Consider the following 57,295-nt stretch of genomic DNA (forward strand, 5'->3'; position numbering starts at 1 on the left):
GGTCGCCTCGGAAAGGTTTTGAACAATTCTATCGCCACCTCCAGCTGATTGGAGAGAACCGGATAGGTCGCCATGCAATCTGAACTACCGGCAGACGTGACTACAAAACCCAGATACATACTGCCGGAGGTTGTGGAGACACTCGTTGCCGCGACTTCGATGGCTTTGTCCACTTGATCGGAGACGGCACAAAAAAAAGGCTGTGAGACGGGCCGGTTGTGTCCCAGGGCGGTACCAAGGGTCCAGTTCGCCGACACCTTTCCTCGTACGCCGCCCCACTGATCATTGGCGACCAGTACGCTCAGGGTGCCGGTTTGCGCCACTTTCTGAATCAGTTGTTCGACGTCGGAGAACGGTCCGAAAGCCTTGAACCCTTGCTCAAAGAGCTTTTTCTCTTCTGCCGGCTGAGTGGACTCGTATTTGATCAGCGAACCATCCGGTCCCGACAGATAGTGACGCTGGCCATAGGCGCCCGGGTCCTGCATGTGGGTCAGGACATGTCCTCTCGAAAAAAAGCCGAGGCTCAACTTGATTTGTTCGGCCGTCCAGCGGGGATGAGTACGCAGGACTTCGGCGTGACTGGCCGAATGGGACAGGTAATACGCCGCACCACTGTATCCAGTGGGGGCAAACAGTTCTCCGGGAGTCCCGGTAGACAGCATCGTGTCGAAATCGAAATGCCCCATCCTTCCCGCCACCGGCAATGTGGGCTGAAACTTTCCGTCGCCACGCTGCACGATCACGCCGCCGTAGGCTTTGTCACGGCGCGCACCGATCTGCCGGTGTACCCAATAGGCCGCATCATCGGCACTGATGAATGTCGGTCCCAGGGCAGGAAATCCGGCCGTCCCTCGAGGTATTGAAGGTGTGCTTATAGAGGTGCTGTCCATGCGCTGCTCACTTGATTGAGAAGGGATCATGATCAGGATCCCGGAGCGCCGCAGGTGGTACATATTTATCGCCCGCAGGGTTTCGGCTGCTGACACTGCAGGCACCAATGCTGCGCACGCCGATGCACTCACGCCTTCATCAAGCCCCAGTCTGGTGCGCCACCGGGGTCGCCGAGGGCTCTATTACGATGTTTCCCTGCCTTTGCCGTCCAGGCACAGCCCTTGCTAAAGACCCTTCAGTCGTCCGCATCTGCCAACCATAAAAAACTTTAACGTTCATGGAGATCGCACAATGAAGCGTCGCAGTTTGATCAAGGCTTTCACACTCACGGCAAGCATTGCCGCGATGGGCATGACCTGGACTGTCCAGGCCGCCGAGACCATCAAGGTCGGTATTCTGCATTCGTTGTCCGGGACCATGGCGATCTCCGAAACCTCGCTCAAAGACATGGCGTTGATGACCATCGACGAAATCAACGCCAAGGGCGGTGTGAACGGCAAGATGCTCGAACCTGTCGTCGTGGACCCGGCATCGAACTGGCCGCTGTTCGCTGAAAAGGGCCGGCAGTTGCTGACCCAGGACAAGGTGGCGGTGGTGTTCGGTTGCTGGACCTCGGTGTCGCGTAAATCGGTATTGCCGGTGTTCGAAGAGCTCAACGGCCTGCTGTTCTACCCAGTGCAATACGAAGGCGAAGAGATGTCGCCGAACGTGTTCTACACCGGCGCGGCGCCCAACCAACAGGCGATTCCGGCAGTGGAATACCTGATGAGCGAAGAAGGCGGCAGCGCCAAACGCTACTTCCTGCTCGGCACCGACTACGTCTACCCACGCACCACCAACAAGATCCTGCGCTCGTTCCTGCACTCCAAAGGTGTGGCGGACAAGGACATCGAAGAGGTCTACACCCCGTTCGGCCACAGTGATTACCAGACCATCGTGGCCAGCATCAAAAAATTCTCTGCCGGTGGCAAGACGGCGGTCATCTCCACCGTCAACGGCGACTCCAACGTGCCGTTCTATAAAGAGCTGGCCAACCAGGGCCTGAAAGCCACCGACGTACCGGTCGTGGCGTTCTCGGTGGGCGAAGAAGAATTGCGCGGCATCGACACCAAACCGCTGGTGGGCAACCTCGCGGCATGGAACTACTTTGAGTCGGTGGAAAACCCGGTGAACAAGAAGTTCGTCGATGACTGGAAAGCCTACGCCAAGAAACACAACCTGCCGGGCGCCGACAAAGCGGTGACCAACGACCCGATGGAAGCCACCTACGTCGGCATCCACATGTGGGCGCAAGCCGCCGAGAAAGCCAAGTCCACCGACGTCGACAAAGTCCGCGAAGCCTTGGCCGGCCAGACTTTCGCCGCACCGTCCGGCTACACCCTGACCATGGACAAGACCAACCATCACCTGCACAAGCCAGTGATGATCGGCGAGATTCAGGCCGACGGTCAGTTCAACGTGGTGTGGCAGACCGAAGGGCCGATCCGCGCCCAGCCGTGGAGCCCGTTCATCCCGGGTAACGACAAGAAGCCGGAGTATGCGGTGAAGAGCAACTGATTCACCCCGCTTAGCCTGATCGTTCCCACGCTCTGCGTGGGAATGCCTCAACGGACGCTCTGCGTCCGCTTTGGGACGCAGAGCGTCCCGGGCTGCGTTCCCACGCGGAGCGTGGGAACGATCAATACAGGACACTCGCTATGCCCACTGCCCTTTACCGCCTCATTTTCGCCCTCGCACTTTTGCTGCCGATGGCCGTCCACGCCGGCGACGCCGAAGACTTCGTCGCGGCCAATCCCGTGCAGCAAGCCAAGCTTCTGGAAACCTGGGCCGCGCAGCCCGATCCGGCCCGTATCGAACTGATCAACGCCCTGCAACAAGGCGAGCTGACCATCGATGGCCAAACCAAAACCCTGCGCCTGAACAATCGCCTGCGGGGTCTGATCGACACCGCTTTGGCCAGCCACCAATTGCTCGCCGCCGACGCCAAAACCCGTCTGAGCGCCGCGCAGCAATTGCAGAAAAGCGCCAAACCGGCACAACTGAAATTCCTCGACCAGCAGTTGGCCAGCGAACAAGACGAAAGCGTTCACGCCGCCCTGAGCCTGGCGTTGGCCAATCTGCAACTGGTCGACAGTGACCCGACCGTGCGCCTCGCCGCCGTGCGTTTGCTTGGCGAAACCGGCGACCCGCTGGCCCGCACCCGCCTCGAAGGCTTGCTCGAACCCGGCGTTGAAGCCGACGCCAGTGTGCGCACCGCCGCCGAAACCAGCCTGGCCCAGGTCAAACGCAAACTGCTGATCGGCGAAATGCTCGGCCAGGCTTTCAGTGGCATGTCCCTCGGTTCGATTCTGCTGTTGGCGGCCCTCGGATTGGCGATCACCTTCGGCCTGCTCGGGGTGATCAACATGGCCCACGGCGAGATGCTGATGCTCGGCGCTTACTCGACGTACGTGGTGCAGCTGATGTTCCAGCGTTTCGCCCCGCAAGCCATCGAGTTCTATCCGCTGATTGCGCTGCCGGTGGCGTTTTTCGTCACCGCCGCCATCGGCATGGCGCTGGAGCGCACGGTGATTCGTCACCTCTACGGTCGCCCGCTGGAAACGCTGCTCGCGACGTGGGGCATCAGCCTGATGCTGATCCAGTTGGTGCGGCTGGTGTTCGGCGCGCAGAACGTCGAAGTGGCCAACCCGGCGTGGTTGTCGGGCGGGATTCAGGTGCTGCCCAATCTGGTGCTGCCGTACAACCGTATCGTGATCATCGCGTTTGCCTTGTTTGTGGTGGTGCTGACCTGGCTGCTGTTGAACAAGACGCGCCTCGGTTTGAACGTGCGTGCCGTCACCCAGAACCGCAACATGGCCGCCTGCTGCGGCGTGCCCACCGGGCGCGTCGACATGCTCGCTTTCGGCCTCGGCTCCGGCATCGCCGGCCTCGGTGGCGTGGCGCTCAGCCAGATCGGCAACGTCGGCCCGGACCTCGGCCAGAGCTACATCATCGATTCGTTCCTGGTGGTGGTGCTCGGTGGTGTCGGTCAATTGGCCGGTAGTGTGCTGGCCGCGTTCGGCTTAGGCATCGCCAACAAGATTCTCGAACCGCAGATCGGTGCGGTGCTGGGCAAGATTCTGATCCTCGCGCTGATCATTCTGTTCATCCAGAAACGTCCGCAAGGCCTCTTCGCACTGAAAGGACGGGTGATCGACTGATGAACCAACCTCTGCTCGTTACCGCAACAAAGAAAGCCGGCCCCAAAGTCACCATTGCTGTCGGCGCGGTGATCCTCGTTCTGCTACTGGCGTTGCCACTGCTGTCGCTGTTGTCGCCGAACAGCACGCTTCACGTCTCGGCCTACACACTGACGCTGGCGGGCAAAATCCTGTGCTACGCCATCGTCGCTCTGGCCCTCGATCTGGTCTGGGGCTACGCCGGTTTGCTGTCCTTGGGTCACGGTCTGTTCTTCGCCCTCGGCGGCTACGCCATGGGCATGTACCTGATGCGCCAGGCTTCGGGTGACGGCTTGCCGGCGTTCATGACGTTCCTGTCGTGGACCGAATTGCCGTGGTACTGGACCGGCACCAGCAGCTTCCTCTGGGCCATGTGCCTGGTGGTATTAGCGCCGGGATTGCTGGCGCTGGTGTTCGGTTTCTTCGCCTTCCGCTCGCGAATCAAGGGCGTGTATTTCTCGATCATGACCCAGGCCCTGACCTTCGCCGGAATGCTGCTGTTTTTCCGCAACGAAACCGGGTTTGGCGGCAACAACGGCTTCACCAACTTCCGCAGCATTCTCGGGTTTGGCATCACGGAACCGGGGACTCGCGCGGTGTTGTTTTTCGCCACGGTACTGCTGCTGGTAGCGAGTCTGTTCATCGGCTGGCGGCTGGCGCAAAGCAAGTTCGGCCGGGTGTTGACCGCGTTGCGCGATGCCGAGAACCGCCTGATGTTTTGCGGCTACGACCCGCGCGGCTTCAAGCTGTTTGTCTGGGTGTTGAGTGCGGTGTTGTGTGGCCTGGCGGGCGCGCTGTATGTGCCGCAAGTCGGGATCATCAACCCGAGCGAAATGTCGCCGACCAACTCGATCGAAGCCGCAGTGTGGGTTGCTCTCGGTGGGCGCGGCACGCTGATCGGTCCGCTACTCGGTGCCGGCGTGGTCAACGGCATGAAGAGCTGGTTCACCGTGGCGTTTCCTGAATACTGGCTGTTCTTCCTCGGCGCGCTGTTCATCGTCGTGACGTTGTATCTACCTAAGGGTGTGATCGGTCTGCTGAAGAAAAGGGGCGAATCATGAGAGTCACTGCAACGGCTGAATTCATGCTCGAACCGGCCTTTTTCCCACCGCAGCCCAACAAGGACGCCGGCAGCAGCCGCGATGCCATCGGCCTGGGCCAACGCGTCGGCCCCGGCCTGAATACGCGCCACGGCACCATCCTGACGCTGGAAGACATCAGCGTCAGCTTCGATGGTTTCAAGGCCCTCAACAATCTGAACCTGTACATCGGCGTCGGCGAATTGCGCTGCATCATCGGCCCCAACGGCGCGGGCAAAACCACGCTGATGGACGTGATCACCGGCAAGACCCGCCCCAGCCACGGCAAGGCCTGGTTCGGCGAAACCCTGGACCTGACGCAGATGAGCGAAGTGCAAATCGCCCAGGCCGGCATCGGTCGCAAGTTCCAGAAGCCAACCGTGTTCGAAGCCCTGAGCGTGTTCGAAAACCTGGAGCTGGCGCAGAAAACCGACAAATCGGTGTGGGCCAGCTTGCGGGCTCGCCTGAGTGGTGAACAAAAAGATCGCATTACCGAAGTGCTGGAAACCATTCGCCTGACCAGTTCGGTCAATCGCCCGGCGGGGTTGTTGTCCCACGGGCAGAAGCAGTTTCTGGAAATCGGCATGCTGCTGATGCAAGACCCGCAACTGCTGCTGCTCGACGAGCCGGTGGCGGGCATGACCGACGCCGAAACCGAATTCACCGCCGAGCTGTTCAAGAGCCTCGCTGGCAAGCATTCGCTGATGGTGGTGGAACATGACATGGGCTTCGTTGGCTCGATCGCCGATCACGTCACCGTGTTGCACCAGGGCAGCGTGCTGGCCGAAGGGTCGCTGGCACAGGTGCAGGACAATGAGCGGGTGATCGAGGTCTACCTCGGCCGCTGATTTTGCGTTTCTGTAGGAGCGAGGCTTGCCCGCGAAGGCGATCTCTCGGGCGCCAAAAGCTTCGCGGGCAAGCCTCGCTCCTACAAAAGCAAAGGCGCGTCGAGAGTGGGATCGTATGACACAGAAGGAATTTGAAGATGCTGCAAGTCAACAAGCTGCACCAGTACTACGGCGGTAGCCACATCCTGCGGGGCCTGACGTTTGAGGTGAAGGTCGGCGAAGTCACCTGCCTGCTCGGGCGCAACGGCGTGGGCAAGACCACCTTGCTCAAGTGCCTGATGGGTTTACTGCCGGCCAAAGAAGGCGCGGTGAACTGGGAAGGCAAACCGATCACCACGTTCAAGCCGCACCAACGGGTGCATGCCGGCATCGCTTACGTGCCTCAGGGCCGGGAAATTTTCGGTCGACTGACCGTGGAAGAAAATCTGCTGATGGGCCTGTCGCGGTTTCCGGGTTCCGAAGCCAAAGAGGTCCCGGCGTTCATCTACGAGCTGTTCCCGGTGCTGCTGCAAATGAAGCAACGGCGTGGCGGTGACTTGTCCGGCGGTCAGCAACAGCAACTGGCGATCGGCAGAGCACTGGCCAGTCGTCCACGGCTGCTGATTCTCGACGAACCCACCGAAGGCATCCAGCCGTCGGTGATCAAGGAAATCGGCGCAGTGATCAAAAAGCTCGCAGCCCGTGGCGACATGGCGATTTTGCTGGTGGAGCAGTTCTACGATTTCGCCGCCGAGCTGGCCGATCAGTACCTGGTGATGTCCCGGGGCGAGATCGTGCAGCAGGGTCGCGGCGAAAATATGGAAGCCGAAGGTGTGCGTGGGCTGGTTACGATCTAACCTGCAGCCTTCTGACGATAATTAGACGATATGAATTTACCTCTCCCCACTGCGCTGTTTACCCCGAGCTGGCATGCCGAGCTGGAGCTGGGCTACGCCCGTTTCGGCGCCAGCACCCGCCCGGTGCAGCGCCGTCATAAAGGCCCGCTGCGGGTGCAGAAGCACTTGTATGCCGAAGGCCCCGAGGTGTGTCAGCACATCATCGTCCACCCGCCGGGCGGGATTGCCGGCGGTGATCGGCTGGATATATCGGCCAGCGTCGGTACGCACGCCTGGGCGCAAATCACCAGCCCTGGCGCCGCCAAGTGGTATCGCGCGGCCGGGCCGGCTTATCAGAAACTCGAATTGCGCGTTGGCGCCGGTGCTACGTTGGAGTGGCTGCCGCAAGAGACGATTATCTTCAGCGCCGCTCAGGCTGAACTCAGCACGAGCATTGATCTTGAGGCCGATGCCCGGTTGTTCTACTGGGACGTGGTAGCGCTGGGTCGCCCGGCCAGTGGCGAGCGCTTCGACCTCGGGCACTTCCAGGCCCACCTGGACATTCGCCGCGACGGCCAGTTGCTCTGGCACGAACGCCAGCGCATTGTCGGGGCTGACGGTTTGCTCGATTCGCCGATCGGGCTGGATGGGCAACCGGTGTTTGCGACGTTGCTGGTGACGGGGGAAATTGATAGCGAATTGCTGGAGAAGTGCCGCTCGCTACCCAATGAGGTGCGCGGGGATCTGACGCAACTGCCGGGCCTTTTGGTCGCTCGATGCCTGGCCAGCGAGGCGCTGTTAGCACGGGGTTGGTTGATTGATTTGTGGCGATTGCTCAGGCCTGCGTTGCTTGGCCGCGAAGCCGTCCCACCCAGAATATGGGCCACCTGAATACGATCCACCCTGCACGATGCAAGATTTTTTAACTGCCGATTATGGATTTCTACGATGGACCTGACCCCACGCGAAAAAGACAAGCTGCTGATCTTCACCGCCGGCCTCGTGGCCGAGCGGCGTTTGGCTCGCGGCGTGAAACTCAATTACCCGGAGGCCATGGCCTACATTTCCGCGGCGCTGCTCGAAGGCGCGCGTGACGGCCAGACCGTGGCCGAGCTGATGCACTACGGCACCACCCTGCTCAGCCGCGAACAAGTGATGGAAGGCATCCCGGAAATGATCCCGGAGATCCAGGTCGAAGCGACGTTTCCCGACGGCACCAAACTGGTCACCGTTCACCAACCGATCGCCTGAGGCCGCGCCATGACTTACCACATCCGCGATGCGCTGCACGCCGATCTGCCGGCGATCCGCGACATCTACAACGATGCCGTGCTCCACACCACGGCGATCTGGAACGAGCAGGCCGTAGACCTGGGCAACCGCCAGGCCTGGTTCAGCGCCCGGCAGGCCCAGGGCTATCCGATCCTGGTGATTGTCGACGGCGACGACAACGTACTCGGCTACGCTTCATTCGGTGACTGGCGGCCGTTCGACGGGTTCCGCCATACGGTCGAGCACTCGGTGTATGTGCGCAACGACCAGCGCGGCAACGGCCTCGGCCCGCGCCTGATGGAAGCGCTGATCGAACGCGCCAAAGGCTGCAACAAACACGTGATGGTCGCCGCCATCGAAAGCGGTAATGGCGCCTCGATCCGGCTGCACGATCGGGCCGGTTTTGTCGTCACCGGCCAAATGCCGCAGGTGGGTACCAAGTTCGGCCGCTGGCTGGACCTGACCTTCATGCAACTGATCCTCGACCCAGGCGCAATGCCACCTGGTCCCCACAAGGAGTGATACCCCATGAACGCCGCCCAACTGCGACGCGTCAACGTTGAAAGCTTTGCGCACTATCGTCAGGGATTGATTGATCTGCTGCTCGACGCCGTCGGCTATGGCGCCAGCGTCGGGTTCATGGCGGATCTGGACGCCACCCAGGCCCGAGCCCATTTCGATGAAGTCCAGGACAACCTGAACAAAGGCAACGTGCTGCTGTGGGTGGTGGTCAAGGACGAACAGGTGCAGGCCAGCGTACAACTGAACCTGTGCCAGAAAGCCAATGGGCTGAACCGCGCCGAAGTGCAGAAACTGCTGGTGCGTGAACACGCCCGTCGTCGCGGCCTGGGCCAGCAGTTGATGAATGCCCTTGAGCTTACGGCCCGCCAGCACAAGCGCGGCATGCTTTACCTCGACACCGAGGCCGGCTCCCCCGCCGAAGACTTCTACAAGGCCCTGGGTTACACCCGTGCCGGCGAAATTCCGGACTACGCCTGCGACCCGAACGGGCGCTACAAACCGACCGCCCTCTACTACAAGATTCTCCAAGGAGCCCAGTGATGATTCCCGGTGAGTACCAGATCCAGTCCGGCGACATCGAGCTTAACGTGGGCCGACGCACTCTCAGCCTGAAGGTGGCCAACAGCGGCGATCGGCCGATCCAGGTCGGCTCGCATTATCACTTCTTCGAAACCAACGACGCGCTGACCTTCGACCGCGCCGCCAGCCGTGGCATGCGCCTGAACATCCCCGCCGGCACCGCGGTGCGCTTCGAACCGGGGCAGAGCCGCGAGGTCGAGCTAGTGGACCTGGCCGGGCATCGCCGGGTGTTCGGGTTTGCCGGCAGGATCATGGGCGACCTCGACTGATATGCAACCCTGTGGCGAGGGAGCTTGCTCCCGCTCGAGTGCGAAGCGCTCGCAACACAGCTGGTGCGATCTATCTGAATAACCGGAGCGGCAGATTTTACGACTGCTGCGCAGCCGAACGGGAGCAAGCTCCCTCGCCACAATGGACCGCGGACTGCCGCACCTCACTTTCAAGGCAAGCACATGAAAATTTCCCGTCAAGCCTACGCCGACATGTTCGGCCCCACCGTCGGTGACAAGGTCCGTCTGGCCGACACCGAACTGTGGATCGAAGTAGAAAAGGACTTCACCACCTACGGCGAAGAGGTGAAATTCGGTGGCGGTAAAGTCATTCGCGACGGCCAGGGCCAAAGCCAATTATTGGCACGCGATGTCGTCGATACCCTGATCACCAACGCGCTGATCATCGACCACTGGGGCATCGTCAAAGCCGACGTCGGCCTCAAGGACGGACGCATCGCGGCCATCGGCAAGGCCGGCAACCCGGACATCCAGCCCAACGTCACCATCGCGGTCGGCGCCAGCACCGAAGTGATCGCCGGTGAAGGCATGATCCTCACCGCCGGCGGCATCGACACGCACATCCACTTTATCTGCCCACAGCAGATCGAAGAAGCGCTGATGAGCGGCGTCACCACCATGATCGGTGGCGGCACGGGACCGGCCACCGGCACCAACGCCACCACCTGCACGTCAGGGCCGTGGCACCTGGCGCGCATGCTCCAGGCCGCCGATGCGTTCCCGATGAACATCGGCCTCACCGGCAAGGGCAACGCCAGCCTGCCGGAACCCTTGATCGAGCAGGTCAAGGCCGGCGCCATCGGCCTCAAGCTGCACGAAGACTGGGGCACCACCCCGGCGAGCATCGACAATTGCCTGACCGTGGCTGACCAGTACGATGTGCAGGTGGCGATTCACACCGACACCCTCAACGAGTCCGGCTTCGTCGAAACCACCCTCGCCGCCTTCAAGGGCCGCACCATCCACACCTACCACACCGAAGGTGCCGGTGGCGGTCATGCGCCGGACATCATCAAGGCCTGCGGTTTCGCCAACGTGCTGCCGAGCTCGACCAACCCGACCCGGCCGTTCACCCGCAACACCATCGACGAACACCTCGACATGCTGATGGTCTGCCACCACCTGGACCCGAGCATTGCCGAAGACGTGGCCTTCGCCGAAAGCCGCATCCGCCGCGAAACCATCGCCGCCGAAGACATCCTGCACGACCTCGGCGCTTTCTCGATGATCAGCTCCGACAGCCAGGCCATGGGTCGCGTCGGCGAAGTCATCACGCGCACCTGGCAGACCGCTGACAAAATGAAAAAACAGCGCGGTCCGCTACCCCAGGACGGTGAAGGCAACGACAACTTCCGCGCCAAACGCTACATCGCCAAGTACACGATCAACCCGGCGATCACCCACGGCATCAGCCATGAAGTGGGCTCGATCGAAGTCGGCAAGTGGGCGGATCTGGTGCTCTGGCGTCCAGCATTTTTCGGGGTAAAGCCGACGTTGATCCTCAAGGGCGGTGCCATTGCGGCCAGCCTGATGGGCGATGCCAACGCGTCGATCCCGACGCCGCAACCGGTGCACTACCGCCCGATGTTCGCCAGCTACGGCGGCTCACTGCACGCCACCAGCCTGACCTTTATCAGCCAGGCGGCACAGGAAGCCGGTTTGCCCGAAGCCCTGGGCCTGAAGAAGAAAATCGCCGTGGTCAAAGGCTGCCGCGATGTGCAGAAAACCGATTTGATCCACAACGATTACCTGCCGAACATTGACGTTGACCCGCAGACTTATCAGGTTAAGGCCGACGGTGTTTTACTCTGGTGCGAACCAGCGGATGTGTTGCCGATGGCTCAGCGTTACTTCCTGTTTTGAGATTCGGTCAGGCATAAACCCGGCACGAGGGGTGTCATTCTTCGTGCCGGGTTAGCTGTTTCTCAGGTCAATCCGTTGCTGGTGCGTTCATAAAGGCGATGTCCACACTTTGCAGTTTCGCCCGATCCATCGCCTGTTGGGTCAGGGTTTTAAGCAGCGTTTTCATCTCGATGTCGATCAGGTTCAACTCGGCGGCATAGGCTTCGTCAGTCATGACCTGGCCCGGAGCAATTTGGCTTTCCGGCTTACCCAATTCTGCGGCGAGTACCCTGAGCTCCTGCTTCAGATCGGCCTTTGACTGCGACGAAAGGTCCGGTTCGGAGGCTCTCTTTTCAAGCGCCATGTAAAATTCCGTCGTTGCATCGATTCGGCGCCTGAAGACCTTGAAGGCACTTCGATTCGAGCCCTGGAGGTAAGTTTCCCAGAACGGCTGTTCGATGATCGAATCACGCAGTAAGTCGCCGGTTTCCAGTTCCACGACCCGCCGATACGCACTCTCGATCATCTCGGGAGTCACACCGGTGTGCGTGCGAAATTGCAAATCACGGGACTGCCAAGGCAGGTCCAGTCGCTCCGCCAGATCCGTCATGTAAGCCAGGTGAACCTCGACCTCATCGATGCTTCCCCAGACTCGGCCGTTTGCATCGACATCCCTGAATTGCTCACCGTTCTCCAGGCGCTCGGCGACCACTTTGTGGGCGATCCGGCTCAACTCATCAAGCCGCGATTTGCCCCTGGCCAGTTGCACCAGTTCGACCTCCACAAGGCCTGGGTTAGCCAATGCGTAGGCCTCATGGATCAGCACTTCTACGCCCATTGCATTGAACAACTGCGCCCCGGCATCCACACAGTTAGTGACCTCTTCCCTGCCCATGACGAAAAGATTGCGCCGCAGCTCGCTGTCCTTGGACATGGCCTCCAGCATTCGCCAGAGCTTTTGCGTCATATCCACCTTGAAGGCTTTGTCAGTTCTGAAGGCGGTTGATTGGGTGAGCTTCCTGATCTGATTGAAAAAAGGCACCGAACCGAACTCATCCTCCACGCTGTTCCATATCTCCTGTTTAGCGACCCAATCAGGTCGCGTCATGCCGTCCTCCCAATCAAGGCTGTCGCGCACGCCGCGAGGCGGATACGGACGATCGGGGTCCAGGCCGACGGACCGGATATAGCCTCTGAGTGTTTCCAGGTTGTCGGCCGACAACCACTGCGGGTCCCGATTCAATACCGTGCGCGCCAACAGCTCCGCTCCCACAGAGCCGGGCGTCACCCGTGGGATGACCGTCAGTTCATTGCGTTGCAGGTTCAAGTAAAAATGCCGGAATCGGGGTTGAGAAAACAATCCGTCCGGCCAGGTATTAATGCCGGTCTCACCCAACATCACCGTATGCAGCATACGCATACCGCCGATATCCGGCACTCGACCCAGCGGGTTCCCCTGAAGATCCAGACTTTGAAGCCGGGTAAGCCATCTCAAATAAGTAGCTCCCTGCGCATCCAGCACAATCCGGTTATCGACGAGGTACAACTCGGTCAGCCCACGCATTCGCCCCACGGCACTGGGAAATTGCGTGAGCCGGTTGCCGGAAAGGTTGAGCGAACAGAGTTTGGGGAAATGATCAAGAAAGGCGACGTGAGCGTCGGTCATTTCAGTGCCCAGCAAGTTCAGGCAGGTCACGTGCTGAAAATTGGCGTCCAGAGGGGGCATGGTCCCCAAGTGCCGCCCCAAGGGCATATTCCTGAGATCAAGCACCGTCCCCTGTAGATTCCCGAAAGCGTCCACATCCCTGGGAGCGGTTCGCTGCCAGCACTGCCGAATGGCTTTGTACAGGGTGTTTCTGGACTGCCACTCAGCCCTCCCGGCCGAGCTATACCTGAAGGCTTCGGTCGGCGAATCCAGCCAGCGCTGGAAATTGGCGTTGAGGCGATTGAATTCGGCTTCAAGTGCACTTGCTCGCTGTTCTGGATGGTCGCCCTGACCGCCGGCATCCAGATAAGCCTGAGCTTCGGCCTCCGTCCAACCCGGGCGCACACTCCTGACCCGCTCCTGTGGTGTCAGTCGTCCGGTGAGTCGCTGAATGCCTGAAGAAGCTTGCATACCACCGCGCAGCTTCATCATCTCCGGATCGTAGGTGGGCTTGCGCAAAGGATTTTCCACCAGCATCAGACGCAGCTTGTCACGCGCCAATGGTGCATTTTGAACGGCGCGTTTGAGCATCGCGCCCTGGTTGATCTCATAGCCCAGTGCTCTGCGCTCAACATCAGGCAGGGCGTGCAATACCGATGAAAACAGATCATCGGCACCGTGCAGGTGGTGATCATCGGTATCCCGCGCTTCATACCCCTCGTCTGTGCTGATCAGCACTTTGCGCACCGACGCATCTTCAGGGCCAACACTGTCGCGCAGACGGCCAGTCAGCGAATGTTCGCGGATTTCGATGCGCACATCGCCCGGCCAGTTCGGCAAGGTTTCCAGGGTGTGTAGTGCCAGCCTCTCCGTGTCCAGTGCATGCAGTGAATCAAGGAAAAGCCCGTCATAGGCACGCGCCAGACGCAACTCAAGCAAAGCGGCTCGCACCTGTTGCTGCAAGTGCAACCCAATGCGCTTTTGTTCGGCAAGCGCCTTCAAGTCAGCGGGTTCAGCGGCGCTCAGCAGTTCCTCGGCCATGCGGGTGGGCAATTGGGCATAGGCGTCCTGAAGCACCAGCACGCCGGCATTGCTTGAGCGTGACAGGCCATTCCCGGGCAGCTTTCCCGTGTCCGTCCATGTTTTGAACCGGTTGATCTCATCGATCAGCAACGCTGGCGGCGCTTCGTTTTCGACATGCAGCCGACGCAACATCGCTTCTTCAACACCACTGGCAATACGGATGTGTTCAAGCGTCGCATCATCAAACGCATCGACGATTGTCCCCAAGCGTCGCATGAGCTGGGCCTTGGTCCATTCAACGGGACGGTCGAACTCGGTATGCCAGGTACCGGTATTGTTGTGCTCGAGTTTTGGCTTGTAGGCCGTCGGCCGGCCGGGATGCTGGATTCGCGATTGACCCGTCTGCGGATCGTCTTGTACGGCGAAGTATTTGCCGTCACGCGACAGAAACTCCTGTTCGTCATGCCGATGCAAGCCTCGCTCGTTAAGCGTTGAATCCGGAGCCAAATCGACCTGACGCTCGTAAGGGCTCAAGTCAGGATTCCACAAACGGGTCTTGCCGTCGTCAAGCACGACCGGCTTCAACTGGTCGATAAACGTCGAAGGCTTGATCGCTGCCGCCGCGCCCGTCGGTAGAACATGCCCTGCCCCCATGATTGCCAGCTGGGCAGCATTGATCAGGACACCGCTCAGCAGTGCCGCCGCTTCATCCTTGTCTCCCTTGCTCCAGTCCTCGATGCCCTCCATGGTTTCGAGCACCATTTGCCCGACCATGATGCCCAGCATGGCTTCTCCCAAACCCGGTACCAGCATCGCGCCGAAGTTGAATACGTTCCAGCCGATACTCGCGTAACTGTTCAGTCGCGCCCAACGGGCGTTGGCATCTTCATCGTCAGTGGGAACGGCAATGTGTCGCGCATCCGCGATGGCCTTGTCACGCCGCCATCGACCGAGCGCAGGCCAAAGCAAACCGTCAATCACGTTGGTGATCGGCTCCGCATCGGGATTCTCCACCGCCGTCTCCCGCCACCACGGCCCCATGTTCAAAGGTTCACGCTGTTGCCAGGTGAAGGTGGTAAAGCGTTCTCTGATGCGAGTGAAAAACCTGCCCTTGTCTTTTTGCGGCACGAACCGGCTGAAGAATTGTTGATAGTCCGAGGAGCGCAGCTGACTCGTCAGCTCCTTCATGAAATCAGTGAAGGAGCCGTACTCTTTCAAGGGATGATCGGGGTCATCGGGCACATAGGCAATCAGGGGGCCCTCAAGCCGACTTTGCTTATAAATATCCTCCCTGCGCAGCATTTCCTCGACAACGCCGCTAGGGCCATTGGCAAAAAAGGCCTTGAGTAGTTTGAACTGATCAAACTCTTGCCCAGGCAAAATTGCCAATCGCCGCGACCACTCCATCATTGCTCGCTGATGTACCGGGACCAGATTGTCGTAAAGTTTTTTATTTGCGTTGGATCAGCCACGGCACTGAACAGCACAATACCGGTCAACTTCACACCCATCAGTGTCAAGCAATGAGACTGTAAAGGGCTATGCCCCATCAAGACAGTTGTCTGGTTATCCCGCAGTTGCTTTAGTTTTCCGTATGCATAAGAAGTGACATCGCCCTTCAAGTACGCAATTAATGCCGATTCACTGAACGCGGCCTTTTCGGTCCCGATGAAGTGCTGCTCAAGGGACGCCTTCGTATCAGCCCGGGCCGGGTCCAGCAAACCGGTAATGTGCCGCTGATACTGCGCACCGAGATCCAGCTCCCGGCAAAGACTCGCGAAACTTTCGACGGTCAACGGATGGCGCTTCAGCGCACCTTCGGCATCGGTAACGAAAATGCCGGAGCCGTCGCGCAAGGTGCCTGCACGGGTGTCAGCGTCCTCGAAGTTGTGCAGCGCGGCCTGCATCAGGGTGGACTGCCTGAGCCGGCTGGCCTGGGTATCGATGCCAAAACCCAGCGGAGCCGGAATATAAAGCCGTACTGTAGTTGCCTGGACATCCAGTTCCAGGTTCCGTTTTTCTTTCAGCGCTTGAATGAGCAAGGGTTCAGCGAATGCATTGATGTCCTCTTGTAAATCCCCCAAGACGTCATCGAGGTTGTCTTGCAATCGCCAGCGCTCACTGATGAGTTCCTTGAGGTACTGACGGTCGATAGCGCTGGCCTTGACGTACCACTCGGGAAAGTCGGGTGGCTGGCTTGCATTTGATACAAGTCTTGATACCGATGGCTTCTTTATTAACGCCGGAACTTTGGTTGCAAGATAATTCAGATAAATATTTTCGCCGACAGTGAGCTCTGGATAAGCACCCGAAACAGTTCCTTCTGATATTTCATTCATTACGCATGTATCCCTATGCGATCAACAGAACATCTAGCTTATTCAATAGCGGCAAAAACAAAAGCTCAAATAGTTGTTGGAAAACAGCGACAAAACAAACAACACCACTCAACTTGAGAATCTAAAAAACAATTAAATACCACCCGCAAAATTCGCAAGCCTGATCCGCCTTGCCAGCGGTAGTTTTTACCCGCTGGCAAAGGGGCTAAGATGCCAAGAGTTTCCAGTCAGGTACCGGCCATGCGCTTATCCGAATTCATCAGGCAACACGTGGACCGTATCGTCGATGAATGGGAACAGTTCGCCAGAACGATCGCCCCGGCGGCCGAGTACATGGATCAAGCAGCCTTGCGTGACCACGCCAAGGCGATTCTGCTGGCTGCCGCGCGAGACATGTCCACTGCACAAACTGCCAGCGAACAACAGGCCAAAGCCAAGGGCGAAGGCCCGGAGAAGACCCCGAGCCTGGACAAGGCCGGCGCCAGCCATGGCGAGCTGCGCCATACCGTGGGTTTCGACCTGGTGCAGATGACCAGCGAATTTCGCCATTTGCGTGCCTGCGTGATCCGCCTGTGGGTCAACAGCCTGGACGCCCCCGAAATCGCCTATTTCCAGGACATGATCCGTTTCAACGAGGCCATCGACGAAGCCCTGGCCGAATCCACCGAGGCTTATGCCGAGCAGGTCAATCGCTCCCGGGACATCTTTTTGGCAATCCTCGGCCATGACCTGCGCGCACCGCTGCAAGCAGTGAGCATGTCCACGGAAATGCTGCTGCGCAAAGCCGCTCTCGAAGGCGATGCGCTGACGTGCGCAATCCATATCCAGCGTGGCGCGCGGCACATGGCGGTGATGGTCAGCGATTTGCTGGAGCTGGTCCGCAGTCGCCTGGGCAAGCGCCTGCCGATTGAACCGGCGCCCATGGACCTGGCCGAAACGGCGCGCGAAGCGATTGCCCAAGCCTGCGCGGCTCATCCGCAATGCGATCCGACACTGAGCGTCGAAGGTGATACCCAGGGTGTATGGGATGGCCGAAGGCTCGCTCAAATGCTGCAGAACCTGATCGGCAATGCGTTGCAACACGGTTCGAACCACTGCGCGGTCAAACTGACCCTCAGGGGTGAAACGGACAACATTCGCCTCACCGTGCACAACGACGGTACGCCGATTCCACCCGAGGCGATCGGCACCATCTTCGATCCGCTGGTACGCAGTGCCGATGAAGAACTCGGCGCGCCGAGCACCAGCCTTGGTCTGGGGCTGTTCATCGTCAAGGAAGTGGTTGATGCCCATGAAGGGACGATCGAGGTCAGTTCCAGCGCCGAGCAGGGCACGCTGTTTACCGTGGTGTTGCCCAGGAAGGTGTGACCGCGCAAGACCGCGTTGTGGCGAGGGGGCTTGTCGGAACGCCGCACCGCCCCGTTCGAGCGCGAAGCGGTCGTAAAAACGACGCATGCGGTCAGCCTGAAGAGCCGCGATGACCAGACTTGGGGTCGCTACGCAACCCAACGGGGGCAAGCCCCCTCGCCACAGGTTTAGTGTTTACAGCTACTCGATCACCAGCCGCCCCAACCGCTGCTTGAGCATGCGGTTCTCGGCCCGCAGTTGCTGGACTTCTTCAAGCAGGTCCAGCGCCAGGGCGACGCCTTCCCATTCCAGCTCCAGCTCGCGCCGCAGCTTGGCGGCGCGCTTGGCCAAGGTCAGTTCATAGTCGGTGAAACGCCAATCCTTGGGCACAGCCCCCTGCGGTTCGAGGATGCCGTGTTCGACGATCTCGATCACATGCACGTCCGACAATTCGGTCGCCTCGCAGAATTCTGCCAGGTCCAATTGAACGATCACGGGGTCGCTCATGATTGGCTCCTCCTTATCTCGGAATCAAAAATTCTCTCGCGGATCAAAAGCAGCTTTCTTCGCCAACTCCTCCCACAACGCCTTGACGTCATGGTCGAGTTTTTTCGGCATCACCGCCTTGAGCTGCACGAACAGGTAGCCGCGGTGGCCGGCCTTGTGCAGCAGGCCGTGGCCCTTGGCGCGCATGCGCTGACCATTCTGGCTGCCGGCCGGCACCTTGAGGTTGATCTTGCCGGTCAGGGTCGGCACCGCGACTTCGGTCCCCAGTGCCAGCTCCCACGGCGCCAGCGGCAAGGTGATGATCAGGTTCTCGCCTTCGACGTCGAATTTGGGGTGCGGCGCAAAACGAATGGTCAGGTACAGGTCGCCATTGACCCCGCCACCGATACCCGGCGCGCCCTGGCCCTTGAGGCGAATGCGCTCGCCGTCGGTCACGCCGGCCGGGATCTTTACGTTCAGGCTTTTGCTGGTGTTGCTGACATGCTGGCCGGCAGCGTTGTAATGCGGCACCTGAAAGCTGACCTTCTTCGATTCGGTCGACAGGGTTTCTTCCAGAAAAACCGGTAATTCCATTTCCACGTCTTGCCCTCGACGCCCGGCGCTACGGCCCGACCGTCCACCACCACCGAAACCCGGACCACGGTTGCCGAAGATCGAACTGAAGAAGTCCGAGAAATCGCCCGTGTCCTGCCCACCACCACCGAAACCACCACGGCTCTGCCAACCCGGCGGGCCCTGGAAGGGCTGGCCGTGGTGACCGTATTTGCGCAAGTCGTCGTATTCGGCGCGCTTGTCGGCGCTTTTCAGCGCTTCATAGGCTTCGGACGCGTCCTTGAATTTGGCCTCGGCGTCCTTTTCCTTGCTGACATCGGGGTGGTATTTACGCGCCAGCTTTCGATAGGCGGCCTTGATCGCCTTATCGTCCGCTGTCGGCTCCACACCGAGAATCTTGTAATAGTCTTTGAAGTCCATCGAGGGAATCACCATCCATTATCGAAATCGCGCCGCTCGGCACAGCATGCTCTTGTGTGCAGCGCCTTGATTGACCGATCTCAATTGTGTGACCGGGCAGCGCATCAGAAGTTTATCGGCAGCAGGGCGCGGTTCTTGCAGTCGCCCAGGCATTGCCAAACCTATGCAGGGAAGTTTGGGGGTGATGGACCATCTTTCAAGCGCTGATCGATGCGATTTAACAGATAGTCGGCCTTCGAATCTTCGCCGCACTGACATACACTGCGCGGCCGTTTTTTAACCGGAACCTGAAAGACATGAAAAACGCATCTCCAGCCCGTGCCTGCGGTATCGACTTCGGCACGTCCAACTCCACCGTCGGCTGGCTGCGCCCCGGCATGGAAACGCTGATCGCGCTGGAGGACGACAAGATCACCCTGCCCTCGGTGGTCTTCTTCAATATGGAAGAACGCCGCCCGGTGTACGGCCGGCTGGCGCTGCACGAGTACCTGGAAGGTTACGAAGGCCGGCTGATGCGCTCGCTCAAGAGCCTGCTGGGCTCCAAGCTGATCAAGCACGACACCAGCGTCCTCGGCACGGCGATGCCGTTCAAGGACCTGCTGGGGCTGTTCATCGGCCAGTTGAAGAAGCGCGCCGAAGCCGCCGCCGGTCGTGAGTTCGAGGAAGTGGTGCTGGGCCGTCCGGTGTTTTTCGTCGATGACGATGAACTGGCCGACCAGGAAGCCGAGAACACCCTGGTGGACGTGGCCCGCGCCATCGGCTTCAAGGACGTCTCGTTCCAGTACGAGCCGATCGCCGCGGCGTTCGACTACGAGTCGACCATCGAAAAGGAAGAGCTGGTACTGATCGTCGACATCGGCGGTGGTACGTCGGACTTCTCGCTGGTGCGCCTGTCCCCTGAGCGACGTGGCCACGACAACCGCCACGACGACATCCTCGCCACCGGCGGCGTGCACATCGGCGGGACCGATTTCGACAAGCAGCTGAGCCTGCAAGGCCTGATGCCGCTGTTCGGCTACGGCAGCCGCATGAAGAGCGGCGCCTACATGCCCACCAGCCATCACATGAACCTGGCGACCTGGCACACCATCAACTCGGTGTACTCGCAGAAGTCGACCCTGGCCCTGGGCAGCATGCGCTACGACATCGAAGACACCGGCGGCATCGATCGCCTGTTCAAGCTGATCGACCAGCGCGCCGGGCACTGGCTGGCGATGGAAGTGGAAGAAACCAAGATCCAGTTGACCCACGCCGACAGCCGCCACGTGCCGCTGGATCGCATCGAGTCCGGTTTGAGTGTGGAACTGACTCGCGCGCTGTTCGAATCAGCCATCGACAACTTGCTGGAACGGGTGCGCAACAGCGTGACCCAGTTGCTGAACGACGCCAATGTGCGGGTCGATCAGGTGGATACGGTGTTCTTCACCGGCGGTTCGAGCGGGATTCCGGCGCTGCGCAACAGCGTCTCGGCGATGTTGCCGAAGGCGCAGCATGTTGAGGGGAACATCTTCGGCAGCATTGGCAGCGGGTTGGCGATCGAGGCGGCCAAGCGTTACGGCCCGATGGATTGACCTGAAACCCTGTGGCGGGGGGGCTTGCCCCCCCGCCACAGTAGATCAACGCAGATCAAACCATCCCCACCTGCTTCAACTCACTCTTCAGATACGCGTAATAAATCGGCCCCGCCACCACCCCCGGCAGGCCGAACGCGGCTTCGAACACCAGCATCGCCAGCAGCAACTCCCACGACTTGGCACTGATCTGCCCGCCGACGATGCGCGCGTTGAGGAAGTATTCGAGCTTGTGGATAAAAATCAGATACCCCAGTGCCGCCACCGCCACCCAGATCGACAGTGACAGGCCGACGATGGTGATCAGAGTGTTCGACATCAGGTTGCCGATTACCGGCAACAAGCCGAGCAGGAAGGTCAGCACGATCAGGGTTTTGGTCAGCGGCAGCTTGATCCCGAACATCGGCAGGATCACCGCGAGGAAAATCCCGGTGAAAAAGGTGTTGAGCAGCGAAATCTTGATCTGCGCGAAGACGATGTTGCGAAACGCCTGGACCAACAGATGCAAGCGGTCGAACAGCGCCGCAGCCAAGGGCTTGCGCTTGGTCAGGTCCGGCACGCGCTGCAAGGCGATGATCGCCCCCAGCACCATGCCTATCAGCAGCGTCACGAACATGTGCGCCGCGTCCTTGCCCACCAGCTGCAAGTCGCTGAGGTGCTTACTCACCCATTCGCCGATGGCCACCCGGAATTCGGCGGCACTGGCCGGCAAATAGGCGTCGATGAATGGCGGCAACTGCCCGCGTGCGCGGTCGACCACGCCCATGAACTTGTCGAGGGAAGCGCCGGGGTTTTCCGCCTCGTGCAGCAGAAAACTGATCGCACCGGCAAAGATCAGCGCCAGCACACTGACCACCAAAGTCCCCAGCAACGCCACCGCCAGCCAGCGCGCGCGGCGGCCTTCGATCAGCCGCTGCAACTGCGGCGTGAGCATGTTGACCAGTTCGAACACCAACAACCCGGCCAGCAGGCTGGGCAGCAATCGCAGAGGGATCACCAGCAGCAAACCGCCAAAAATGATGACCCAACTGATGAGCAACAAGACCTGACGCTGAGAAAACGCTGACATACAGCCTCAAAACGAACGACGTAAAAGGATTGGCAGTCTGCCAGCGTTCCGGCGCCGAAGCGAGCGGATGACCCGCAGGCGGTGTCACGGCGAAAAGATCGCAGCCTGCGGCAGCTCCTACGCGCCTGTGGGCGCTGCCGAAGGCTCGGGCCGCGTTCGGACGATCTTTTGATTTTTTACTTTTTCTTCAGGCACTCGCTCATGAACGCTTTGCGCGCATCGCCCTTGAGGGCCTTGGTGGCGGCATCGGCGTTGCAGGTTTTCATTTTTTCTTGCTGAGGAGTCAGGGGTTTGGCGGCATCGGCGGCCGGAGCGGCTTTGAGGCAGGTGCTCATGAAGGCTTTGCGCTCGTCGCCTTTAAGGCTCTTGGCAGTAGCATCGGCATTGCAAGTGGTCATCTTGTTCTGTTGGGCAGTGGCGGCGAAACCCTGAGAGCAGAGCAGCAGACCGATCATCAACAACGGGGCACGCAACATCTTCATGGAGTTTTCTCCTTGTTACCGCACCGATGGGCACGGCCTCGCTCTGGAGTGTAGACAAAGCCTGTTACACGTTCACCTGCTATCGAGGTGGCTGCGCCGATACTGTTCCGGCGTGCACCCGGCCTGACGCTGAAACATCGCGATAAACGCCGAGCCGGTGCTGTAACCCATGTCGAAGGCGATTTCCTGAATGCTGCGTTGGCTATCCAGCGCTTCGATCGCCGCCAGAAACCGCAACCGTTGCCGCCACTCACCAAAGCTCATGCCCAACTCGCGAACAAACTGCCGGGCCAACGTGCGTTCGCTGACGTGAATCTGCGCGGCCCAATACGGCAACGGCCGGTTATCCCCAGGCTCGGCCTGCAAGGCTTCCAGAATGCCAAGTAACCCGAGGCTGCTGGCGTAGGGCAAATAGCACTCATGCATTGGCGCCTGTTGCAGTTGGTCCACCAGCACTTGAGCCAGGCGCTGGTCCGCGTCGTGCTCGGGAATTTTCACATCGCGGGCGGCGAAGTCTTTCAGGATCGCCTTGAGAATGTCGCTGATCGCCAAGGTGCAGGCCTGTTGCGGCAACTCGCGACACAACGCCGGCGCGAGGCAAACCGCGCGATAGTTGATCGGCTGGTTGCTATAGAAACTGTGCTCGGTCCCGGGCGGCACCCACACCGCATACTGCGGTGGCGACATGAAGCGGCTGCCATCGACTTCCATGTGCAACACGCCATGGGCCGCGTACTCCAGCGTGCCCCACGGATGCCGGTGAGGCGCAGCGTATTCGTGGGCGTTGAAGTCGGCGTAGCGGAAATACACCGCCGACGGTAGTTCACTGAAATCCAGCAGGTCGATGTGTTTACTGTTCATGCTGTCCGGAATCAGAGGCAGGTTGTCTGGATCGCAGTATAGGCTTGCATCCAGACAGACGGATAATCGCCCCTCATTAACGTCCTGGCTTTTTCCCGATGCAATACGCTTATCCCCTGCTGGCCATTTTCATTTGGGCCGGCAACACCGTGATCAACAAACTCGCGGTGGGCGCAATCTTCCCCGCCGAAATCGGCTTCTACCGCTGGCTGCTGGCCGGGATTCTGTTCACGCCTTTCATGCTTAAACCGGTGATCGCCCATTGGCCGGTAATACGCCCAAACCTGGGGAGGATTTTCATCCTTGGTGTGCTCGGCATGGCGGTTTATCAGAGCCTCGCCTATTTCGCCGCGACGCTGACGTCGGCCACCAACATGGGGATCATTCTGTCGCTGATGCCGTTGATGTCGCTGGCCATGGCGATGGTCAGCCTCGGCCAACGCCTGACCGCCGGAGCACTGGCCGGCGCGGGGCTGTCGTTTGCGGGGGTTTTGGTGGTGGTGTCGTCCGGCAGCCTTGGCGCGTTGCTGGAGCACGGGGTGAACCTGGGCGACGCGATGATGCTGATCGCCACGTTGGCTTATGCGGTTTACAGCACTTTGCTGAAAAAATGGCAGCTGCGCTTGCCGCCACTGGTGTTGCTGTATTTGCAGGTGTTGGTTGCAGTGGTGGTGCTGTTTCCGCTGTTCCTCGCCTCACCGAAAATCGGCCCGCCCCTGCATAACATTCCGCTGGTGCTTTACGCCTGCCTGCTGGCCTCGATGCTTGCGCCGCTGGCGTGGATGCAGGCTGTGGTGCGCCTGGGCCCGAGCCGGACCACGCTGTTTTTCAACCTGCTGCCGTTGATCACCGCGCTGATTGCGGCGGTGGTGCTGCATGAGCAGTTGGCGCTGTATCACCTGGTGGGTGGGGTGTTGACGTTGGGTGGGGTGATTTTGTCGGAGCGCTGGACCACCGTGTTGGGCCGCGCATAACCCTTTGTGGCGAGGGAGCTTGCTCCCGCTCGAGCGCGAAGCGGTCGCAATCTGGGGCTGCTTCGCCGCCCAACGGGAGCAAGCTCCCTCGCCACAGGGGCTAAACCCCGGCCGCTTTCAACCGCGCCGCATGCTCGACAAACAACCGCACCGGCTCTGCCCCCTTGCCCACCAACCCGAGCGATTGGTTGACGATATCGAAGTGATCCATCGGGTATTGATCGCCAATCACCGTCCCGAGATGCGAGCTGTAGCGCCCGACCATCCCGTCGCACTGCCCTGCTTCACGCACGAAGGTTCTGGCAAACAACCGGCAACTGCGGTTGGTGCCGTCGAACAGGTTGCACCCGCGATCGCTCTTGCCCGGCTGCAAGGTGCCGGACCAGGAGTAATAGCGCACGCCATTGACCACTTCCGGGCCGTGCCCACCCCAGGTATCAGGCAGCCCCTGTGGATAACGCTGATTGAACAACGCTACGCCGGCCGTGGTCAGCGATTGATGCGAAGCCGGGATATCCACCGGCAGTCGCGGCCCGCGATAGCCGGTTTCCAGCAGGCACATCAACGTGCTGATCAGCCACAGTAAAAAACTGAGCAACCGGCCCCTGGCGCTGTCAGCCGGATAGTGATCGTGCAGATAGTCCGCCAGCTCCGAACCGTGATTGGGCCCGGCCACCGAGGTCACCGACGCCACTTGGTCCGGGCGTTTTGCGGCGGCGTAACGGGCGGTCAGCGAGCCCTGGCTGTGGCCGATCAGGTTGACCTTCTCAGCCCCGGTGTCGCGCAAAATTTCCTCGATCCGCGCCAGCAATTGTTCACCGCGCACCTCGGTTGAATTGAGCGGCGAGACCTGCACCGCGATCACCGTCGCCCCATCCCGGCGCAACGCCGAAATGATCCCGAACCAGTACGGATAGAGCAGCAGACGGATAAACCCGAGCATTCCCGGAACCAGCACCAACGGGTAACGCGTGGCGGAGCCTTGCGACATGGATGAACATCCTTGTGGTCGGTGAGATGAAGCAAGGCTGGATGCAAGGCCTCAGCCAAGCATCGCCACCCAAGATGACAACTCGACGACCAGTCTATGACATCCACCCTACTTCAACCCCACCACGCCCGCCACAATCAGCCCGACCGACACCAGTTTGAGTGCAGTCAGGCTTTCGCCGAGCAGCGCAAAGCCGAGAAACACCGTGCCCAGTGAACCGATGGCGGTCCAGATCGGGTAGGCGATGCTCACCGGCAATTCGCGCATGGCCAGGGTCAGGAAATAGATCCCGCCCACGGCCGCCACCACGGTGATCACCGAGGGCCAGAGCCGGGTGAAGCCTTCGGCGTACTTCATGCCCATGGCGAAGGTGACTTCGAACCCGGCGGCGATCAGCAAGAACAGCCAGGCCATCTAGAACTCCCTGACCAGCGCCAGTAAACGCTGCTCGGCCTCGGCCACGGAAACCTGGAAGGTGCGCTCGGCCGACTCTTCGCCCTCGGCGGCGACAACCGTGACGTCGGTGATGCCGATGAACCCCAGTGCCGTACGCAAAAACGGGTCGGCATGGTTCATCGCTTCAAGCTCACCACCCGGCCCGAAACCAAACCCGCCACGACTGGTGACGATCAACGCCTTCTTGCCCCGCACCAGCGGCTCGTACTGCGCGATGCCGTTGTCCAGGGTGTGATTGAACGTCAGCCCGAGCCGCACAATCTGGTCGATCCAGGCCTTGAGGCCGCTGGGCACGCTGAAGTTGTACATCGGCGTGGAAATCACCAACAGATCATGGCCAAGCAACTCCCCCACCAACTCATCGCTGAGTGCCAGGTCAGCCTGCATCGACAGCGGTCGCGCTTGAGGCTCCGGATGAAAAGCAGCCGCTACAAACGCTTCGTTGACGGCCGGGATCAACGCCCGGCCGACTTCACGGCGGGTCAGTTGCGACTGCGGATTGCGGACCTGCCAGGCCGAAAGAAACACTTCGGCCAAGCGCCGCGAATGAGAGCGTTCGCCACGGGGGCTGGCGTGAATGGCAAGAATTGTGCTCATCTGAATCTCCTTGAGGGCTAAACTGAAACGGCTTGTGGTTGCAGCTTGAAGCGCACAGCCGCCGGCCTTCAAATGAGCAAAAGTCAGTCTGGATGAATTTATTTCACCCATGGAGTTTTAAATGTTTGCCTCGTTGCCGTTGACCGCCCTGCGGGCCTTCGAATCCGCCTCGCGCCTGCTGAGTTTCAAGGCTGCCGCCGAAGAACTGTCCGTGACGCCAACGGCGGTTTCCCACCAGATCCGCTCCCTGGAAAACTGGCTCGGCGTGCCGCTGTTCGAACGACTGCCACGCCAGGTGCGCCTCACCGAGTGCGGCGAACGGCTGTTCCGCAGCCTGCATGGCGCCCTGCTGGAAGTGGCGCAAAGCGTCGATACCTTGCGCCCGCAACGCAGCGGCACAAGCCTGACGATCTCCACCACCGCCGCTTTCGCCGCCCTCTGGCTGGTGCCTCGGCTGGGACGGTTTTATGCCCGGCATCCGAACATCAACGTGCGGCTGGACACTCACTGCGAAGTCATCGATTTGCATCAGGACGCCAGCGTCGATCTGGTGCTGCGCTACAGCCTCGACGATTACCCGAACCTGTATGGCCTGTGCCTGTTCGACGAATCCTTCGGGGTTTATGGCTCGCCTGAACAAGTGGCCCTGGCGGCCAGTCGGGCGCCGACTCTGATCAGCGTGCGCTGGCACAACTCCAAACTGTATGCCCACGGCTGGGAGGCCTGGTGCGCGCAGTCCGGCGAAACCTGGCTGGCCGGGCAGCCAGCGGTGCGTGAATACGACGAAGAACATTACGCCCTGCAAGCCGCCATCGCCGGGCAAGGTCTGGTGCTGGCGAGCAATATTCTGGTGTCGGAGAGTGTGGCCAGCGGCTTGTTGCGGCCTCACCGGGGTGAGATTCAGGTCGACGGGGCCGGATACAGCGCACTGTGTGTACCGGGACGCGAACGGCATCCGCCAGTGCGGGCGTTTTTTGCGTGGCTGCAGGAAGAAGCTCGATTGTCTGGTCTATTGCCAAGATCGCAGCCTGTGGCAGCGCCCACAGGCGCGTAGGAGCTGCCGCAGGCTCGGGCCGCGTTCGGACGATCTTTTGATCTACCGTTTTGTTACCGGGTGGGCTTGACCGTCACCGGCGCCTTGCCCGCCTTCATCTGCTCCAACAACGGCGCACACTGATTCGGCTCGCCAGCGCTCGGCGCGATCAGCGCCAGCAAACCCGCCGCCGGCGCGGCAATCACACCCAGCGCCACCATCCCGGCCCCGCGCAGCATCATCGGAACCGCTTTCACACCGGCATCCGGCTTGATGAACTTGCCCCGTACATACAGCGGCGAACGCAGCGAAATCAAGCGCCAGCCCTTGGATTCCGGGGAGATGGTCAGGTCCAATTGCTCGGTCGCCATGTTCGCGGTGCCATCGATATAGACGATCGCGTTCTCGGTATCGAACACGAACAACTGCGTGGTCGCCAGACCGTTCTTGATGTCAAAGTCGGCCGCCGCGCAGTTGATCTTCACTTCCTTGTCGCCAAAGATTTTCCCGACCACATAGTTGCCGACGTTGAGCCCCGCCAGCTCCATCAATTGGCGACTGATGGCGCCGTCATTGATCAGCAGCTTCAAATTGCCGTCAGCGGTGCCCAGCAGCTTGGCCACCGAGTTGCCACGACCGGTAAGGTCGGCGTCACCATTAAGCTCACCGAAACTGGTTTTCATCCGCTCAATGGAGGGGAACAACTGCTTGAGCTTGAACTTGCGCGCAGTCAATTTGGCCCGGCCCTCCAACGGCTCGGTGCGCCCGTTCAGACGAATCTGTGCATCCAGATTGCCGCCCGCCACGCCAAAACGCAGGGGCTCGAGGCTGAGCACGCCATCGGTCAGCACCAAATGAGTGTATAGATCGTTGAACGGCAGTTTTTCACTGCGAACGATGCGTTTGCCGGTGAATTCGACGTCAGCGTCCATTTTGCGCCAGCGCTCGGTCTTGAATTCCTCGACCGGCAGTATCTTGTCCGCCGGCTGCTTGCTTTCACCGCCGCGGGCCTGTTGCTTGGCATTGGAGTCGGCGCCGATCAGCGGGGCCAGGTCGGTAAACAACAGTTGATTGGACTCCACCGCCCCGCTGAGCTTGGGCCGCGGTTGGCTCGCGACATAAGCCAGGTTGCCATGGATGTCGCTCTCGCCGATCTTGCCGTTGAAGTCCTCATAGCGGTACACCGCCCCGCCCGACTCATGCAACTTGGCGGTCAAATGCCCATCAGTGGCATACGGCGGGGTATCCGGCAGGGGCACGCCGATCAGCGGATAGAGCTTGCCCAGGCTGGCACCGGCCAGTTTCAGGCGCAGATCCAGGGCACCGAGATTCAATAGGTCGGTGAGCGTACCGGCCAGTTCGACGCTGGTGTCGGCAATCTTGATTTGCGCCTGAAGCGGGAACGGCTTGGCGGCATCCTGTAAGGCCAACAGACCGCCGATTTTGCCTTGGCCGGCGAGATTCTGGTCGTGGTATTGGCCTTTGACCTTCAACGTGAACGCGTAATCCTGCGGCGAACCGCCCTTCTCAAGCGCAGCTTTCGCCGCTTTGTCACCGACGATGTCACTAAACGGAATCGGCTTGCCCAGCGGATCGATGAGCAAGTCGAGGCGGGTTTTCAGGCTCTGGTCGTCGAGCGTGACGTGGCTCTTGTCGAAGCCGATGGCACCGATGTCCAGCACCCAGTTCGAAGGCTCGGCGCCCGGGTCCTTGGGGTCGAACCTGAACGTCCAGTTGGCGCGGCCGTCGGCCAGACGCTGCAGGTCGGCATTGGGCTCGGTCAGGTCGATGCGCGGGATCAGCACCCGCTGTGTCAGCAAGGCCAGCGGCGAAATGCGCAGTTCGACGCGCTTGAGGGAGGCCATCTGCGGTTGCTTCGACCAGTCCGGGTTGCCCAGGCTCAGGTCCTCGGCCACCACATGCGGCCACGGCACCCAGGCCCGCCAGCCGCCTTCGTCGGGCTCGCGCTGCCAGACCACCGCGAGGTTGCCGTTGATGGCGAACGGACGATGCAGTTCTTCGGAGACTTTGGCGTTAAGGGGCGGTTTGATCCTGTTCCAATCGAAGAACGCGATGATCAGCACCAGGACGGCCAGCAGCACAACGAGGCTGGCGGAGGTCCAGGCAAGCATTTTACGAGTGCGCGTCATTGCACAGAGCTCCTGAATACGACTGAGCGCCCTGACAGCGACGCACTGATGAAACGTTAGGCCAGAACCGGCCTGCCATGAAATCTAGGACTGGGAAATGGCGCGCAGGTTTAACCGAATAGGGACTTAACACTCAAATAATCGGCCGGAGACACCCTGCTCCCTCATCCGGTGTTACCGCACCCGCACTTTTGCGAGGCGAGAGCGGGTCGAAAATACCCACCTCAGTGCAAAAAAGCTCGCCGGAAACGCCCGTTCTAGAGCGCTGCGGCCGAACAATCAATTCTGTTGATTATTACCATTGCGTTTATGAACTTTTGTATCGACTTATCGAGAGTAGCATTGCCCTCGTACCCACTTTATCGCCCTCCCAAGGAGCAACCCATCATGAAACGCGAATTACTGCTTAGCCTGACCCTCTCGATGTTAGCCAGCACCGCTTTTGCTCTGCCGGCCGCCGATCAGGCCACTCCACAAGTCAAAGACAGCCACTCTGTGTTCAGCCAAACCGTTGCCGATGGTGCTAATGGTAACGAGCGCCTGAAAGAAAAAGGCCTGATCACTCAGGATGGTTCGGATCGCACTCCACAAGGCCAGACCCTGGCAGCTGACGGGACCGACCGTACTCCACAGGGCCAAACCCTGGCGGCTGACGGTACTGACCGTACCCCACAAGGCCAAACCCTGGCGGCTGACGGTACTGACCGTACCCCACAAGGCCAAACTCTGGCGGCTGACGGTACCGATCGCACTCCACAAGGCCAAACCCTGGCGGCTGACGGGACCGACCGTACCCCACAAGGCCAAACCCTGGCGGCTGACGGTACTGACCGCACCCCACAAGGCCAAACCCTGGCGGCTGACGGTACCGATCGCACTCCACAAGGCCAAACCCTTGCTGAAGGTGGTGGTGACCGTGTGATCGAACGCAACAGCGCTGTGAGCTAAGCCCATGGCGGCCTGGAAAAAAAGCCCAATCCCCGGATTGGGCTTTTGACTTTATAGAAGCCGTAATTCCTCGTGTGATCCCCCGATAGTCGTTCGACGCCAGCGAAGCCGATTTGCTAGAGTGCGCCGCTGTCCCTGTCCAGAACACACCCTTGCGATGCTGCCCCGCGCCGAACAGAAACAACAGACCCGCAACGCCCTGATGGACGCTGCCCGCCACCTGATGGAAAGCGGCCGAGGATTCGGCAGCCTGAGCCTGCGTGAAGTGACCCGAACCGCCGGGATCGTGCCCACCGGTTTCTACCGGCATTTCGCCGACATGGATGAACTGGGCCTGGCACTGGTGAGCGAAGTCGGCCAGACCTTCCGCGAAACCATTCGCCTGGTGCGCCATAACGAGTTCGTCATGGGCGGCATCATCGACGCCTCGGTGCGGATCTTTCTCGACGTGGTCACGGCCAATCGCTCGCAGTTCCTGTTTCTTGCCCGCGAGCAGTACGGCGGCTCGCTACCAGTGCGCCTGGCCATCGGCCGCTTGCGCGAAGGTATCAGCTCAGACCTGGCAGCTGATTTGTCACTGATGCCGAAACTGCAGCATCTGGACATCGCCGGCCTGAGCGTCATGGCCGATCTGATCGTCAAAAGCGTGTTCGCGACCCTGCCGGACATCATCGATCCGCCAGCCGAAGCATTGCCCGAGCACCTGACACCACAGGCGAAAATCACCCAGCAGTTGCGGTTTATCTTTATCGGGCTGAAGCATTGGCAGGGACTCGGCAGTACCGAGTAACCCGTTAGAAAAAGATCGCAGCCTTCGGCAGAAGGCTGCGATCTTTTTTTGTGCGCTGCAAATTGGTGCGTAAACACCCGCCACGCACCAACTTCAATCAAAGCCCTGCAACATTGTGAGTCTCCCCCGTCGCTCTGACAGGCATTTCCTACCTCTCACCCGATTGGCAAGCCCCTTGCTCTAGCCTGAACATTGTTCATTGCTGGAAGCCTTCCGATGCTGGTGATTCATCGCAGAATCGACCCTCAACCCGTCTGGGCCGCCGAGTTGCACCTGACCTTCGAAGCCAGGAGCAAAAGCCGCTTGCGCTGTTTCAGTGCCGAGGGTGAAGACGTCGGCTTGTTTCTGGAGCGCGGCCAGCCGCCGCTGCATGACGGCGAATGCCTGCAAGCCGAAGACGGGCGCGTCGTTCGCGTCTGTGCTCGCCCCGAACAACTGCTGCACGTCACCTGTGCCAATGCGTTCGAACTGACCCGCGCCGCCTATCACTTGGGCAACCGCCACGTGGCCCTGCAAGTCGGCGACGGCTGGTTGCGCCTGCTCGACGATTACGTGCTCAAGGCTATGCTCGAACAGCTTGGCGCCAAGGCCGAGAACATCGAAGCGCCGTTCCAGCCGGAACACGGTGCCTACGGTGGTGGCCATCACCACTCGCGCCACGGTGACGAGGACTTCAACTACCCGCCGAAACTGCACCAGTTCGGCGTGCGTTTATGAACCCGGCCTGGGCGCTGCTGCGCCTGGCCAGCCCGCAGCTGCCGATTGGCGGCTACAGCTATTCCCAGGGCCTGGAAATGGCGGTGGATAACGGCCGGGTCAATGACCCCGACAGCGCGCGACACTGGATCAGCGATCAGTTGCTGTTGAACCTGGCGCGTTTCGAAGCACCACTGCTGCTCGCCCATTGCACCGCTGCCGCCGAAGAAAACTGGACCCAATTGCTGCAACGCTGCGAAGAGCATCGCGCCAGCCGCGAAACCCGCGAGCTATATCAGGAAAGTCGGCAGATGGGCTATTCGTTGCAGCAATTGCTCAACGGCTTGCCGGAACTGGATCCGCCAGCCCGCGCCTTTCTCGATCAACGCCCTGAACCGCACTTGGCTCTCGGCTGGGCGCTGGCCGCTCGCGCCTGGAACATCAGCCCGCAAGACGCGCTGGCCGCCTGGCTCTGGAGCTGGCTGGAAAACCAACTGGCGGTGCTGATGAAGACGCTCCCGTTGGGCCAGCAAGCCGCGCAACGCCTGACCAGCGAACTGCTGCCGTTGCTGCAACAGGCGCAGCAAGACGCTACCCGAATCAATCCCGAACACTTTGGCAGCGCCGCTTTCGGCCTGTCCCTGGCGTGCATGGCCCATGAGCGCCAGTACAGCCGTCTGTTCCGTTCCTAGGGCCTTTTAGTTTGGAGAATCACATGAACACACAACCCCTGCGCGTCGGCATCGGCGGCCCGGTCGGCTCCGGCAAAACCGCCTTGACCCTGGCCCTGTGCCTGGCCCTGCGCGAGCGCTACAACCTGGCAGTCGTGACCAACGACATCTATACCCGCGAAGACGCCGACTTTCTGGTGCGCAACGAAGCCTTGGCGCCGGAGCGGATCATCGGCGTGGAAACCGGCGGCTGCCCGCATACGGCGATCCGCGAAGACGCCTCGATCAACCTCGAAGCAGTGGACCAACTGAACCGACGCTTTCCGGGGCTGGATCTGATCCTGGTGGAGTCCGGCGGCGACAACCTCTCGGCGACGTTCAGCCCGGAACTGTCCGACCTGACTATCTACGTGATCGATGTCTCCGCCGGCGACAAGCTGCCGCGCAAGGGTGGCCCCGGCATCTGTAAATCCGACCTGCTGGTGATCAACAAGATCGACCTGGCGCCGCTGGTAGGCGCCTCGCTGGAAATGATGAACAGCGACACCCAACGCATGCGCAACGGCAAGCCGTTTGTCTTCAGCAACCAGAAAACCGGCCAGGGCCTTGAAGAAATCATCGCCTTCATCGAACGCCAAGGCCTGCTGACTGCGGCCTGATCACACTCATCAACAAGGAAGCTTATCCATGACACTGAAACGCATTCTGGGCGCCATGGCCCTGCTGCTGACCCCAGCCATTGCCTTCGCCCACCCGGGTCATGGCGACAACGGTTTGATCGCCGGCATCAGCCACCCGATCGGCGGCCTCGATCACTTGCTGGCGATGGTTGCCGTGGGGTTGTGGGCGGCGCAGCAAAAAGGCGCCGCGCGCTGGGCCCTGCCGTGCACATTCGTGGGCACCATGCTGATCGGCGGCTTGCTGGGTTTTGAAGGGCTGAACCTGCCGGCGCTGGAAAGCGCGATTGCGGCATCGGTATTGGCGCTGGGCCTGGCGGTGGCGTTGGCAGTGCGTCCGCCGTTGAGCCTGGCAGTGGCGGCAACCGCGTTGTTCGCGCTGTTTCATGGCGTGGCGCATGGTCTGGAATTGCCGGACATGTCCAGTCCCTGGGCGTATGCCGCAGGGTTTGTGGCAGCGACAGCGGCGTTGCATGCTGCGGGTTATGCGGTGGTTCGCGTCTTGCCTCAGGCTGCGGCACCGTTGGTTCGGCTGGCGGGTGCAGCGTCGGCGGCAACCGGAGTCTGGTTGCTGGCGGGTTGATTGATCGTTCCCACGCTCTGCGTGGGAACGCAGCCCGGGTCGCTCCGCGTCCCTTTCGAAGCGGACGCGGAGCGTCCAATGAGGCATTCCCACGCTGAGCGTGGGAACGATCGACGCGCTCACTCTGCTAACATGTCGCGCAATTAACCCTGCCGTGACGACGCCAGCCAATGCCGCATGTTTCCCGCTCTGCCTCCCAGCCTGAATTGACCGCCCTGTTCGCCTCAGTGCAACAGCACTTCCAGGACGTGATCGTGCCGCTCTGGCAGGGCCCCGGCTGGAACGCCGACATGGCGTTGCCTTATGAGGCGCTGGATGCCGAGCATAAACCGCTGCCCCCTCAGCGCTACCGGGCCATGGCCTGCGCGCGGCAGCTGTACCTGTTTTCCAGCCTGATCGGCCATGTGCCCCAGGCTGAAGAGCGTGCGGCGGCGCTGTTCCGCTCCTTGCAACGGCATTTCCACGATGCCGAGCATGGCGGCTGGTTTTACAGCATCGACCCGCAAGGCACGCCGCTGGATCAGCGCAAAGACCTCTACACCCACGCATTCATCCTGTTCGCCTGCGCCCATTATTGGGACAAGGTTCGCGAACCGCTGGTGGAATCAGTGCTGAACGCCGCACTGGAAGTGGTGGCGCAGCGTTTCGCCACAGGCGACGGCCTGTATGAAGCCAGCCTGGACCGTGATTGGTCCTCGCTCGACTCCGGGCCATTGCAGAATCCTTTGATGCATTTGGCCGAAGCCTTCCTCGCCACCCTGTCGGTGCGCGAAGACACGGCTGCACAGAAAGCGCTCGTCGAGTTATGCACAGCCATGCAAAAGCGCTTCATCGACCCGCAACACGCGGTGTTGATGGAGAAGCCGCTGGGCGCTGTGGATAACTGGTTCGAGCCGGGCCATCAGTTCGAATGGTATTTCCTGCTGCAATCCTCGCCATTGCTGCGCGGCTCGACACTGCACGCCTCGCTCGAGCGCGCGTTTGCGTTCACCGAGCAACGGGGTGTCGATCAACAGACCGGTGCCGTGCGAGCGATGCTGGAACTGGACGACCGCCCTCGCGACGCCACCCAACGCATCTGGGCTCAGGCCGAATACCTGCGCGCCCTGACCTTGCGCCCGGGCAGCGAAGCATCGGTGCAACGCCAATTGCAGGCGTTGCAACAACGCTTTCTGCATGCGGGCGGTTGGTATGAGTGTCGCGATGAGCAGGGCGAAGTGAGCCGCAAGGACATGCCTTCGACCACGCCTTATCACTTGGCAACCTGCTATCGCGGGTTGGCCGAATATCTCGGCTAAGTATTTATTACGCCTTGCCGCCATTACGCTCAATGGCAAACCCGCTCCAGGTCTGGCTCACCGGCATCAGCTCAAGGCTGTTGATGTTGATGTGGGCCGGTGCGTTGAGCACCCAGAAAATGGTCTCGGCGATGTCTTGCGGCTGGATCGGCTCGGCACCGGCGTAAGTGGCGTTGTAACGCTCCTGGTCACCGGCGAAACGCACCAGTGAGAACTCGCTCTCGCACAGGCCCGGCTCTATGTTGCTGACCCGTACGCCCGTACCTTGCAGGTCGCAGCGCAGGTTCAGGGAGAACTGTTTGACGAACGCCTTGCTCGCGCCATACACGTGGCTACCCGGGTACGGGTAGTTGCCGGCGATGGAGCCGAGGTTGACGATGCTGGCGCCACGACCATGAGCGATCAAACGCGGCAGCAACAGGCGGGTGCTGTACATCAGGCCTTTGATGTTGGTGTCGACCATGGTGTCCCAATCATCGAGATTGCACTTGGGCGCCGGGTCCACACCAAGGGCCAGGCCAGCGTTGTTGATCAACCCGCGCAGTTTGGCGAAGGATGGCGGCAGGTTGGCAATCGCTTCCTCCATGGCCTTGCGGTCCCGTACGTCGAGCACCAGGCCATGGACCTCGGTCTGTTTCGACAACTCGGCGCACAGGGCATTGAGGCGCTCTTCACGACGACCTGTCAGCACCAGTTTCCAGCCGGCCTCGGCAAAACGACGGGCACAGGCTTCACCAAAACCGGAGGTCGCGCCGGTAATAAACAGGGTGTTGGACATCGTGTTCTCCTTGCTTCGGCTGACAGTCAGCCCTTGGAATAGAAAATCAACCGGCAGCATGCCCGGCCTTGCCCACAGCGGCAACCATGGCAAAAACCGTACAAAAAACGATCAATGCTGGCAACACCCCATTCCCCGTGGCTTGCAGCCATGTACACGCACCTTATCCACAGGCCGGTCCACAGTTTCCGGGGGCAAGTGGAAAAGCTGCAAGCCGCTATCCACAAGGCTTTGCGGGCAGATTAGAAAGTTTTTTGCTTGACCCTGAGACACCCGCTGTGTAACCCAGGGCAACTTGCACGACCGAGCGGTCAGAGCGACGGTGGCGCCAAGCCAGCAACCACGGCCCTCAGCCGAGTCTTTCCAGAGTTTAACCACAGACTTATCCACAGGCTTGTCCACCTCGATTCATACCGTGTTCGCTCATAACAAAAAGGTTGACAATGCCCACTTCAGGCTCGCCAAAAGCACCTGATCAAAAAACAATCATCTCTCTGCAAGCCACGTATTCAAAGGCTTACAGCCAGCTACTCCCACGTTATTCACAGCCAGCTCCACAGCAAACGGGGACAAGTCAAAAGCGTGACAAAACAGCAATTTGCAGCGGCTTTATGTCGCGCTTTGAGAGGTCATGAATATTGTTTTCCACAATTTCCCTTTACCTCAAACCACAGCCTCGTGTAGGGATTGTGCGGGCATAAAAAAACGCCCTGAGTTCGTCAGGGCGTTTTCCAGGCTCTTCGGTTTTAGTGCCCGCCGAGATAGGCGTTACGCACCTCCTCGTTCACCAGCAGCTCCTTGCCGGTGCCGCTGAGGCGGATCTGGCCGTTGACCATCACGTACGCCCGGTCCGACAGCTTGAGGGCGTGGTTGGCGTTCTGCTCCACCAAAAAGATGGTCATGCCCGTCTTGGCCAGTTCCCGCAGGGTCGCGAAGATCTGTTTCACCACAATCGGCGCCAGCCCCAGGCTCGGCTCATCGAGCAGCAACAACTTGGGTCGGCTCATCAACGCCCGGGCGATGGCGAGCATTTGCTGCTCGCCGCCAGACATGGTCATGGCCCGCTGGTTACGCCGCTCTTCAAGCCGCGGAAACAACTCGAACATGCGCTGCATATCTTCCTTGGCGTACTTGTCACCGATCGGGATGGTGCCCATCAACAGGTTTTCCTCGACGGTCATGTCGGGGAACACCCGGCGGCCTTCCGGCGATTGAGCGATACCGTTGGAGGCGATGTAGTGGGACGACTTGTGAGTGATATCCACACCCTGATAGACGATTTGCCCGCCAGCCGCCCGTGGCTGACCGAAAATCGACATCAACAGGGTCGACTTGCCGGCACCGTTGGAGCCGATCAGGCTGACGGTCTCCCCTTCATTGATGTGCAACGAGACTTTCTTCAGGGCCTGGATCGGTCCGTAGAACACGTCGATCTCTTTCAGTTCGAGGATCGGTTGACTCATACCAGTTCCTCTTCGTCGGCGCCCAGGTAGGCGGCAATCACTTTCGGATCGTGTCGGATCGCTTCAGGCCCGCCCTCGGCGATAACAACGCCGTGGTCCAGCACCACGATGTGGTCGGAAATACTCATGACCATGCCCATGTCGTGTTCGATCAGCACCACGGTCAGATCATGCTCGTCACGCAGCAGCCGGATCATCGCGCTCAGCGCTTCGGTTTCCTGAGGATTGAGGCCGGCGGCCGGTTCGTCGAGGCAGATGATCTGCGGCCGGGTACACATGGCCCGGGCGATCTCCAGACGGCGTTGCTGACCATAGGACAGTTCACCAGCCAGGCGGTTGGCGCAGTCCACCAGGTCCACTACTTCCAGCCAGTAGAACGCATGGTCCAGCGCATCGCTTTCAGCCTTGCGATAACCCTTGGTGTTGAGGATGCCAGCCAGCATGCCGCGGTTGACCCACATGTGCTGGGCCACCAGCAGGTTTTCCAGCACCGACATTTCCTTGAACAGACGAATGTTCTGGAAAGTCCGCGCCAGACCGGCACGGTTGATCAGGTGCGTGCCACCGAACATCTTGTAGTGGAGCCGGCTGATGAAGCGTTTTGGCGAGACGAAATCGGTTACCTTGAACGGCTCCCCGAGCATTTTGATGACGTTGGTCTTCACCCCACGGGTGTTGAGCTCGATATGCCCGCCGGTCGCTTTATAGAACCCGGTCAAGCAGTTGAACACGGTGGTCTTGCCCGCGCCGTTGGGGCCGATCAGCGCGAAGATCGAGTTGCGCTTGACCTTCAGGCTGACGTCACTCAGCGCCTTGATGCCACCGAAGTGCATCATCAGATTCTCGACCGAGAGTACGACTTCACTCATGGCGCTACTCCTTTACGCGGGGTCACACCGGTACGGCTGATCCGGATCAGGCCGCGCGGTCGCCAAATCATCATCAACACCATCAGGATGCCGAACAGCAGCACGCGATATTCAGCGAAGCCGCGCAGCAGTTCCGGGGCGACGGTCAACACGAATGCTGCCATCACCACGCCGATGGTCGAACCCATGCCGCCAAGTACCACGATGGCGAGGATCAATGCCGATTCGAAGAAGGTGAACGAGGTCGGGTTCACAAAGCCTTGATAGGTCGCGAAGAACACACCGGCCAGACCCGCTGTCGATGCACCAATGGTGAACGCCGACAGTTTGACCAGCACATGATTCAGGCCCATGGAGCGGCAGGCGATTTCGTCTTCACGCAAGGCTTCCCATGCGCGACCGACCGGCATGCGGGTCAAGCGGTGCTTGATGTACAGCACGGCCAGCACCACCAGGAACAACACCGCATAAATGAAGTAGTACTTCACATCCGGGTTGTAGGCGATGCCGAAGAACTCATGAAAAGGCACCCCGCCGTCCTTCGCTCGCTTACCGAATTCAAGACCGAAAAACGTCGGCAACGGCGCCGCCATGCCATTCGGGCCACCGGTCAGGGACAGCCAGTTATTGAGGATCAACCGGATGATTTCACCGAAGCCCAGGGTCACGATCGCCAGATAGTCGCCGTGCAGACGCAGCACCGGGAAACCCAGGATGCACCCCGCCAGCCCGGCAGTGATCGCCGCCAAAGGCAGCACAGTCCAGAAGCCCAGCCCCAGGTATTGGTAACCGAGCGCCAGGCCGTAGGCACCGATGGCATAGAACGCCACATAACCCAGGTCGAGCAGACCGGCCAGGCCGACCACGATGTTCAGGCCCAGGCCCAGCAGCACGTAGATCAACCCAAGTATGACCACGCCCAACAGGTAAGAGTTGGAGAAGAACGGGAATACCACGGCGACAACGATCACCAGCGGGACGACCCAGCGCAGCCGGGATTTGTAATCAGGCGCCAGAACATGAACCCCGGAGCCGGTGCTCTCAAAGCCTTCGAGAATTCTCAGGCCTTTGGGGGTTTGCAAGAACAGACTCAGGGCAAAGCGGCCAGCCATAACGATGGCGACTATCCATGCCACGCGCGTCGGCTGCAGGTTGAAGCCGTAGCCATCCAGGACGATGCCGACAATCGGGCCGAACACAATCAGGGCGATGAGGCCGGCAAGAATCGCGTCAACCAGGCTTTTTTTGACATCAATGGTTTTTTTAGTGGTTGAAGACATCGCTTACACCTTCGACACAAGAGGACGGCCAAGCAGGCCTTGGGGCCGAAAGACCAGAACAAGAACGAGCAGCGAGAAGCTGAAAACGTCTTTGTAATCCGAGTTGACCAGCCCCGAGAACAGCGACTCGGAGATCCCGAGAATGATCCCTCCCAGCATGGCGCCGGGCAGTGAGCCGATCCCGCCGAGTACCGCCGCGGTGAACGCCTTGATCCCGATGACGAAGCCTGCGTAGAAGTCGAACGTGCCGTAGTTCATGGTGATCAACACGCCGGCCAGGGCCGCCATCGCTGCACCGATGATGAACACGTAGGAAATCACCCGATCGGTGTTGATCCCCAGAATCGAAGCCATCTTGCGATCTTGCTGAGTGGCGCGGCACATGCGGCCGAGTTTGGTGTACTTGATGACGTAGGTCAGCAGGCCCATGCCGACGAATGCGGCGACCAGAATGAAGATCTTGGTGTAGGTGAGTTGAACGAAGCCGCTCCCGACTTCGACTCGCCATGCACCGGTCAGCAGTGTCGGTACACCCTGTTGACGGGCGCCCTGACTGATCTGTGCATAGTTTTGCAGGATCAGTGAAATACCGATGGCGCTGATCAGCGGTGCCAGTCGGGTGGAGTTGCGCAGCGGTTTGTAAGCGACACGCTCGATGACCCAACCATACACCGCGGTGACGATGATGGTGAAAACCAGGGTGCCGAGCATCAGCAGCGGGAAGGATTCAATACCGAAGTAAGCCAGCAGAGCCAGACTGATCGCCGCGAGGTACGCAGAGATCATATAAACCTCGCCATGGGCGAAGTTGATCATGCCGATGATGCCATAGACCATTGTGTAGCCGATGGCGATCAGGCCATAGACCGACCCGAGGGTCAGGCCGTTGACCAGTTGCTGCAGGAAAATACCATCCATAACGCAATCTCACGCATTTGAGAGACTGCACAGAAGCCGGGTGCGACGGACCGGGGTTCAGCCGCCGGCGCAACTCGGTTGTGTGCAGCTCTACGAGAAAAGACAGACGAGCCTTCTGGCGGAACCAGTCAGCTAATAACGGTGAACACAATCCTTTGTGGCGAGGGAGCTTGCTCCCGCTGGGTCGCAAAGCGTCCCCTGAAACAGGACTGCTGCGCAGTCCAACGGGAGCAAGCTCCCTCGCCACAGGCCGGTCACACGCTCATATCACTTCTGTTTTTCCAGCTGGTGGTATTTGCCGTCCTTGTCCCACTGGTAAACCACGTAGTCGGAGACTTTCAGGTCGCCCTTGCTGTCCCAGGTCTTCTCGCCCATGACGGTTTTGACCGGATTGGCTTTCAGCCATTTGGCAGCGTCTTCGCCCTTGTTGGATTTGGCGCCATTGAACGCTGCGGCCAGGGTCTGGACCGAGGCGTAGGCGTACAGGGTGTAGCCTTCAGGTTCGGTGCCGGCCTTGCGGAAGGCGTCTACCACGGTCTTGCTGTCTGGCAGCAGACGTGGGTCGGCGCCGAAGGTCATCAGTACGCCATCAACGTTCTGTGGGCCACCGGCGGTGGTCACCAGTTCGTCAGTCACGATGCCGTCATCGGACATGAACTTGACGTCTTTGAGGCCCTGTTCACGCAGTTGCCGAACCAGTGGACCGGCTTCCGGGTGCAAGCCGCCGAAGTAGACCACGTCGGCACCGGCCGCACGGATCTTGGTGACGACGGCGCTGAAGTCTTTCTCGCCGCGAGTCAAGCCTTCATACAGTACCGGCGTTACGCCGCGCTTGATCAGTTGAGCCTTGGTGGCATCTGCCAAGCCTTGGCCATAGGTGTCTTTGTCGTGCAGTACGGCGACTTTCTTGCCCTTGAGCACGTCGACGACATAGTCGCCAGCGACGATACCTTGCTGGTCGTCACGCCCGCACATGCGGAACATGGCACTCAGGCCGCGCTCGGTCACCTTGGGATTGGTGGAACCTGGGGTGATCGTGATGATGCCGGCTTCGTCGTAGATCTCGGAGGCAGGGATGGTCGACGAGGAGCAGAAGTGACCTACCACACCAACGACTTTCTTTTCAGTCAGGTCCTTGGCGACCGTCACAGCCTGCTTCGGCTCGCAGGCGTCATCGCCTTTGACCAGTACGATCTTTTCCCCGTTGATACCGCCGGCGGCGTTGACCGCATCAGCGGCTGCCTGTGCACCCTTCATGTACTGCTCGCCAAATGCCGCGTTGGCGCCTGTCATCGGGCCCGCCACACCGATTTTCACATCAGCCTGTGCAAACGCAGAAACACCCAACGCAGCTGCCACTGCGAGGGCCAGAAAGCCTTTCTTGTAAAACGTCTGGGACATGAGGTGGTGCTCCAAGGTTTTTTTTAGTTGGCACTGCGACTTCACTGAATGCTCAGAGCAAGGGCCGTGCCATCGGTTTTTTATTCTGAAAAAAGTCGCTGCTTTCTTGTTATTTCGACTGTTTCGATCCCATTTTCATTGGGCGTGCAACCGTCTAAACCGCGGGAGGTGAAACCATTTATTTCAAAAGGCGCAACCCGCCTGCGCCATCATTGCAACCGCAGCGCCAAACGATGTGCAACCAGCCTGTAACAGCCTGCGTCACCGAACTGCACACTGGCGGTGCGCAACTGCTACAACCCGCACCATTACAGGCTAGCCGCTTCGCTGAAAAGCGCTGCTTCCAGCAACATATTTCAACAATCAGATCACGATCCGCAGGCACTGGCCCGCGTGATACAGCGAAAAACCGGCCTCATACAGGCAGCTTCGCAGCCCCACACCCGCCAATGGCTGCATGGGTGCGAAGGGAATCGGCAGGGCTTGAGGATTTCCGTTACACAAGTAGTCGGCGAAGGCCTTGCCGACTACTGTGCCGGTGGTCACGCCTCGACCGTTGTAACCGGTGACGGCCACCAGACCCGGTGCCGGCTCGAACAGGCGCATCAAATGATCGGGGGTGAAGGCAATACAACCGGTCCAGGTGCACTCCCATTCCACCGGTTTCAGGTAGGGGAAGTAATGCTGCTGAACCCGGTCGGCCCAGGCTTTGAGGAACCAGGTCGGTTTCTGGTTGCCATTGCCGAGGCTGCCGAGCAACAACCGCCCTTCGGCATCGCGACGGATGCTGCTGAGCACCTGCCGGGTGTCCCAGGAGCCTTGGCCACCGGGCAGAATTTGCTGCGCGGCGTCTTCGGTCAGCGGTACCGAAGCCACTTGATAGTAATAACCGGGGAAGAAGTTGCGGCGCAGTTCCGTCCAGTCGCCTTCGGTATAAGCATTGGAGGCGATCACCACCTGTTCGGCCAGCACCGAACCCTGGGCGGTCTGTACCGACCAGCGCTGGCCCTGACGTTCGAGTCGGGTCACCGGGGAATGATCGAACAACTGACCGCCGAGGCCAATGGCCGCGTTGGCCAGCCCAGTGGTGTAGGCCATCGGGTTGATCGTGCCGGCACGCCGGTCGAGCAGCGCGGCGGCGATTTTCCTGGTGCCCGTGGCTTGTTCGCAGGCAGCTCCGGTCAACAACTCCACCGGTGCCCCGCGACGTTTCCATTGTTCTTCACGACTGCGCAGGTCCGCCTCGCCACGCGCGTTGTGCGCCATGTGCAGCGTGCCTTCGCGGCGCCACTGGCAATCGATGTTGTATTTGTCGACGAGACTGAATACCAGCGACGGCGCCGCTCCAAGCATACGGTTGAGCTGACTGCCGACCGCTTTGCCAAAACCGGCTTCGATTTCGTCCGGAGGAATCCACATCCCGGCGTTGACCAGCCCGACGTTACGCCCCGAACCGCCATGGCCTGCGCGATGCGCTTCCAGCACACAGACGCTTTTGCCTTGCTCCAGCAGATGCACCGCCGCCGACAGCCCGGTGAAACCGGCACCGATGACGCAGACATCCACTGTCACCTCACCCTTGAGTGCCGCATTGTCGGGCCTTTGCGGCGTCAGTTTTTCCCAAAGACACTCTTCGCGTAACGGCATTGCCAGACTCCAATCAGAAACCTAACCAACCCGATCGTTCCCACGCTCTGCGTGGGAATGCAGCCCGGGACGCTCCGCGTCCCACAAGCGGACGCAGAGCGTCCATTGAGGCATTCCCACGCAGAGCGTGGGAACGATCAACAACATTGGATCACTGCTTGACTCAAGATTTAGTCGAACGTAATCCCCTGAGCCAACGGCAATTCCAGCGAATAGTTCACGGTATTGGTCTGACGGCGCATGTACCCGCGCCATGCATCGGAGCCCGACTCACGACCGCCGCCCGTTTCCTTCTCGCCGCCAAACGCGCCGCCGATTTCCGCGCCGCTCGGGCCGATGTTGACGTTGGCGATGCCGCAATCGCTGCCCACCGCCGACATGAACCGCTCGGCTTCACGCACGTCGGTGGTGAAGATGCACGACGACAGGCCTTGTGGCACGGCGTTGTTCAGGCGCAATGCCTCTTCGAAATCGGTGTAACCGATCACGTACAGAATCGGCGCGAAGGTTTCGTCGCGCACCACATCGCTCTGTTCCGGCATTTCGACGATGGCTGGCGAAACGTAGTAAGCGTTGGGGAATTTGTCTTCCAGTTGACGCTGGCCGCCAAACACCCGACCGCCTTCGCTCAAGGCCTGCTCCAGCGCGTCCTGCATGTTGTCGAAGCTGTGCTTGTCGATCAGCGGCCCGACCAGGTTGCCTTCCAGCGGATGGCCGATGCGCACCTTGGAGTAAGCGGCTTTCAGGCGGGTGACGATTTCTTCTTTCACCGATTCGTGGGCAATCAGGCGACGCAAGGTGGTGCAACGCTGACCGGCTGTGCCGACGGCGCTGAACAGAATCGCCCTTACGGCCATGTCCAGATCGGCGCTTGGGCCGAGGATCATCGCGTTGTTACCGCCCAGTTCCAGAATGCTGCGGGCGAAACGTGCAGCGATTTTCGGCGCCACTTCGCGGCCCATGCGGGTGCTGCCGGTGGCGCTTACCAGCGCGACACGCGGGTCATCGACCAAGGCTTCACCGGCATCGCGACCGCCGATGATCACTTGGCTCAGGTGCGGCGGAGCATCGCTGAAGTTCTTCAGGACGCGGTCGAACAGCGCCTGACAGGCCAGTGCGGTCAGCGGGGTTTTCTCCGAAGGTTTCCAGATCACCGGGTTGCCGCAGACCAGCGCCAGCGTCGCGTTCCAGGCCCAGACGGCGACCGGGAAGTTGAACGCGCTGATCACGCCAACGATGCCCAGCGGGTGCCAGGTTTCGCGCATGTGGTGGCCAGGACGCTCGGAGGCGATGGTCAAACCGTACAGCTGACGGGACAGACCGACCGCGAAGTCGCAGATGTCGATCATTTCCTGAACTTCACCCAGGCCTTCCTGAGTGATCTTGCCGGCTTCCCAGGAAACCAGCTCACCGAGATCGGCCTTGTATTCGCGCAGGATGTCGCCCAATTGACGCACCAGTTCGCCACGGCGCGGCGCCGGCACCTTGCGCCACAACTCGAACGCATGATCTGCGCGACTGATGTGCTGCTCGACTTCAGCGGCGCCTTCCCAGTTCACGGCGGCAATCCGACTACCGTCGATGGGCGAATGCACCGGCACTTTGCCGTTCTGGTACAGGGCCGGGTTCACACCAAGACGATCAAGCAATGCGGCAACCATGGGTCACTCCTCGAGCAGAAACAGAAAACGTGCAGCCGGATTAATTCGACTGATCTGACCTGTAGTTTTAGCGCTCCCGAGGTTCTCCAACAAACGACGATTAAGCGAGATATCATTCCGTTTATTCATGCTGTGAATCTGCCGCAACGTAAAGTGCCGGCGGAGCGACAAGAACAAGGAGAACCGATGCTGAATAAACGCTATTTGCCGTCGATCACTGCGCTGCAGTGTTTCGAGGCCGTGACCCGGCATTTGAGCTTCACCCGCGCCGCCGAAGAGCTGAACCTGACCCAGAGCGCCGTGAGCAAACAGGTCGCGCAACTCGAAGAGTTGTTGCAGCACCTGCTGTTCCGCCGGGTGCGCCGACGCCTGCAAATGACCCCCGCCGGCGATTTGTATTTGGTGGAGGTGCGAAAAATCCTCACCCAAGTCGAAATGTCGACCCATTACCTGCGCTCCTACGGCGGTGACACCGAAGTCTTGCGCGTCTCTACGCCTCCGACCTTCGGCGCGCGCTGGCTGGTGCCACGCTTGAAAGGCTGGCGTCTGCGTCATCCGTCAATCCATCTGGACCTGTGCAGCGAACAGGAAGCCGACGATCTGCTGCAAGGTCGCAGCGACCTGGCGTTCTACTTCGGCCAGGGCTCACGGCCCGGCACCGAATGCCTGAAGCTGTTTGGCGAAGAGCTTGTTCCTGTGTGTGCCCCGGGCAGTCTGCCGGACACACCGTTCACCGATCCGACCCAACTCACCGACCTGGTCCTGCTGCAAAACGCTTCCCGGCCCCAGGCCTGGCACGACTGGTTCGACAGCCAGGGCTACCACACTGAACACAGCTACCACGGCCCGCGTTTCGAAACGTTCTATATGTGCATCCGCGCCGCCCAGGTTGGCTGTGGTGTGGCGCTGCTACCGAAGTTTCTGGTGGAAGAGGAATTGGCCGACGGCAAACTGGTCATTCCCTGGCAGCATGCAATGCCCAGCACCGACGCCTATTACCTGGCGTATCCGGAGCATTCGGCGGAAGTGCCCAAGGTGCGGGATTTTGTGAAGTGGATGCTGGAGCGGGTAAATAATCCGGATGCACCGCAAAGTTGAAATATCACACGACCTCTGTGGCGAGGGGGCTTGCCCCCGTTGGGTCGCGTAGCGGCCCCAAAACTTGTAATCGCGGCCCTTCCAGCAAATCTTGCATGCCGAATTTACGACTGCTGCGCAGCCGAACGGGGGCAAGCCCCCTCGCCACAAAAAATTGCTGGCAATCCTCACCGCTGATATGCGCCACTAGCCCCATTCATTGAAACAGCTGCAACGCCGTTGCCACGGGCCGCGGCCAGCCTGGAGACCCCGTTATGAGCGAGAGTGTGTTTGCCGATCGTATCGTGCAGAACCTGCTCGACACCGACTTCTACAAACTGACGATGATGCAGGCGGTGCTGCACAACTACCCTAACGTAGAAGTCGAATGGGAGTTTCGTTGCCGTAACAGCGAGGATCTGCGCCCGTACCTGGCGGAGATCCGTTTCCAGATCGAACGCCTGGCCGAGTTGAGCCTGAGCGCCGATCAGTTGAGCTTCCTGGAGCGCATCAGCTTCCTGAAACCGGATTTCCTGCGTTTTCTCGGGCTGTTCCGTTTCAATTTGCGTTATATCCACACCGGCATTGAAAACGGCGAGTTGTTCATCCGCCTGCGCGGGCCATGGCTGCACGTGATTCTGTTCGAAGTGCCGCTGCTGGCCATGGTCAGCGAAGTGCGAAACCGCTATCGCTACCGGGAAATCGTCCTGGAACAGGCCCGCGAGCAGCTCTATCGCAAGTTCGACTGGCTGACCGCCAACGCCAGCAGCGATGAATTGTCCGAGTTGCAGGTAGCCGATTTCGGCACTCGCCGGCGCTTCTCGTACCGTGTGCAGGAAGAAGTGGTGAACGTGCTCAAGCATGACTTCCCCGGTCGCTTTGTCGGCACCAGCAACGTGCACCTGTCCCGCGAGCTGGACATGAAGCCGCTGGGCACCATGGCCCACGAATGGATCATGGCCCACCAGCAACTCGGTCCGCGGCTGATCGACAGCCAGATCGCCGCCCTCGACTGCTGGGTCCGCGAGTACCGTGGCCTGCTGGGGATCGCCCTGACCGACTGCATCACTTCCGATGCGTTTCTCGGCGATTTCGACCTGTTCTTTGCCAAACTCTTCGACGGCTTGCGTCACGATTCCGGTGACCCGGTGCTCTGGGCGGAAAAGGCCATCGCCCACTACCACAAGCTGGGCATCGACCCGATGAGCAAGACCCTGGTGTTTTCCGACAGCCTGACGTTGCCCAAGTCCCTGGAGATTTTTCGGGCATTGCGCGGTCGGATCAATGTCAGTTTCGGTATCGGCACTAACCTGACCTGTGACATTCCGGGTGTCGAACCGATGAGCATCGTGCTTAAAATGACTGCATGCAACGGCCAACCGGTGGCCAAGATTTCTGATGAGCCTGGCAAGACTCACTGCAAAGACCCGAATTTCGTCGCCTATTTGCGACACGTTTTCCAAGTACCTGCCACCCTTTCCAGTACATCAAGCAAGGAGTGAATTCATGCAAGCCGTACAGCGTGAGATTGCTGAACAGCTCAAGGTCCAACCGCCGTTTGTGGATCAACTCGCCCTTGAGGCTGAAGTCGCCCGGCGAATCACCTTCATTCAGGATTGCCTGGTCAATTCCGGGCTCAAGGCCCTGGTGCTCGGTATCAGCGGCGGCGTCGACTCCCTGACCGCCGGCCTGCTGGCCCAACGCGCCGTACGTGAACTGCGTGAACGCACCGGTGATAACCGCTACAAGTTCATCGCCGTGCGCCTGCCGTACCAGACGCAGTTCGATGAACACGACGCCCAGGCCTCGGTGGACTTCATTGCCCCGGACGAGCGCCACACGGTGAACATCGGCCCGGCAGTCAAATCCCTGGCCAGTGAAGTGGCAGCCTTCGAAGGCAAGGAGGCAGTCTCGGTGGATTTCGTATTGGGCAATACCAAGGCGCGGATGCGCATGGTCGCGCAATACACCATCGCTGGCGCGGCTCATGGCCTGGTGATCGGCACCGACCACGCGGCAGAAGCCGTGATGGGTTTCTTCACCAAGTTCGGTGACGGTGCCTGCGACCTCGCACCGCTGAGCGGCCTGGTGAAAAATCAGGTCCGGGCAATTGCCCGCAGCTTCGGCGCGCCAGAGTCGCTGGTGGAAAAAATCCCGACCGCCGACCTCGAAGACCTGTCACCGGGCAAACCGGACGAAGCGTCCCACGGCGTGACCTACGCCGAGATCGACGCCTTCCTGCACGGCGAACCGGTGCGCGAGGAAGCGTTCAAGATCATTTGTGATACGTACAAGAAGACTCATCACAAGCGTGTGATGCCGTTCGCGCCTTGATTCTGCCCCCTGTAGAAATGAGCACAAAAAAAGCGTCCCGGGTGGACGCTTTTTTTATGCGTTTGAATCGATTACTTCAGGGTAACCGTGCCTTTCATCATCGAGATGTGGCCCGGGAACGAGCAGAAGAAGCCGTATTTTTCGGCTGCATTGAGCTTCGACACATCGAACGTCACAGAATCCTTTTCGCCAGCGCCGATGACTTTGGTGTGAGCGATGACGCGGGTATCACCTTCTTTCAGGTAATCCTTGTCGATGCCAGCCGACAGGCCGTCGGTGGCGATCGGCTGCATGTCAGCCTCTTTGCTGATCACCAGGTTATGGCCCATGACGTTTTTCGGCAGGCTGCCGGAGTGGGTCAGTTCAACGGTGAAGGTCTTGCAGCTTTTGTCGATTTCAATGGTCTTGGTGTTGAAGGACATTTGATCGGTGGAGTCGATGGTCGTCTTGCACTCGGCAGCCATCAATTGGCTGCTGGCCAGTGTCAGCAGGGATACCGCAACAAGTTTGGCAAACATGGTGAATCTCCAAGGCAGGGTTAACAAAAGTGCGAATGGACAGAAGACTGCCTGAAATCTTCGCAAGTTCCTATGACCTGAATCAAAAATTGTATACAACTTTCGGGCTATGACACTCATCGAAACAATCTACCAGCCAGACGTCTGGGACGGCCCTATCATCAGGGCCATCATTACTCACCTGGAGCGTCTGTCATGTCTTTCAGCAGCTTGTTGAGCAGTTTGTTGGCCGCCTACGCCTGTGGCGCCAGTGGCACTTACGAAACACCTGAACGCGCGGTTTAACCCTTGGAACGATGCGAGCCTGCCTTTACTCTGTGGTCCTGATTGACCATGGAGCAAGGCATGTCTTTAACGTCCGTTTGTGTATTTTGCGGTGCCAGCACCGGCACCAATCCGGCTTATCGTGAAGCGGCTGTCGCCTTGGGGCGTGCATTGGCCGAGCGCAAGCTGACCCTAGTCTATGGCGGCGGCGCTGTCGGGCTGATGGGGATTGTGGCCGATGCCGCACTCGCGGCCGGTGGCGAAGTGATCGGGATCATTCCGCAGAGCCTCAAAGACAAGGAAATCGGCCACAGCGGCCTGACCCGCCTGGAAGTGGTCGACGGCATGCATGCGCGCAAGGCGCGAATGGCCGAGCTCAGCGATGCCTTCATCGCCCTGCCCGGCGGCCTGGGCACGCTGGAGGAGCTGTTCGAAGTCTGGACCTGGGGCCAGCTCGGTTATCACGGCAAACCGCTGGGTTTGCTGGAAGTGAACGGTTTCTACAGCAAGTTGACGTCTTTTCTCGATCATATCGTCGGCGAAGGCTTCGTTCGCGGGCAGCACCGTGACATGCTGCAAATGAGCGAATCACCGCAAACCCTGCTCGATGCACTGGACGCCTGGCAACCCTCGGTACCGCCAAAATGGACCGAGCAAAAACCCAGCTAACGGCTCGGTGCCGATACAGGGCAGAATATGCGCCGCTCAACCTCACCTTCGACCCCAGAGGATCGCCCATGGCTAAACCTAATTATTCCTTCGCCAAACGTCAGAGAGACTTGGCCAAGGAGCAGAAGAAAGAGGAAAAGCTTCAGCGCAAGAAAGCTACAGCTGAAGAAGAAGCAGCAGCACTGAACCCGGATGCAGAAGGTGAAGTGGCGGCAGAAGATGATGTTGAAGCACCGAAAGATCAGGCGCCCGACGCCTGAGACCCTCCGGGCCCGATGATCTGATCAGGCCCACCGGATCTGTGTCCAGGGTCAGCAACGATGTTGCTGACCCTCACAGGCCAATTTGAAACCTTCCTCCAAAAAAATACATTCCCACATGGGGTCTGCATTACTCCAATGGCATCACCGTCACCCGAACCTCCGGGTCGTGGCTGCCGCCGCCCAGAATCACCCCACGCAACGGCGACACATCGGAAAAATCCCGGCCCCAGGCCAGGGTGATGTGCTCCAGCGACGGTTGCACATTGTTGGTCGGGTCAAAATCCACCCAGCCCAGCACCGGGCAAAACACCGATACCCAAGCATGCGACGCATCGGCACCGATCAGTCGTGGCTGGCCCGGTGGGGGCTGTGTCAGCAGATAGCCGCTGATGTACCGCGCCGCCAACCCACGGGAGCGCAGGCAAGCAAGCATCAAATGCGCAAAGTCCTGGCAAACCCCACGACGCCTCTCCAGCACCTCCACCAGCGGCGTCGCCACTTGGGTCGCTTCGGCGTCGAAGGTGAACTCGCTGAAGATCTTCTCCATCAACGCTTGAACACCCAGCAGCAATGGCCGGCCAGCAGGAAAGCAACTTTCGGAGAACTCGACGAAACTGCGCTTCAAATGCACGTAGGGCGATTCGAACCGATAACGGCAGGCTTCCAGCAACGCAGGCGAGAGTGGCTGACTGCTGTAGGTCAGCGCGTTGCAGGTCGCTTCCCAGGCCGGTGATTGATTGAAGTCCAGTGACGGCCGTTCCAGCACTTCGACGGTGAGCCGAGCGTTGACCAGCAACTCATCGTGGGGGCGCTCGAACGCCAACCGGGTCAGCGGATTGCCGAACACATCCAGCTCATCCCGGCGTGAAGTCGGCTGGGGACTGATCTGCAACTGCTGTTCGGTACAGCGCTGCCAGGCACAGGCGCGCGGCCACAGGTGCGCCAGTTGCTGGGCCAGGGATACCGGGCTGTCGTAGTGATAATGGGTGTCGTGGAAAATCTGGTAATGGGCACTCATCAGACGGACACCGTGCGCTGGCTGACATCATCGACATGGGCGAAATGGCGCAAGGCCAGGCGATCCGACACCTGTCCGCTGGCATCGGCGATCTCTTGCAGCAGATCCGCCAGCCCCTCTACGACGGCGTGAACACTGGCTTCGCCGAACAGCGAGTTCTCCAGACAGCCCAGATCGAAGTGCGCCAGCCGCTCCACCAACTGCAGCAGACCTGTTTCGCGCGGCGCGCCGAAGTCGTCGTTCAAGCGCTTCAACGTACGGGTCACCAGTTTCAACTGGAACAGCACCGCGTGCGGGTTTTGTTCATCGAGCAGCAACAGGTCGAGCACCGGGATCAATTGCGCTACCGCCAGGTATCGCGAGCGGTAGGTGATGCTGCTGTTACCCAGTTCCAGCAGCCATTCCAGCCCGGCCTGATCGAAAGCCCCGGCGCCGCGCAAAAACGCCGCCAGACTGCCGCTGAGAAATTGCAGCCGCTCGATCCGCCGACCGATCATCAGGAAACGCCAGCCTTCGTCCCGGGTCATGTCGTCGAGGGCAAAACCGGACAGCGCCGCCAGCGACATCACCAACCGGTTGAGGAAGTCCAGCAACTCGCCGAAATCCGGCTCTTCGGTTTCCAGCCCCATAGCCTCGCGCTGTAACTCCACCAGCGCTTGCCAGTTCTCTCTCGAGAGCTTGCCGCGTACTTGCGAAGCCGCCCACTGCAAACGCTGCAGATTGGAGCGCAGGCTGAACGGCCAATCATCGCCGAGCAGCGCCGCCAGCAATCGCTCCGGCAACTCGCCCTCCTCCGGCAACAGATTCAGCCGTTCACCGAGATCGACCGCCGCTTCCAGGGCTTGCGGGTCATCGCCATCGACATAGCGCGCCAGCATGATCCGCAGCAGCCGCGCGCTGTCATCACAGCGCTCGCAGTAACGGCCGAACCAGAACAGATTCTCGACCACCCGCGACGGCAGATACGGATCACGGCGCACCAGATCGTGAACGCCAATGTTGCGCTGGGCTTTCCACTGTTCGCCGCTGGGCGGGTGATCGCCCAATACCCAGGTGTCCTTGCTCGCACCGCCGCGCTGCATCGACACCGCTTCGGCATCGGCCTCGGCGGCAACCCGGGTCAAGCCACCGGACAGCACTCGATAACCCTCCCGACTGGCCACCGCATACACCCGCATGCCAATGGCTCGCGGTTGCAACTGTCCGCCTTCGGCCTGCCAGATCGGCGCCTGGGACAGTTGCGCCAATTCTTGCGCAACATAGGCATAAGGCCGTGCCTGCATGCGCTCGGCCAGAGCCTGGCGCTGTTTTTCACTCAAATCACGCCCAAACACCGGTGCAAAGCTCTGCGACGGAAACGCCGGTTTGATCAACAGTTCCGGCAGTTTTTCCAGGGCCTGGGCCAGCACCGGCGCTTCGCCGCACCACCAGGTTGCGATGGACGGCAGGATCAATTCTTCGCCGAACAGGAATTGATTGATTCTCGGCAGGAAGCCCAGCAAACCCGGCGACTCCAGCACACCGCTGCCGAGGGCGTTGGCCACCAGCACCCGGCCCTGACGCACCGCTTCGAGCAGCCCCGGCACGCCAAGGGCCGAGTCGGTGCGCAGCTCCAGCGGGTCGCAGAAATCATCGTCGAGCCGACGCATGATCGCGTGAACCCGGCGCAATCCGCTCAAGGTTTTCAGGTACACCGTGGCATCGCGGACAGTCAGATCGCCGCCTTCCACCAGTGGATAACCGAGCTGACGAGCCAGGTACAAGTGCTCGAAATAGCTTTCGTTGAAACGCCCCGGTGTCAGCAGGACCACCAGTGGCGCTTCATCATCGCTCGGCGCCTGCCGGGCGAGCGTTTCCTGAAGTGTGCGGAAGAACCCGGACAGATGCCGCACCTTCAAGTCGCGGTACAACTCGGGGAAGGCTCGGGACACGATGGTGCGGTTTTCCAGAGCGTAACCGGCACCGGATGGCGCTTGGGTGCGGTCGGCGGTCACCCACCAGCGACCGTCAGGCGTGCGCGCCAAGTCCACGGCATACAGATGCAGAAAAGCCCCGTCGGGCGGTGCAATGCCCTGGCAAGGCCAGAGGAAGTTGTTATGACCGAACACCAGTTCAGCCGGCAGCAGGCCTTCGGCGATCAAACGTTGAGGACCGTACAGGTCTGCCAGCACAGCATTGAGCAAACGCGCCCGTTGAGCGATCCCGGCCGATAACTGCTGCCACTCATCGGCTGCAATCACATGAGGCAACAAATCCAGCTCCCACGGCCGATCGGCGCCCTTGGGGTCGGCGTAGACATTGTAGGTCACGCCGTTTTCCTGAATCTGTCGGGTCAGCAGCGCCTGACGCTGCACCAGTTGCGCTGGCGTGCTGCGTTGCAATTGATCGAACAGCCGCCGCCAGTGCGGGCGCACGGCGCCGCTGTTGTCGAGCAGTTCGTGATAGGTGCCCGCGGTCAACGGGTAGCGGTCAAGCAGGTCAGGCATGGAAAGCTCGGCAGACAGCAAAGAACGGTCAGACTAACGCAGGCTCATGACGCCCGGATAGACGAAAAATCCGAGCGTCGCGTACGGTTTAAAAACGTCGTAAATCGAGCGTCATCGGCAGCTCGTCGTTGATTTCCAGATTCGGTATCGGAAGTTTCCCTGGCGAGTGTCCGACGCGGAAGAAACGCGCCATCCTCCGGCTCTCGGCCTCATTGGCGTTCACCGGCAGGCTGTCGTAGTTGCGCCCGCCCGGATGGGCGACGTGGTACTGACAACCGCCCAGCGAGCGCCCCATCCAGGTGTCGAGCAAGTCGAACACCAGCGGTGCGTGGACCGGGATAGTCGGTTGCAGACAGTTGTACGGTTGCCAGGCCCGGAAACGTACACCGGCGACGAACTCGCCGACCCGACCGGTGGGTTGCAACGGCACCGGAATGCCGTTGCAGGTCAGCAGATAACGTTGCGGCGGCAGCCCCGTAAGCTTGACCTGCAAGCGTTCCAGGGATGAATCCACATAACGCACGGTACCGCCCGCACTGCCCTCCTCGCCCAACACATGCCAGGGCTCCAGCGCCTGACGCAATTCCAGTTCGATGCCGCTGACGGCGTAGTCACCGACCTTGGGAAAACGGAACTCCAGATGCGCCGCGAACCACTCGGCCCGCACCGGATAGCCGGCGGCATTCAGGTCGACGATGACATCGGCGAAATCCTGCTCGATAAAGTGCGGTAGCAGGAACCGGTCGTGCAGTTCGGTGCCCCAACGCGCCAGCTTCGGCGGCGCATAAGGCTCGCGCCAGAAGCGCGCCACCAGCGCCCGCAACAACAACTGCTGAGCCAGGCTCATGCGCGCATGGGGCGGCATTTCAAAGGCTCGCAGTTCCAGCAGGCCGAGGCGTCCGGTGGCGCCGTCCGGTGAATAGAGTTTGTCGATGCAGAACTCGGCGCGGTGGGTGTTGCCGGTCACGTCGATCAGCAAATTGCGCAACAAGCGATCCACCAGCCAGGGCGGGCATTCTTCGCCCGGCTTCGGCATCTGGGCGAAGGCGATTTCCAGTTCATACAACGAATCGTTGCGCGCTTCGTCCACCCGCGGTGCCTGGGATGTCGGGCCGATGAACAGCCCGGAAAACAGGTAGGACAGGGATGGGTGGTTATGCCAGTAGCTGATCAGGCTGCGCAGCAGATCGGGACGGCGCAGAAACGGTGAGTCAGCCGGGGTCGCGCCACCCAGGACGAAATGGTTACCGCCGCCGGTGCCGGTGTGCCGGCCGTCGATCATGAATTTCTCGGTGGTCAGCCGGGTCTGGCGCGCCTCTTCATAAAGAAACTCGGTGCGTTCCACCAACTCGTCCCAGGTGGCGGACGGCTGGACGTTGACCTCGATCACACCCGGATCCGGGGTAATGCGGAAGTTGCTCAGGCGCGGATCGCTCGGCGGTTCATAGCCTTCCAGCAGTACCGGGCAATGCAGCTCCTCGGCAGTGGCTTCGATGGCGGCGACCAGCTCCAGATAGTCCTCGACCCGCTCCAGTGGTGGCATGAACAGGTACAACCGACCTTCGCGCGCTTCGGCGCAGAACGCGGTGCGGGTCAGCCAGTCGGCGGACTGGTCGATCTCGGGCACACGCTCGTCGGCCGTTTTCGGTTGAGCGTGATTCTGTAGCTGGTCGGTATCCGGCAGCGCCGGGAAATCCTGATTCGGGTCCGTGGGGTGAATGAACGGGTATTCCGCGGCTTTCACCCAAGGCTGCGAGCCGAGCGGCAAGCGATAACCCAGTGGCGAATCCCCCGGCACCAGCCGGCAGTGTTCCTCGCGCAGATACCAGCGACCGCTCTGCCATTGATCGCCCTTGGCGGTGCGCGCCAGCGGCAGGACCTGCCCGATGACCTTGTCCAGGCCTTGGCTGAAGACTTTGCGCAGGCGCGCACGCTCCAAAGGTTCTTCCAGACGTGAGTCTTCAGCGCTGACGTTCTGCGGTAAGGCGCCTTCGCGCCAGAGGTAATAGAAATTGTCTTCGTAGGCCGGGAACACGAAGCGTGTCGGAATTTTCAAGCGTTCGGCGACACTCGCCAGGAAACGCCCGGCCAGTTCGCCATCGGCGCCGTAATCTTCCTGCTCATCAGCGATCAGCGCGCTGTTGTGCCAGATCGGCACGCCATCGCGGCGCCAGTAGCAGTTCAGCGACCAGCGCGGCAGTTGCTCGCCGGGGTACCACTTGCCCTGACCGAAATGCACCAGGCCCTTGGGTGCGTAATGCTTGCGCATGCGCTGGAACAGTTCGGCGGAGAGGCGCCGTTTGTCTGGCCCGAGCGCGGCGGTGTTCCACTCGGCGCCATCCGGGTCATCGATGGAAACGAACGTCGGCTCGCCGCCCATGGTCAGGCGCACGTCGCCTTCGAGCAAATCGGCATCGATCTGCCGGCCCAACGCCTGAATCGCCAGCCATTGGTCTTCGGTGTAGGGTTTGGTAACCCTTGGCGCTTCCCAAATCCGCTCGACCGACATTTCGTGGGTGAATTCGCACTCGCACGGTTCCACCAAACCACTGATCGGTGCCGCAGAGGATGGGTCGGGACTGCACGCCAACGGAATGTGTCCTTCACCGGCAAACAGTCCTGAGGTCGCGTCCAGGCCGATCCAGCCGGCACCGGGCAAATAGACCTCGCACCAGGCATGCAGGTCAGTGAAATCCACTTCGGTGCCCGAGGGACCGTCGAGGCTTTTGACGTCGGCGGTCAGCTGAATCAGGTAACCGGAGACGAATCGTGCCGCCAGGCCGAGGTTGCGCAGCAATTGCACCAGCAACCACGCCGAGTCGCGGCAGGAGCCGGAGGCATGCTCGAGGGTGTATTCCGGGGTCTGTACGCCCGGCTCCATACGAATCAGGTAACCGATGTCTTCGCTCAGGCGCTGGTTGAGTGCGACGAGGAAATCCACGCTGGGCAGCGGCGTGCGGTCGATGCCGTCCAGATAGGCCTTGAATGTCGGCGTCAGGGGCAAGGTTTCCAGGTACGGCGCCAGCTCTTTGCGCTCATCCGCTGCATAGGCGAAAGGGATCTTCTCGGCGTAGGGCTCGAGGAAGAAGTCGAAGGGATTGAAGACCGCCATCTCGGCCAGCAGGTCGACTTCGATCCGCAGCTCATCGGTTTTCTCCGGGAACACCAACCGCGCCAGGTAATTACCCTGAGGGTCTTGCTGCCAGTTGATGAAATGCTGCTCGGGCGAGACTTTCAGCGCATAGGACAATATCCGCGTGCGGCTGTGGGCAGCCGGGCGCAGGCGAACGATCTGCGGACCGAGCTCGACGGCGCGGTCGTAGCGGTAATGCGTGACGTGATGCAATGCGACATGAATCGACACGGCGTGCCTCCTGCGAGCCTTAAACTTATAGGAAAGCGCGCAAGACTTATGCCAGCCAGCGGCGTTGGCGCTTTCACGGATTGCTTGAGGCAGTACAGCACCAAAATCGGGCGATGCGGGAAATTGGTTTGTGGGGATTGCACAGAAATGTTGCGGAGGGAGGGTTGGCGCTTGATCGTTCCCACGCTCTGCGTGGGAATGCAGCCCGTGACGCTCCGCGTCACTGGACGCGGAGCGTCCCTTGAGGCA

General features: G+C 60.3%; 51 protein-coding genes (1 of these 51 running past the window's edge). 27 read left to right on the plus strand and 24 right to left on the minus strand.

What is annotated here, in order from left to right; genetic code table 11:
* Positions 1–986, minus strand: the start of a protein-coding gene (locus tag AC1RO5_RS16890) for a hypothetical protein (RefSeq protein ID WP_493176367.1). 3,655 nt of this gene lie to the left of the window's left edge; 986 of the gene's 4,641 nt are visible here — the first part of the coding sequence; the start codon lies at positions 984–986; its stop codon lies beyond the left edge, outside the window.
* Between the two features lie 196 nt (positions 987–1,182).
* Between AC1RO5_RS16890 and urtA the strand changes: the two genes are divergently transcribed.
* From urtA to ureC, 11 genes are all read left to right on the plus strand, one after another.
* A complete protein-coding gene (gene urtA, locus AC1RO5_RS16895) occupies positions 1,183–2,448 on the plus strand; it encodes an urea ABC transporter substrate-binding protein (RefSeq protein WP_007937152.1) in 1,266 nt (421 codons plus the stop codon).
* 140 nt (positions 2,449–2,588) lie between these two features.
* Positions 2,589–4,091: an urea ABC transporter permease subunit UrtB gene (gene urtB / locus AC1RO5_RS16900; protein WP_493176368.1), complete on the plus strand. Its 1,503-nt coding sequence runs from the start codon at positions 2,589–2,591 to the stop codon at positions 4,089–4,091.
* Positions 4,091–5,170, plus strand: a complete 1,080-nt coding sequence (gene urtC, locus AC1RO5_RS16905; RefSeq protein WP_493176370.1) for an urea ABC transporter permease subunit UrtC — start codon at positions 4,091–4,093, stop codon at positions 5,168–5,170. Before urtB ends, urtC begins: the two co-directional genes overlap by 1 nt.
* Positions 5,167–6,036 carry an urea ABC transporter ATP-binding protein UrtD gene (gene urtD, locus AC1RO5_RS16910; protein ID WP_493176372.1) on the plus strand — a complete coding sequence of 290 codons (870 nt, stop codon included), beginning with the start codon at positions 5,167–5,169 and terminating at the stop codon, positions 6,034–6,036. Before urtC ends, urtD begins: the two co-directional genes overlap by 4 nt.
* Positions 6,037–6,173: 137 nt before the next feature.
* Positions 6,174–6,872, plus strand: a complete 699-nt coding sequence (gene urtE / locus AC1RO5_RS16915; protein ID WP_493176373.1) for an urea ABC transporter ATP-binding subunit UrtE — start codon at positions 6,174–6,176, stop codon at positions 6,870–6,872.
* Positions 6,873–6,902: 30 nt separating this feature from the next.
* Complete coding sequence (locus AC1RO5_RS16920) at positions 6,903–7,742, plus strand: urease accessory protein UreD (RefSeq protein ID WP_493176375.1); 840 nt, start codon at positions 6,903–6,905, stop codon at positions 7,740–7,742.
* Between the two features lie 57 nt (positions 7,743–7,799).
* Positions 7,800–8,102, plus strand: a complete 303-nt coding sequence (gene ureA / locus AC1RO5_RS16925; protein ID WP_007937143.1) for an urease subunit gamma — start codon at positions 7,800–7,802, stop codon at positions 8,100–8,102.
* Positions 8,103–8,111: 9 nt separating this feature from the next.
* Positions 8,112–8,645, plus strand: a complete 534-nt coding sequence (locus tag AC1RO5_RS16930) for a GNAT family N-acetyltransferase (RefSeq protein ID WP_493176377.1) — start codon at positions 8,112–8,114, stop codon at positions 8,643–8,645.
* Positions 8,646–8,651: 6 nt separating this feature from the next.
* Positions 8,652–9,185 (plus strand): GNAT family N-acetyltransferase, encoded by a 534-nt coding sequence (locus AC1RO5_RS16935; protein ID WP_019582241.1) that lies wholly within the window; start codon positions 8,652–8,654, stop codon positions 9,183–9,185.
* Positions 9,185–9,493, plus strand: coding sequence for an urease subunit beta (locus AC1RO5_RS16940; RefSeq protein WP_019650651.1), 309 nt, complete (start codon positions 9,185–9,187; stop codon positions 9,491–9,493). Before AC1RO5_RS16935 ends, AC1RO5_RS16940 begins: the two co-directional genes overlap by 1 nt.
* A 183-nt stretch (positions 9,494–9,676) precedes the next feature.
* Positions 9,677–11,377 (plus strand): urease subunit alpha, encoded by a 1,701-nt coding sequence (ureC, locus tag AC1RO5_RS16945; RefSeq protein ID WP_493176379.1) that lies wholly within the window; start codon positions 9,677–9,679, stop codon positions 11,375–11,377.
* A 67-nt stretch (positions 11,378–11,444) separates the two neighbouring features.
* Here the strand turns inward: ureC and AC1RO5_RS16950 are convergent, their stop codons facing one another.
* Positions 11,445–15,413, minus strand: a complete 3,969-nt coding sequence (locus tag AC1RO5_RS16950; protein WP_493176380.1) for an NEL-type E3 ubiquitin ligase domain-containing protein — start codon at positions 15,411–15,413, stop codon at positions 11,445–11,447.
* A gap of 17 nt (positions 15,414–15,430) precedes the next feature.
* Entirely contained in the window at positions 15,431–16,363 is a 933-nt protein-coding gene (locus AC1RO5_RS16955) for a dermonecrotic toxin domain-containing protein (RefSeq protein ID WP_493176382.1), read from the minus strand.
* Between the two features lie 240 nt (positions 16,364–16,603).
* Between AC1RO5_RS16955 and AC1RO5_RS16960 the strand changes: the two genes are divergently transcribed.
* Positions 16,604–17,731, plus strand: coding sequence for a sensor histidine kinase (locus tag AC1RO5_RS16960; protein WP_493176383.1), 1,128 nt, complete (start codon positions 16,604–16,606; stop codon positions 17,729–17,731).
* Positions 17,732–17,911: 180 nt separating this feature from the next.
* Here AC1RO5_RS16960 and AC1RO5_RS16965 read toward each other — a convergent pair whose 3' ends face one another.
* Both AC1RO5_RS16965 and AC1RO5_RS16970 read right to left on the minus strand, forming a co-directional pair.
* A complete protein-coding gene (locus AC1RO5_RS16965) occupies positions 17,912–18,217 on the minus strand; it encodes a chaperone modulator CbpM (protein WP_413697101.1) in 306 nt (101 codons plus the stop codon).
* Positions 18,218–18,241: 24 nt separating this feature from the next.
* Positions 18,242–19,189 carry a DnaJ C-terminal domain-containing protein gene (locus AC1RO5_RS16970; protein ID WP_413697102.1) on the minus strand — a complete coding sequence of 316 codons (948 nt, stop codon included), beginning with the start codon at positions 19,187–19,189 and terminating at the stop codon, positions 18,242–18,244.
* Between the two features lie 296 nt (positions 19,190–19,485).
* On the opposite strand from AC1RO5_RS16970, the gene AC1RO5_RS16975 reads away from it, so the two are divergent.
* Positions 19,486–20,760 carry an Hsp70 family protein gene (locus tag AC1RO5_RS16975; protein WP_493176386.1) on the plus strand — a complete coding sequence of 425 codons (1,275 nt, stop codon included), beginning with the start codon at positions 19,486–19,488 and terminating at the stop codon, positions 20,758–20,760.
* 55 nt (positions 20,761–20,815) lie between these two features.
* On the opposite strand, the gene AC1RO5_RS16980 is transcribed toward AC1RO5_RS16975, so the two are convergent.
* From AC1RO5_RS16980 to AC1RO5_RS16990, 3 genes are all read right to left on the minus strand, one after another.
* Complete coding sequence (locus AC1RO5_RS16980; RefSeq protein WP_493176387.1) at positions 20,816–21,829, minus strand: AI-2E family transporter; 1,014 nt, start codon at positions 21,827–21,829, stop codon at positions 20,816–20,818.
* Between the two features lie 176 nt (positions 21,830–22,005).
* On the minus strand, positions 22,006–22,311 hold the full coding sequence (locus AC1RO5_RS16985) for a PsiF family protein (protein ID WP_105340437.1): 306 nt from the start codon (positions 22,309–22,311) through the stop codon (positions 22,006–22,008).
* A 72-nt stretch (positions 22,312–22,383) separates the two neighbouring features.
* Positions 22,384–23,172, minus strand: coding sequence for an AraC family transcriptional regulator (locus AC1RO5_RS16990; RefSeq protein ID WP_493176389.1), 789 nt, complete (start codon positions 23,170–23,172; stop codon positions 22,384–22,386).
* 98 nt (positions 23,173–23,270) lie between these two features.
* On the opposite strand from AC1RO5_RS16990, the gene AC1RO5_RS16995 reads away from it, so the two are divergent.
* Positions 23,271–24,146 (plus strand): DMT family transporter, encoded by an 876-nt coding sequence (locus tag AC1RO5_RS16995; protein ID WP_493176390.1) that lies wholly within the window; start codon positions 23,271–23,273, stop codon positions 24,144–24,146.
* Positions 24,147–24,246: 100 nt separating this feature from the next.
* On the opposite strand, the gene AC1RO5_RS17000 is transcribed toward AC1RO5_RS16995, so the two are convergent.
* The 3 genes from AC1RO5_RS17000 to AC1RO5_RS17010 all read right to left on the minus strand — a co-directional run bounded on the left by AC1RO5_RS17000 (position 24,247) and on the right by AC1RO5_RS17010 (position 26,190).
* Positions 24,247–25,137 (minus strand): alpha/beta fold hydrolase, encoded by an 891-nt coding sequence (locus AC1RO5_RS17000; RefSeq protein ID WP_493176392.1) that lies wholly within the window; start codon positions 25,135–25,137, stop codon positions 24,247–24,249.
* A 108-nt stretch (positions 25,138–25,245) separates the two neighbouring features.
* Positions 25,246–25,551, minus strand: coding sequence for a DMT family transporter (locus tag AC1RO5_RS17005; protein WP_007903452.1), 306 nt, complete (start codon positions 25,549–25,551; stop codon positions 25,246–25,248).
* Positions 25,552–26,190, minus strand: a complete 639-nt coding sequence (locus AC1RO5_RS17010) for an FMN-dependent NADH-azoreductase (RefSeq protein WP_493176394.1) — start codon at positions 26,188–26,190, stop codon at positions 25,552–25,554.
* A 121-nt stretch (positions 26,191–26,311) separates the two neighbouring features.
* Here AC1RO5_RS17010 and AC1RO5_RS17015 point away from each other — a divergent pair, with 121 nt between their 5' ends.
* Positions 26,312–27,244: a LysR substrate-binding domain-containing protein gene (locus AC1RO5_RS17015; RefSeq protein WP_493176396.1), complete on the plus strand. Its 933-nt coding sequence runs from the start codon at positions 26,312–26,314 to the stop codon at positions 27,242–27,244.
* Between the two features lie 53 nt (positions 27,245–27,297).
* On the opposite strand, the gene AC1RO5_RS17020 is transcribed toward AC1RO5_RS17015, so the two are convergent.
* Positions 27,298–29,373, minus strand: a complete 2,076-nt coding sequence (locus AC1RO5_RS17020; protein ID WP_493176398.1) for an AsmA family protein — start codon at positions 29,371–29,373, stop codon at positions 27,298–27,300.
* A 387-nt stretch (positions 29,374–29,760) separates the two neighbouring features.
* On the opposite strand from AC1RO5_RS17020, the gene AC1RO5_RS17025 reads away from it, so the two are divergent.
* The 7 genes from AC1RO5_RS17025 (at position 29,761) to AC1RO5_RS17055 (ending at position 35,036) form a co-directional block, all read left to right on the plus strand.
* Positions 29,761–30,321, plus strand: a complete 561-nt coding sequence (locus tag AC1RO5_RS17025; RefSeq protein WP_493176400.1) for a hypothetical protein — start codon at positions 29,761–29,763, stop codon at positions 30,319–30,321.
* 157 nt (positions 30,322–30,478) lie between these two features.
* Positions 30,479–31,111 carry a TetR family transcriptional regulator gene (locus AC1RO5_RS17030; protein ID WP_493176401.1) on the plus strand — a complete coding sequence of 211 codons (633 nt, stop codon included), beginning with the start codon at positions 30,479–30,481 and terminating at the stop codon, positions 31,109–31,111.
* 216 nt (positions 31,112–31,327) lie between these two features.
* On the plus strand, positions 31,328–31,828 hold the full coding sequence (ureE, locus tag AC1RO5_RS17035; RefSeq protein ID WP_018928470.1) for an urease accessory protein UreE: 501 nt from the start codon (positions 31,328–31,330) through the stop codon (positions 31,826–31,828).
* Positions 31,825–32,499 carry an urease accessory protein UreF gene (locus tag AC1RO5_RS17040; protein WP_493176403.1) on the plus strand — a complete coding sequence of 225 codons (675 nt, stop codon included), beginning with the start codon at positions 31,825–31,827 and terminating at the stop codon, positions 32,497–32,499. The genes ureE and AC1RO5_RS17040 overlap by 4 nt, the downstream gene beginning before the upstream one ends.
* Positions 32,500–32,522: 23 nt before the next feature.
* Positions 32,523–33,137 (plus strand): urease accessory protein UreG, encoded by a 615-nt coding sequence (gene ureG, locus AC1RO5_RS17045; protein WP_008001031.1) that lies wholly within the window; start codon positions 32,523–32,525, stop codon positions 33,135–33,137.
* A 28-nt stretch (positions 33,138–33,165) separates the two neighbouring features.
* Complete coding sequence (locus tag AC1RO5_RS17050) at positions 33,166–33,738, plus strand: HupE/UreJ family protein (RefSeq protein WP_493176405.1); 573 nt, start codon at positions 33,166–33,168, stop codon at positions 33,736–33,738.
* A gap of 170 nt (positions 33,739–33,908) precedes the next feature.
* Positions 33,909–35,036 (plus strand): AGE family epimerase/isomerase, encoded by a 1,128-nt coding sequence (locus AC1RO5_RS17055; RefSeq protein ID WP_493176406.1) that lies wholly within the window; start codon positions 33,909–33,911, stop codon positions 35,034–35,036.
* 7 nt (positions 35,037–35,043) lie between these two features.
* Here AC1RO5_RS17055 and AC1RO5_RS17060 read toward each other — a convergent pair whose 3' ends face one another.
* The 8 genes from AC1RO5_RS17060 to amaB all read right to left on the minus strand — a co-directional run bounded on the left by AC1RO5_RS17060 (position 35,044) and on the right by amaB (position 45,053).
* Positions 35,044–35,814 (minus strand): SDR family oxidoreductase, encoded by a 771-nt coding sequence (locus AC1RO5_RS17060; protein WP_105340450.1) that lies wholly within the window; start codon positions 35,812–35,814, stop codon positions 35,044–35,046.
* A 746-nt stretch (positions 35,815–36,560) separates the two neighbouring features.
* The gene (locus AC1RO5_RS17065) at positions 36,561–37,277 is read right to left on the minus strand and encodes an ABC transporter ATP-binding protein (protein ID WP_007939061.1); all 717 of its coding nucleotides are present in this window, start codon (positions 37,275–37,277) and stop codon (positions 36,561–36,563) included.
* Positions 37,274–38,146, minus strand: a complete 873-nt coding sequence (locus tag AC1RO5_RS17070; RefSeq protein ID WP_493176409.1) for an ABC transporter ATP-binding protein — start codon at positions 38,144–38,146, stop codon at positions 37,274–37,276. Before AC1RO5_RS17070 ends, AC1RO5_RS17065 begins: the two co-directional genes overlap by 4 nt.
* Complete coding sequence (gene livM, locus AC1RO5_RS17075; protein ID WP_493176411.1) at positions 38,143–39,426, minus strand: high-affinity branched-chain amino acid ABC transporter permease LivM; 1,284 nt, start codon at positions 39,424–39,426, stop codon at positions 38,143–38,145. Before livM ends, AC1RO5_RS17070 begins: the two co-directional genes overlap by 4 nt.
* Positions 39,427–39,429: 3 nt before the next feature.
* Positions 39,430–40,344: an ABC transporter permease subunit gene (locus AC1RO5_RS17080; RefSeq protein ID WP_007939055.1), complete on the minus strand. Its 915-nt coding sequence runs from the start codon at positions 40,342–40,344 to the stop codon at positions 39,430–39,432.
* Positions 40,345–40,611: 267 nt separating this feature from the next.
* Entirely contained in the window at positions 40,612–41,745 is a 1,134-nt protein-coding gene (locus tag AC1RO5_RS17085; RefSeq protein WP_493176413.1) for a branched-chain amino acid ABC transporter substrate-binding protein, read from the minus strand.
* Between the two features lie 363 nt (positions 41,746–42,108).
* Positions 42,109–43,392 carry an L-pipecolate oxidase gene (gene amaA, locus AC1RO5_RS17090; RefSeq protein ID WP_493176414.1) on the minus strand — a complete coding sequence of 428 codons (1,284 nt, stop codon included), beginning with the start codon at positions 43,390–43,392 and terminating at the stop codon, positions 42,109–42,111.
* 170 nt (positions 43,393–43,562) lie between these two features.
* Entirely contained in the window at positions 43,563–45,053 is a 1,491-nt protein-coding gene (gene amaB / locus AC1RO5_RS17095) for an L-piperidine-6-carboxylate dehydrogenase (RefSeq protein WP_019650675.1), read from the minus strand.
* A gap of 186 nt (positions 45,054–45,239) precedes the next feature.
* Here amaB and AC1RO5_RS17100 point away from each other — a divergent pair, with 186 nt between their 5' ends.
* From AC1RO5_RS17100 to nadE, 3 genes are all read left to right on the plus strand, one after another.
* The gene (locus AC1RO5_RS17100) at positions 45,240–46,151 is read left to right on the plus strand and encodes a LysR family transcriptional regulator (RefSeq protein WP_493176416.1); all 912 of its coding nucleotides are present in this window, start codon (positions 45,240–45,242) and stop codon (positions 46,149–46,151) included.
* Between the two features lie 254 nt (positions 46,152–46,405).
* Positions 46,406–47,632 (plus strand): nicotinate phosphoribosyltransferase, encoded by a 1,227-nt coding sequence (gene pncB, locus AC1RO5_RS17105; RefSeq protein ID WP_019582217.1) that lies wholly within the window; start codon positions 46,406–46,408, stop codon positions 47,630–47,632.
* Between the two features lie 4 nt (positions 47,633–47,636).
* Positions 47,637–48,464, plus strand: coding sequence for an NAD(+) synthase (gene nadE / locus AC1RO5_RS17110; protein ID WP_349747178.1), 828 nt, complete (start codon positions 47,637–47,639; stop codon positions 48,462–48,464).
* Positions 48,465–48,535: 71 nt separating this feature from the next.
* On the opposite strand, the gene azu is transcribed toward nadE, so the two are convergent.
* The gene (azu, locus tag AC1RO5_RS17115; RefSeq protein ID WP_493176418.1) at positions 48,536–48,982 is read right to left on the minus strand and encodes an azurin; all 447 of its coding nucleotides are present in this window, start codon (positions 48,980–48,982) and stop codon (positions 48,536–48,538) included.
* Between the two features lie 345 nt (positions 48,983–49,327).
* On the opposite strand from azu, the gene AC1RO5_RS17120 reads away from it, so the two are divergent.
* Together AC1RO5_RS17120 and AC1RO5_RS17125 are read left to right on the plus strand one after the other, a co-directional pair.
* On the plus strand, positions 49,328–49,915 hold the full coding sequence (locus AC1RO5_RS17120; RefSeq protein ID WP_018928486.1) for a cytokinin riboside 5'-monophosphate phosphoribohydrolase: 588 nt from the start codon (positions 49,328–49,330) through the stop codon (positions 49,913–49,915).
* A gap of 68 nt (positions 49,916–49,983) precedes the next feature.
* The gene (locus AC1RO5_RS17125) at positions 49,984–50,175 is read left to right on the plus strand and encodes a hypothetical protein (RefSeq protein WP_018928487.1); all 192 of its coding nucleotides are present in this window, start codon (positions 49,984–49,986) and stop codon (positions 50,173–50,175) included.
* Between the two features lie 130 nt (positions 50,176–50,305).
* On the opposite strand, the gene AC1RO5_RS17130 is transcribed toward AC1RO5_RS17125, so the two are convergent.
* The 3 genes from AC1RO5_RS17130 to AC1RO5_RS17140 form a co-directional block, all read right to left on the minus strand.
* Positions 50,306–51,196 (minus strand): transglutaminase family protein, encoded by an 891-nt coding sequence (locus AC1RO5_RS17130; RefSeq protein WP_493176421.1) that lies wholly within the window; start codon positions 51,194–51,196, stop codon positions 50,306–50,308.
* Positions 51,196–53,682 (minus strand): circularly permuted type 2 ATP-grasp protein, encoded by a 2,487-nt coding sequence (locus tag AC1RO5_RS17135; protein ID WP_493176422.1) that lies wholly within the window; start codon positions 53,680–53,682, stop codon positions 51,196–51,198. Before AC1RO5_RS17135 ends, AC1RO5_RS17130 begins: the two co-directional genes overlap by 1 nt.
* Positions 53,683–53,770: 88 nt before the next feature.
* On the minus strand, positions 53,771–57,046 hold the full coding sequence (locus tag AC1RO5_RS17140) for a transglutaminase family protein (RefSeq protein WP_493176427.1): 3,276 nt from the start codon (positions 57,044–57,046) through the stop codon (positions 53,771–53,773).
* Positions 57,047–57,295 lie beyond the last annotated feature (249 nt).

The sequence above is a fragment of the Pseudomonas sp. GW822-FHT02G04 genome (genome assembly GCF_058802085.1).

Bases quoted from the DNA above. Each gene is read 5' to 3' on its own strand.
- urtA (WP_007937152.1), top strand. From the start codon at position 1,183: ATGAAGCGTCGCAGTTTGATCAAGGCTTTCACACTCACGGCAAGCATT.
- urtB (WP_493176368.1), top strand. From the start codon at position 2,589: ATGCCCACTGCCCTTTACCGCCTCATTTTCGCCCTCGCACTTTTGCTG.
- urtC (WP_493176370.1), top strand. From the start codon at position 4,091: ATGAACCAACCTCTGCTCGTTACCGCAACAAAGAAAGCCGGCCCCAAA.
- urtD (WP_493176372.1), top strand. From the start codon at position 5,167: ATGAGAGTCACTGCAACGGCTGAATTCATGCTCGAACCGGCCTTTTTC.
- urtE (WP_493176373.1), top strand. From the start codon at position 6,174: ATGCTGCAAGTCAACAAGCTGCACCAGTACTACGGCGGTAGCCACATC.
- AC1RO5_RS16920 (WP_493176375.1), top strand. From the start codon at position 6,903: ATGAATTTACCTCTCCCCACTGCGCTGTTTACCCCGAGCTGGCATGCC.
- ureA (WP_007937143.1), top strand. From the start codon at position 7,800: ATGGACCTGACCCCACGCGAAAAAGACAAGCTGCTGATCTTCACCGCC.
- AC1RO5_RS16930 (WP_493176377.1), top strand. From the start codon at position 8,112: ATGACTTACCACATCCGCGATGCGCTGCACGCCGATCTGCCGGCGATC.
- AC1RO5_RS16935 (WP_019582241.1), top strand. From the start codon at position 8,652: ATGAACGCCGCCCAACTGCGACGCGTCAACGTTGAAAGCTTTGCGCAC.
- AC1RO5_RS16940 (WP_019650651.1), top strand. From the start codon at position 9,185: ATGATTCCCGGTGAGTACCAGATCCAGTCCGGCGACATCGAGCTTAAC.
- ureC (WP_493176379.1), top strand. From the start codon at position 9,677: ATGAAAATTTCCCGTCAAGCCTACGCCGACATGTTCGGCCCCACCGTC.
- AC1RO5_RS16955 (WP_493176382.1), bottom strand. From the start codon at position 16,363: ATGAATGAAATATCAGAAGGAACTGTTTCGGGTGCTTATCCAGAGCTC.
- AC1RO5_RS16960 (WP_493176383.1), top strand. From the start codon at position 16,604: ATGCGCTTATCCGAATTCATCAGGCAACACGTGGACCGTATCGTCGAT.
- AC1RO5_RS16965 (WP_413697101.1), bottom strand. From the start codon at position 18,217: ATGAGCGACCCCGTGATCGTTCAATTGGACCTGGCAGAATTCTGCGAG.
- AC1RO5_RS16970 (WP_413697102.1), bottom strand. From the start codon at position 19,189: ATGGACTTCAAAGACTATTACAAGATTCTCGGTGTGGAGCCGACAGCG.
- AC1RO5_RS16975 (WP_493176386.1), top strand. From the start codon at position 19,486: ATGAAAAACGCATCTCCAGCCCGTGCCTGCGGTATCGACTTCGGCACG.
- AC1RO5_RS16980 (WP_493176387.1), bottom strand. From the start codon at position 21,829: ATGTCAGCGTTTTCTCAGCGTCAGGTCTTGTTGCTCATCAGTTGGGTC.
- AC1RO5_RS16985 (WP_105340437.1), bottom strand. From the start codon at position 22,311: ATGAAGATGTTGCGTGCCCCGTTGTTGATGATCGGTCTGCTGCTCTGC.
- AC1RO5_RS16990 (WP_493176389.1), bottom strand. From the start codon at position 23,172: ATGAACAGTAAACACATCGACCTGCTGGATTTCAGTGAACTACCGTCG.
- AC1RO5_RS16995 (WP_493176390.1), top strand. From the start codon at position 23,271: ATGCAATACGCTTATCCCCTGCTGGCCATTTTCATTTGGGCCGGCAAC.
- AC1RO5_RS17000 (WP_493176392.1), bottom strand. From the start codon at position 25,137: ATGTCGCAAGGCTCCGCCACGCGTTACCCGTTGGTGCTGGTTCCGGGA.
- AC1RO5_RS17005 (WP_007903452.1), bottom strand. From the start codon at position 25,551: ATGGCCTGGCTGTTCTTGCTGATCGCCGCCGGGTTCGAAGTCACCTTC.
- AC1RO5_RS17010 (WP_493176394.1), bottom strand. From the start codon at position 26,190: ATGAGCACAATTCTTGCCATTCACGCCAGCCCCCGTGGCGAACGCTCT.
- AC1RO5_RS17015 (WP_493176396.1), top strand. From the start codon at position 26,312: ATGTTTGCCTCGTTGCCGTTGACCGCCCTGCGGGCCTTCGAATCCGCC.
- AC1RO5_RS17020 (WP_493176398.1), bottom strand. From the start codon at position 29,373: ATGACGCGCACTCGTAAAATGCTTGCCTGGACCTCCGCCAGCCTCGTT.
- AC1RO5_RS17025 (WP_493176400.1), top strand. From the start codon at position 29,761: ATGAAACGCGAATTACTGCTTAGCCTGACCCTCTCGATGTTAGCCAGC.
- AC1RO5_RS17030 (WP_493176401.1), top strand. From the start codon at position 30,479: ATGCTGCCCCGCGCCGAACAGAAACAACAGACCCGCAACGCCCTGATG.
- ureE (WP_018928470.1), top strand. From the start codon at position 31,328: ATGCTGGTGATTCATCGCAGAATCGACCCTCAACCCGTCTGGGCCGCC.
- AC1RO5_RS17040 (WP_493176403.1), top strand. From the start codon at position 31,825: ATGAACCCGGCCTGGGCGCTGCTGCGCCTGGCCAGCCCGCAGCTGCCG.
- ureG (WP_008001031.1), top strand. From the start codon at position 32,523: ATGAACACACAACCCCTGCGCGTCGGCATCGGCGGCCCGGTCGGCTCC.
- AC1RO5_RS17050 (WP_493176405.1), top strand. From the start codon at position 33,166: ATGACACTGAAACGCATTCTGGGCGCCATGGCCCTGCTGCTGACCCCA.
- AC1RO5_RS17055 (WP_493176406.1), top strand. From the start codon at position 33,909: ATGCCGCATGTTTCCCGCTCTGCCTCCCAGCCTGAATTGACCGCCCTG.
- AC1RO5_RS17060 (WP_105340450.1), bottom strand. From the start codon at position 35,814: ATGTCCAACACCCTGTTTATTACCGGCGCGACCTCCGGTTTTGGTGAA.
- AC1RO5_RS17065 (WP_007939061.1), bottom strand. From the start codon at position 37,277: ATGAGTCAACCGATCCTCGAACTGAAAGAGATCGACGTGTTCTACGGA.
- AC1RO5_RS17070 (WP_493176409.1), bottom strand. From the start codon at position 38,146: ATGAGTGAAGTCGTACTCTCGGTCGAGAATCTGATGATGCACTTCGGT.
- livM (WP_493176411.1), bottom strand. From the start codon at position 39,426: ATGTCTTCAACCACTAAAAAAACCATTGATGTCAAAAAAAGCCTGGTT.
- AC1RO5_RS17080 (WP_007939055.1), bottom strand. From the start codon at position 40,344: ATGGATGGTATTTTCCTGCAGCAACTGGTCAACGGCCTGACCCTCGGG.
- AC1RO5_RS17085 (WP_493176413.1), bottom strand. From the start codon at position 41,745: ATGTCCCAGACGTTTTACAAGAAAGGCTTTCTGGCCCTCGCAGTGGCA.
- amaA (WP_493176414.1), bottom strand. From the start codon at position 43,392: ATGCCGTTACGCGAAGAGTGTCTTTGGGAAAAACTGACGCCGCAAAGG.
- amaB (WP_019650675.1), bottom strand. From the start codon at position 45,053: ATGGTTGCCGCATTGCTTGATCGTCTTGGTGTGAACCCGGCCCTGTAC.
- AC1RO5_RS17100 (WP_493176416.1), top strand. From the start codon at position 45,240: ATGCTGAATAAACGCTATTTGCCGTCGATCACTGCGCTGCAGTGTTTC.
- pncB (WP_019582217.1), top strand. From the start codon at position 46,406: ATGAGCGAGAGTGTGTTTGCCGATCGTATCGTGCAGAACCTGCTCGAC.
- nadE (WP_349747178.1), top strand. From the start codon at position 47,637: ATGCAAGCCGTACAGCGTGAGATTGCTGAACAGCTCAAGGTCCAACCG.
- azu (WP_493176418.1), bottom strand. From the start codon at position 48,982: ATGTTTGCCAAACTTGTTGCGGTATCCCTGCTGACACTGGCCAGCAGC.
- AC1RO5_RS17120 (WP_018928486.1), top strand. From the start codon at position 49,328: ATGTCTTTAACGTCCGTTTGTGTATTTTGCGGTGCCAGCACCGGCACC.
- AC1RO5_RS17125 (WP_018928487.1), top strand. From the start codon at position 49,984: ATGGCTAAACCTAATTATTCCTTCGCCAAACGTCAGAGAGACTTGGCC.
- AC1RO5_RS17130 (WP_493176421.1), bottom strand. From the start codon at position 51,196: ATGAGTGCCCATTACCAGATTTTCCACGACACCCATTATCACTACGAC.
- AC1RO5_RS17135 (WP_493176422.1), bottom strand. From the start codon at position 53,682: ATGCCTGACCTGCTTGACCGCTACCCGTTGACCGCGGGCACCTATCAC.